The sequence below is a fragment of the Candidatus Igneacidithiobacillus taiwanensis genome (genome assembly GCF_031962545.1).
Classification (GTDB): Bacteria; Pseudomonadota; Gammaproteobacteria; order Acidithiobacillales; family Acidithiobacillaceae; genus Igneacidithiobacillus; species Igneacidithiobacillus taiwanensis.
Genome location: NZ_JAVRKK010000003.1, coordinates 1 through 57,671 on the forward strand (window position 1 = coordinate 1; position 57,671 = coordinate 57,671).

At 59.1% G+C, this 57,671-nt stretch carries 49 protein-coding genes, 1 tRNA gene and 1 pseudogene (1 of these 51 running past the window's edge); 30 read left to right on the plus strand and 21 right to left on the minus strand.

Annotated elements, in window-relative coordinates:
* The first annotated feature begins 82 nt into the window (after window positions 1-82).
* From RTI30_RS00875 to RTI30_RS00925, 11 genes are all read left to right on the plus strand, one after another.
* A complete protein-coding gene (locus tag RTI30_RS00875) occupies window positions 83-670 on the plus strand; it encodes a sigma-70 family RNA polymerase sigma factor (protein WP_312260793.1) in 588 nt (195 codons plus the stop codon).
* A 122-nt stretch (window positions 671-792) separates the two neighbouring features.
* Window positions 793-1,761: a hypothetical protein gene (locus RTI30_RS00880; protein WP_312260792.1), complete on the plus strand. Its 969-nt coding sequence runs from the start codon at window positions 793-795 to the stop codon at window positions 1,759-1,761.
* A 27-nt stretch (window positions 1,762-1,788) separates the two neighbouring features.
* Window positions 1,789-2,163 (plus strand): carboxymuconolactone decarboxylase family protein, encoded by a 375-nt coding sequence (locus tag RTI30_RS00885; RefSeq protein WP_312260791.1) that lies wholly within the window; start codon window positions 1,789-1,791, stop codon window positions 2,161-2,163.
* Between the two features lie 87 nt (window positions 2,164-2,250).
* Window positions 2,251-2,850, plus strand: coding sequence for a hypothetical protein (locus tag RTI30_RS00890; protein WP_312260790.1), 600 nt, complete (start codon window positions 2,251-2,253; stop codon window positions 2,848-2,850).
* Window positions 2,851-2,953: 103 nt separating this feature from the next.
* Entirely contained in the window at window positions 2,954-4,270 is a 1,317-nt protein-coding gene (locus RTI30_RS00895) for a TolC family outer membrane protein (RefSeq protein ID WP_312260789.1), read from the plus strand.
* A gap of 26 nt (window positions 4,271-4,296) precedes the next feature.
* Complete coding sequence (locus RTI30_RS00900; protein ID WP_312260788.1) at window positions 4,297-5,331, plus strand: efflux RND transporter periplasmic adaptor subunit; 1,035 nt, start codon at window positions 4,297-4,299, stop codon at window positions 5,329-5,331.
* Window positions 5,321-7,063 (plus strand): ATP-binding cassette domain-containing protein, encoded by a 1,743-nt coding sequence (locus RTI30_RS00905; protein ID WP_312260787.1) that lies wholly within the window; start codon window positions 5,321-5,323, stop codon window positions 7,061-7,063. The genes RTI30_RS00900 and RTI30_RS00905 overlap by 11 nt, the downstream gene beginning before the upstream one ends.
* Window positions 7,060-8,175: an ABC transporter permease gene (locus RTI30_RS00910; RefSeq protein ID WP_312260786.1), complete on the plus strand. Its 1,116-nt coding sequence runs from the start codon at window positions 7,060-7,062 to the stop codon at window positions 8,173-8,175. The genes RTI30_RS00905 and RTI30_RS00910 overlap by 4 nt, the downstream gene beginning before the upstream one ends.
* Window positions 8,175-9,284, plus strand: a complete 1,110-nt coding sequence (locus tag RTI30_RS00915) for an ABC transporter permease (protein ID WP_312260785.1) — start codon at window positions 8,175-8,177, stop codon at window positions 9,282-9,284. Before RTI30_RS00910 ends, RTI30_RS00915 begins: the two co-directional genes overlap by 1 nt.
* A gap of 9 nt (window positions 9,285-9,293) precedes the next feature.
* Entirely contained in the window at window positions 9,294-9,617 is a 324-nt protein-coding gene (locus RTI30_RS00920) for a hypothetical protein (RefSeq protein WP_312260784.1), read from the plus strand.
* Window positions 9,618-9,660: 43 nt separating this feature from the next.
* Window positions 9,661-10,452: an ABC transporter substrate-binding protein gene (locus RTI30_RS00925; RefSeq protein ID WP_312260783.1), complete on the plus strand. Its 792-nt coding sequence runs from the start codon at window positions 9,661-9,663 to the stop codon at window positions 10,450-10,452.
* A 304-nt stretch (window positions 10,453-10,756) separates the two neighbouring features.
* Here RTI30_RS00925 and RTI30_RS00930 read toward each other — a convergent pair whose 3' ends face one another.
* The 4 genes and pseudogenes from RTI30_RS00930 to ppsA form a co-directional block, all read right to left on the minus strand.
* Window positions 10,757-11,155, minus strand: a complete 399-nt coding sequence (locus RTI30_RS00930; RefSeq protein WP_312260782.1) for an acyloxyacyl hydrolase — start codon at window positions 11,153-11,155, stop codon at window positions 10,757-10,759.
* Window positions 11,156-11,582: 427 nt separating this feature from the next.
* The gene (locus RTI30_RS00935) at window positions 11,583-12,329 is read right to left on the minus strand and encodes a 2OG-Fe(II) oxygenase (RefSeq protein ID WP_312260781.1); all 747 of its coding nucleotides are present in this window, start codon (window positions 12,327-12,329) and stop codon (window positions 11,583-11,585) included.
* Window positions 12,330-12,561: 232 nt separating this feature from the next.
* Window positions 12,562-13,254 (minus strand): annotated as a pseudogene (locus RTI30_RS00940) (IS5 family transposase); the annotation flags it as partial.
* A 434-nt stretch (window positions 13,255-13,688) separates the two neighbouring features.
* The gene (gene ppsA / locus RTI30_RS00945; protein WP_312260780.1) at window positions 13,689-16,103 is read right to left on the minus strand and encodes a phosphoenolpyruvate synthase; all 2,415 of its coding nucleotides are present in this window, start codon (window positions 16,101-16,103) and stop codon (window positions 13,689-13,691) included.
* 151 nt (window positions 16,104-16,254) lie between these two features.
* Here ppsA and RTI30_RS00950 point away from each other — a divergent pair, with 151 nt between their 5' ends.
* The 6 genes from RTI30_RS00950 to hybE all read left to right on the plus strand — a co-directional run bounded on the left by RTI30_RS00950 (window position 16,255) and on the right by hybE (window position 22,663).
* Complete coding sequence (locus RTI30_RS00950; RefSeq protein ID WP_312260778.1) at window positions 16,255-16,683, plus strand: universal stress protein; 429 nt, start codon at window positions 16,255-16,257, stop codon at window positions 16,681-16,683.
* A 499-nt stretch (window positions 16,684-17,182) separates the two neighbouring features.
* Window positions 17,183-19,933: a molybdopterin-dependent oxidoreductase gene (locus RTI30_RS00955; protein ID WP_312260776.1), complete on the plus strand. Its 2,751-nt coding sequence runs from the start codon at window positions 17,183-17,185 to the stop codon at window positions 19,931-19,933.
* Window positions 19,934-19,943: 10 nt separating this feature from the next.
* The gene (locus tag RTI30_RS00960) at window positions 19,944-20,567 is read left to right on the plus strand and encodes a 4Fe-4S dicluster domain-containing protein (protein ID WP_312260774.1); all 624 of its coding nucleotides are present in this window, start codon (window positions 19,944-19,946) and stop codon (window positions 20,565-20,567) included.
* Window positions 20,564-21,598: an NrfD/PsrC family molybdoenzyme membrane anchor subunit gene (gene nrfD, locus RTI30_RS00965; RefSeq protein ID WP_312260773.1), complete on the plus strand. Its 1,035-nt coding sequence runs from the start codon at window positions 20,564-20,566 to the stop codon at window positions 21,596-21,598. Before RTI30_RS00960 ends, nrfD begins: the two co-directional genes overlap by 4 nt.
* 7 nt (window positions 21,599-21,605) lie before the next feature.
* Window positions 21,606-22,127, plus strand: a complete 522-nt coding sequence (locus RTI30_RS00970) for a molecular chaperone TorD family protein (RefSeq protein ID WP_312260772.1) — start codon at window positions 21,606-21,608, stop codon at window positions 22,125-22,127.
* Window positions 22,124-22,663 carry a [NiFe]-hydrogenase assembly chaperone HybE gene (hybE, locus tag RTI30_RS00975; protein WP_312260771.1) on the plus strand — a complete coding sequence of 180 codons (540 nt, stop codon included), beginning with the start codon at window positions 22,124-22,126 and terminating at the stop codon, window positions 22,661-22,663. Before RTI30_RS00970 ends, hybE begins: the two co-directional genes overlap by 4 nt.
* A gap of 451 nt (window positions 22,664-23,114) precedes the next feature.
* On the opposite strand, the gene RTI30_RS00980 is transcribed toward hybE, so the two are convergent.
* The 5 genes from RTI30_RS00980 to RTI30_RS01000 form a co-directional block, all read right to left on the minus strand.
* Window positions 23,115-26,147, minus strand: a complete 3,033-nt coding sequence (locus RTI30_RS00980; protein WP_312283312.1) for a site-specific integrase — start codon at window positions 26,145-26,147, stop codon at window positions 23,115-23,117.
* Between the two features lie 242 nt (window positions 26,148-26,389).
* Window positions 26,390-29,098 (minus strand): hypothetical protein, encoded by a 2,709-nt coding sequence (locus RTI30_RS00985; protein WP_312274558.1) that lies wholly within the window; start codon window positions 29,096-29,098, stop codon window positions 26,390-26,392.
* A 61-nt stretch (window positions 29,099-29,159) separates the two neighbouring features.
* Complete coding sequence (locus RTI30_RS00990) at window positions 29,160-29,906, minus strand: TraI domain-containing protein (RefSeq protein WP_312283313.1); 747 nt, start codon at window positions 29,904-29,906, stop codon at window positions 29,160-29,162.
* Window positions 29,907-30,079: 173 nt separating this feature from the next.
* Window positions 30,080-30,382 carry a hypothetical protein gene (locus tag RTI30_RS00995; RefSeq protein WP_312260768.1) on the minus strand — a complete coding sequence of 101 codons (303 nt, stop codon included), beginning with the start codon at window positions 30,380-30,382 and terminating at the stop codon, window positions 30,080-30,082.
* On the minus strand, window positions 30,375-31,589 hold the full coding sequence (locus RTI30_RS01000) for an Arm DNA-binding domain-containing protein (protein WP_312260766.1): 1,215 nt from the start codon (window positions 31,587-31,589) through the stop codon (window positions 30,375-30,377). Before RTI30_RS01000 ends, RTI30_RS00995 begins: the two co-directional genes overlap by 8 nt.
* Before the next feature lie 395 nt (window positions 31,590-31,984).
* Between RTI30_RS01000 and RTI30_RS14255 the strand changes: the two genes are divergently transcribed.
* Window positions 31,985-32,221 (plus strand): helix-turn-helix domain-containing protein, encoded by a 237-nt coding sequence (locus RTI30_RS14255; RefSeq protein WP_409449669.1) that lies wholly within the window; start codon window positions 31,985-31,987, stop codon window positions 32,219-32,221.
* Window positions 32,222-32,367: 146 nt separating this feature from the next.
* Here the strand turns inward: RTI30_RS14255 and RTI30_RS01005 are convergent.
* Window positions 32,368-32,444 (minus strand) — tRNA-Arg (locus RTI30_RS01005).
* Window positions 32,445-32,457: 13 nt separating this feature from the next.
* Entirely contained in the window at window positions 32,458-33,084 is a 627-nt protein-coding gene (locus RTI30_RS01010) for an RlmE family RNA methyltransferase (RefSeq protein WP_312260764.1), read from the minus strand.
* A 73-nt stretch (window positions 33,085-33,157) separates the two neighbouring features.
* Here RTI30_RS01010 and yhbY point away from each other — a divergent pair, with 73 nt between their 5' ends.
* The 8 genes from yhbY to RTI30_RS01050 all read left to right on the plus strand — a co-directional run bounded on the left by yhbY (window position 33,158) and on the right by RTI30_RS01050 (window position 41,103).
* Window positions 33,158-33,460 carry a ribosome assembly RNA-binding protein YhbY gene (gene yhbY / locus RTI30_RS01015; protein WP_312260762.1) on the plus strand — a complete coding sequence of 101 codons (303 nt, stop codon included), beginning with the start codon at window positions 33,158-33,160 and terminating at the stop codon, window positions 33,458-33,460.
* Window positions 33,457-35,922: a leucine--tRNA ligase gene (gene leuS / locus RTI30_RS01020; protein WP_312260760.1), complete on the plus strand. Its 2,466-nt coding sequence runs from the start codon at window positions 33,457-33,459 to the stop codon at window positions 35,920-35,922. Before yhbY ends, leuS begins: the two co-directional genes overlap by 4 nt.
* Window positions 35,922-36,413 carry an LPS assembly lipoprotein LptE gene (gene lptE / locus RTI30_RS01025; protein WP_312260758.1) on the plus strand — a complete coding sequence of 164 codons (492 nt, stop codon included), beginning with the start codon at window positions 35,922-35,924 and terminating at the stop codon, window positions 36,411-36,413. The genes leuS and lptE overlap by 1 nt, the downstream gene beginning before the upstream one ends.
* Window positions 36,413-37,420, plus strand: a complete 1,008-nt coding sequence (gene holA, locus RTI30_RS01030) for a DNA polymerase III subunit delta (RefSeq protein ID WP_312260756.1) — start codon at window positions 36,413-36,415, stop codon at window positions 37,418-37,420. The genes lptE and holA overlap by 1 nt, the downstream gene beginning before the upstream one ends.
* A gap of 71 nt (window positions 37,421-37,491) precedes the next feature.
* The gene (locus RTI30_RS01035) at window positions 37,492-38,754 is read left to right on the plus strand and encodes a glutamate-5-semialdehyde dehydrogenase (protein WP_312260754.1); all 1,263 of its coding nucleotides are present in this window, start codon (window positions 37,492-37,494) and stop codon (window positions 38,752-38,754) included.
* A gap of 19 nt (window positions 38,755-38,773) precedes the next feature.
* Entirely contained in the window at window positions 38,774-39,649 is an 876-nt protein-coding gene (locus tag RTI30_RS01040; RefSeq protein WP_312260753.1) for a biotin--[acetyl-CoA-carboxylase] ligase, read from the plus strand.
* Window positions 39,646-40,392, plus strand: coding sequence for a type III pantothenate kinase (locus RTI30_RS01045; protein WP_312260751.1), 747 nt, complete (start codon window positions 39,646-39,648; stop codon window positions 40,390-40,392). The genes RTI30_RS01040 and RTI30_RS01045 overlap by 4 nt, the downstream gene beginning before the upstream one ends.
* Before the next feature lie 153 nt (window positions 40,393-40,545).
* Window positions 40,546-41,103 (plus strand): hypothetical protein, encoded by a 558-nt coding sequence (locus tag RTI30_RS01050; protein WP_312260750.1) that lies wholly within the window; start codon window positions 40,546-40,548, stop codon window positions 41,101-41,103.
* An 18-nt stretch (window positions 41,104-41,121) separates the two neighbouring features.
* Here the strand turns inward: RTI30_RS01050 and RTI30_RS01055 are convergent, their stop codons facing one another.
* Window positions 41,122-42,456 (minus strand): aminopeptidase P N-terminal domain-containing protein, encoded by a 1,335-nt coding sequence (locus tag RTI30_RS01055; RefSeq protein ID WP_312260748.1) that lies wholly within the window; start codon window positions 42,454-42,456, stop codon window positions 41,122-41,124.
* 104 nt (window positions 42,457-42,560) lie between these two features.
* Here RTI30_RS01055 and RTI30_RS01060 point away from each other — a divergent pair, with 104 nt between their 5' ends.
* The 3 genes from RTI30_RS01060 to metG are packed head-to-tail and all read left to right on the plus strand — an operon-like array spanning window position 42,561 to window position 46,391.
* Window positions 42,561-43,553: an aminoglycoside phosphotransferase family protein gene (locus RTI30_RS01060; protein WP_312260746.1), complete on the plus strand. Its 993-nt coding sequence runs from the start codon at window positions 42,561-42,563 to the stop codon at window positions 43,551-43,553.
* Between the two features lie 2 nt (window positions 43,554-43,555).
* Entirely contained in the window at window positions 43,556-44,335 is a 780-nt protein-coding gene (locus RTI30_RS01065; protein WP_312260744.1) for an HAD family hydrolase, read from the plus strand.
* A gap of 46 nt (window positions 44,336-44,381) precedes the next feature.
* On the plus strand, window positions 44,382-46,391 hold the full coding sequence (gene metG, locus RTI30_RS01070) for a methionine--tRNA ligase (protein WP_312260743.1): 2,010 nt from the start codon (window positions 44,382-44,384) through the stop codon (window positions 46,389-46,391).
* A gap of 20 nt (window positions 46,392-46,411) precedes the next feature.
* Here metG and RTI30_RS01075 read toward each other — a convergent pair whose 3' ends face one another.
* The 4 genes from RTI30_RS01075 to RTI30_RS01090 are packed head-to-tail and all read right to left on the minus strand — an operon-like array spanning window position 46,412 to window position 51,190.
* Window positions 46,412-47,536, minus strand: a complete 1,125-nt coding sequence (locus RTI30_RS01075) for a 3-deoxy-7-phosphoheptulonate synthase (RefSeq protein WP_312260742.1) — start codon at window positions 47,534-47,536, stop codon at window positions 46,412-46,414.
* A complete protein-coding gene (gene fumC / locus RTI30_RS01080; RefSeq protein ID WP_312260740.1) occupies window positions 47,533-48,948 on the minus strand; it encodes a class II fumarate hydratase in 1,416 nt (471 codons plus the stop codon). Before fumC ends, RTI30_RS01075 begins: the two co-directional genes overlap by 4 nt.
* Window positions 48,948-50,732 carry a M3 family oligoendopeptidase gene (locus RTI30_RS01085; protein WP_312260739.1) on the minus strand — a complete coding sequence of 595 codons (1,785 nt, stop codon included), beginning with the start codon at window positions 50,730-50,732 and terminating at the stop codon, window positions 48,948-48,950. Before RTI30_RS01085 ends, fumC begins: the two co-directional genes overlap by 1 nt.
* Window positions 50,733-50,743: 11 nt before the next feature.
* Window positions 50,744-51,190: a DUF1841 family protein gene (locus RTI30_RS01090; protein ID WP_312260737.1), complete on the minus strand. Its 447-nt coding sequence runs from the start codon at window positions 51,188-51,190 to the stop codon at window positions 50,744-50,746.
* Window positions 51,191-51,367: 177 nt separating this feature from the next.
* Between RTI30_RS01090 and RTI30_RS01095 the strand changes: the two genes are divergently transcribed.
* Window positions 51,368-53,065 carry a hypothetical protein gene (locus RTI30_RS01095; RefSeq protein WP_312260736.1) on the plus strand — a complete coding sequence of 566 codons (1,698 nt, stop codon included), beginning with the start codon at window positions 51,368-51,370 and terminating at the stop codon, window positions 53,063-53,065.
* Window positions 53,066-53,169: 104 nt separating this feature from the next.
* On the opposite strand, the gene RTI30_RS01100 is transcribed toward RTI30_RS01095, so the two are convergent.
* The 5 genes from RTI30_RS01100 to ptsP all read right to left on the minus strand — a co-directional run.
* The gene (locus RTI30_RS01100; protein WP_312260734.1) at window positions 53,170-53,418 is read right to left on the minus strand and encodes a hypothetical protein; all 249 of its coding nucleotides are present in this window, start codon (window positions 53,416-53,418) and stop codon (window positions 53,170-53,172) included.
* A 333-nt stretch (window positions 53,419-53,751) separates the two neighbouring features.
* On the minus strand, window positions 53,752-54,021 hold the full coding sequence (locus tag RTI30_RS01105; protein WP_312260732.1) for an oxidative damage protection protein: 270 nt from the start codon (window positions 54,019-54,021) through the stop codon (window positions 53,752-53,754).
* A gap of 248 nt (window positions 54,022-54,269) precedes the next feature.
* Window positions 54,270-55,313: an A/G-specific adenine glycosylase gene (gene mutY / locus RTI30_RS01110; protein ID WP_312260731.1), complete on the minus strand. Its 1,044-nt coding sequence runs from the start codon at window positions 55,311-55,313 to the stop codon at window positions 54,270-54,272.
* Window positions 55,310-56,581, minus strand: coding sequence for a hypothetical protein (locus tag RTI30_RS01115; protein WP_312260730.1), 1,272 nt, complete (start codon window positions 56,579-56,581; stop codon window positions 55,310-55,312). Before RTI30_RS01115 ends, mutY begins: the two co-directional genes overlap by 4 nt.
* On the minus strand, window positions 56,541-57,671 hold the 3' portion of the coding sequence (gene ptsP, locus RTI30_RS01120; protein ID WP_312260728.1) for a phosphoenolpyruvate--protein phosphotransferase. The gene runs 588 nt beyond the window's last position; the window shows 1,131 of its 1,719 coding nt (coding positions 589-1,719); its start codon lies beyond the right edge, outside the window; it ends in the stop codon at window positions 56,541-56,543. Before ptsP ends, RTI30_RS01115 begins: the two co-directional genes overlap by 41 nt.

Here is a 57,671-nt window from a genome sequence, read left to right on the forward strand (position 1 = left end):
GGTTAGAACTTTTCGGGACGCGGTTGGCGGTATACTCTGCGGACTAGCTAGCAAGCTCATCGAACGGTGAGGAGGTACGCACGTGCTCGAGGAATCGGTAATAGCGGAAGACGGCGCTGCGCCCCACCTTATTCCTTGCGCTCTGCGCGCCTGGGAAGCGGCCGAAGCGGAGCTTCGGCGTTTCCTGCGCCGGCAATTGCAGGGCATGGCCGATCCCGGAGACTGCGACGATCTGCTCCACGATCTGTTCCTCCGTTTGCTCCGTCAGGGCGGGGCCTTCTGCCAGGTGGACAATGCCCGCGCCTGGCTCTTTCGGGTGGCGCGCAACCTCGCCATCGATTACCAGCGACGCTTGCGACCGTACAACGAGCTCTCCGAGGAAGTGCCGGATGATTCGATAGAAGCCGCCCCTATGGAAGAACTCGCGCGCTGCCTGCCCACGGCTCTCGCCCAGTTGTCGGAGAAGGACCGCAACATCCTGCTGCGTTGCGATCTGGAAGGCATTCCCCAAGCCGAATTCGCGACGCAGGAGGGCTTGACCCTGCCCGCTGTCAAATCCCGAATCCAACGCGCTCGCCAACGCCTACGGGAAGCCTTGCTAAGGCATTGCGGAGTGCGTTTTGATCCCAATACCGGCCAGGTTTGTTGCCGCGTTCCCCCAGTTCCCTGACTGGCCCAGACAGGGTTAGGCCCGCCCCCTCCGAAAATCTCAGCAGAGCCACCCTCGTTGTATGCATCTTTTGTACGCCTCATACGTCTTAGACTTAGCAACAGAATTGGGAGGAGTAGACGATGAATAGAAGAGGCTTTTTGTTGACGAGTGCCAGCGTCGGAGCTGTCGCCTTGCTATCTCCGATGTTGGGCCACGGCACCACGGCGGAAGCCGTGGATACGGGTTACGCCGCCTTTCCCCAGAGCTATGTGGTGGAGTTTCGCGTAACACCGCCGCAACAGCAGGCTGTACTACAAGCCGTAACCGTACTGAGCAAAGAGTTGCAAGGACGGACAGGCTTTCTGGGTGCTACCCTCAAGCAGATGCAGGGAGAGTCCACCATGGTCAAGAACTACCCGCCAGTCTTTAAGGGCATCTTGGCCGAGGCCAGCGCCAAATCGGCAGCGGAAGGGCGTTTACCCTATGCCAATGTGTTACTCCTGCGCTTTGCCAATGCCGCCGCAATGCCCCGTGCCGACCTGGATGCTTGGGTGCAAAATCGTCTCGCCCCGCATGTCCAATTCACGCCTCCCGGCGCGTCAGAGTCTCTGGAATTCACGCCGCTGACGGGGGTCTATGCAACGCTCATCGCTGGTGATCGTCATGCGATTTACGATGCGCCAACCTCGATTACCCAGTTCCTTACGCAGCAGGACGATACGCCACAGCAGAAACTCGTCACCGTCATCAATCACGTGATAGTTCCCGACACACTGCATACCGAGCTGGAGGCTAAGGTCGGACCGCTCCTGAAAGTAGCCCAAAACACCTTTGAGCCCAAGGATGATCCTAATGGCGCGGGCCAAGCTGGTAGCCGCGACAATCGCGATTATCGCAAGGCGGTGAGCACCGAGATTCTGGTCAATACTGAGCCCTATGGGTCGTTGCGCAACTACCTGATGCACGGGGTATGGGAATCAGTTTGGGATCATGAAAATTCCCATCTCGACCCACGCTTCCAACACGCCTTTATGGCAGTGGCACCCTACGTGGTTTCGGGTCCGGTGGAGCCCTTCTACCACACCCTGTTTTTGGAAAATCGCACGTAAGCAGTCTATCTGAAGGAGAATACCCATATGTCCGATACCTCCCGTCCCAGCCCCGAGCAGATCCTTGCCGGTATGCGACAAGCCATGGGCCGTGCGCCCAGTGCCATCGAAAAGTCGGTGGCGGCCGATGCCGATCTGATTCACGAACACATGCGTTCTCGCGCCTTCGCCATGCCCGCTGAGGGAGCGCTGGACGATGAAACGCGCACGCTGATTTACCTCGCGGCGGCCTTGGCTGGGTCAAGTCATGCCTGCATCCAGGCCATGGCCGACAAAGTTGCGCAGCAGAGAATACCGGCTGCCAAGGTGGTGGAAACCGTGCGCATTGCGCGCTATGCCATGGCCACCAAAGTCATTGGCGATGCCGAGCCGGTCTTCGCCGTGTTGGGAGCTAGCGACTGAGGGCCTTCCAGAAAGTGCGGGCGTTTTCCGCCGCTCTCGACGCCGCGTGAACTGAGGCATAGTGTACAGAGTAAGGGGTGAGAACTGGTGAGCCGTTTGGGACCTTTGGGAGAAAAAGCCCGGCTAGCGGCCGCGGCACGCATGCGACTCATCCCCATATTGCCCTTTGCCATTCCTCTGGTACTGCTCCCCCTCCTGCCGCTTGCCTTGTGGAAGGCAGATGACCCCCAAGGTTTTTTGGCACGACGTGAGGATCTGCTGTTTGGACTCTTGATCTTCATTGTGGCGGTGCGCTTCTTGCTGCTGGACCTCATGTTGTTCTACGTCTCGCGGGCGCGCCGCTCCCTACATCTGGATCTATTGCAGATCGTTTTCTTATATCTCGAAGTCACGGTGGTAACGCTACTGTACTTTGCGCTGCTCTATGACCTGTATGGGGTCTTTCATCTGTTTCAGTACAGTGGGCCAAATGCCGCGCAACAGGCCCTGCACCTGAACGGTCACGACCTGCTGCTCTCGTTGTACATATCAACTGAATTTTTTACCACCTTGGGCAACGGTGACTGGATACCGCGCACCCTCAATGCCATGTTGTCGGCGGGGATCGAGGCCCTACTGGGCTTTGTGCAGGGAGGGGTGTTTTTTGCCGTCTTGATTTACGCCCACCAGGATCGAACGGGAAAGTGAGATGACTACACTTCGTGCCGCACACGCCCAATCTGCTGCTATACTTCGGACGTTTACATCCAATGTGACGAACAAAAAGAGCCTTATGCCACTGGGGACCACCATGCATATACGACCGCGCGCCGTATTCCTTGCCGCGTTTCTTGTCTTCAGCGCCAGTGCCGCACAGGCCGACGACCTGCTTTCGGCCTATGAGCAGGCCTACCGCAGCGACCCGGCCCTGGCCGAAGCACGGGCGCAGCTTCAGGCAACTTTCCAGGACCGGCCCGCAGCAAGGGCGGCGTTTCTGCCGCATTTGGGCGTCGGGGCCAGCGTAGGTTTCAACACCGGACACTTTTCCGGTTTTGCCGGGCTCAATTTGAACAAAGCGTATTACTCGGACAGTTACAGTGTCACCCTGACCCAGTCCGTCTTCAACGGGCAGAGCTACGTCGCCCTGCGTGAGGCCGGCAGTCGCATTCAGGCGCAAACGGCGGCGCTGCTGTACAGCGAGCAGCAACTGGCTCTGCGGGTAGCCACGGCGTACTTCCAGGTGCTCGAGGCCCAGGCCCAGGAGCGGGTAGCCGAGAAGCAGCGGCAGTTGCTGGAGAGCATCTACCAACAAACCGAAGCCACTCTCAAGGTCGGCACCGGCGACATCATTGCCGTGCGCGAAGCCCAAGCCCGTCTGGATGCGGCCCAGTCCGACCTGATCCGCGCCCAGAATACAGTGGCAGTGGCCCAGCGCGGTCTGGAGCGCCTTACCCACGCTCCCGTGGGGCAACTGGCGGACCTGCGCAGTTTTACCCCGGAAGGCCCCCATCCAGACAACATGGGAGCATGGGTACAAGCGGCCCTGCAGGACCAACCCCTCATCCATGAAGCCCAAGCGCAACTGCGCACCGCTCAGGAGGAGGTCCAGTACCAGAGGCGAGCGCGCTGGCCCAAACTGGACCTGCAGGGCGTTGCCCAGCATATCCACGGCACTCCCTTTCCGGGTTTCAACGAGAACCAGGCCGGGGTGAGCCTGAACCTCTCCATGCCCTTGTACGAGGGAGGGAGCATTTCCAGCGGCGTCCAAAAGGCCCAGGCCCTGAGCGTGGCGCAAGTGGACCACCTGGGCAGCGTTCGCGACCAGGTGCGGCTCGACACCCAGACCGCCTTTCTGAACCTGCAAGACAGCGTGTCCCAGCTCCAGGCGGCAAAGGCGACCGTAGAGTCGGCTAAAGTCTCCCTGACCGGTACGCGCAAGGGCTATGAGGTGGGTACCCGTTCCATCATCGATCTCTTGCAGACGGCCACGGACTACATCCGCGCCGAGCAAGACTACAATGTCGCCCTCTATCATCAGGTCTTGGCCCGAGTCCAGCTCAAGGCGGCTGCCGGGCAGCTGGATCTGCAGGACCTCCAGGCCGTGAACGGTCTGCTGCAAACGCATTGAAGACACCACCAGAAAGGAAGCTTGTCATGGCCAGCAAAAAGAAACGCCTCCTCCTGCTGCTTCTGCTCTTGATCATTGGCGCCGGTGTGGCCTACTGGTTGACCCACCGTCCGGTCACCAATCCCCATACCTTGACCATCTATGGCAATATCGATATCCGCCAGGTGCAAGCGGCTTTCAACGATAACGGGCGCGTGCAGAAACTGCTGGTGCAAGAGGGTGACCACATCAAGCAGGGACAGTTGCTGGCGGAGTTGGATCCGACGCGCTTTCAGGATGCCGTCGATCGAGACCAAGCGACGGTAGCGGCCCAGGAGCAGGTTGTGGCACGCCTCTTGGCGGGCTCTCGACCGGAAGAAATCGCTGCCGCCCGGGCCCAGGTGGCGGCCGCCCAAGCCACACTGCAGAATGCCGAGATTACCTGGCAACGGCAAAAAACCCTGGCCGCCAAACAGTACGTTCCCAAGCAGAGCGCCGACAATGCCGCTGCCGCCCTGAAGACGGCGCGCGCCGATCTCGACCATAGCCAACAGGCCCTTATTCTCGCCATCAAAGGGCCGCGTAAGGAAGACATTGCCGCCGCCCGCGCGCAGTTACAGGCCGATCGCGCCGCCCTGGCCCTAGCCAAGCGGGAGTTACAGGACACCAAGCTCTACGCGCCGGAAGATGGCGTAGTCCAGGACCGCATTGTTGAGCCCGGCGATATGGTTTCGCCAGCCACCCCGGCCTTTACCCTGGCCCTCGACAATCCGGTCTGGGTGCGCGCCTATCTGCCGGAGACGGCCTTGGGCAAGGTGCGGCTCGGCATGCGCGCGCAGATCGAGAGCGACTCCTTTCCCGGTAAACAGTTTGCGGGATGGGTGGGCTTCATCTCGCCAACCGCGGAGTTTACCCCGAAGACCGTGCAGACCACGGATCTGCGCACGGAGCTCGTCTACCGAGTGCGGGTCTATGCCTGCAATCCGCAACATGCGTTGCGCCTGGGTATGCCGGTAACGGTGCAGATCCCCCTGCAGAACAACCAACCCCAGGCCCTCGCCGAGCACCCCTGTGGCCACTGAGACGCCCACTACCAGCCCCCTGCGCTTTGCGGGGGTGTGCAAGCGCTTCCAGCGCGGTAAGGATGCGGTCCTTGCCCTCGATGGCCTGGACCTGGAACTCGCTTCCGGGCAGGTGACGGGTCTGCTGGGACCAGACGGGGCCGGCAAGACCACCCTCATCCGCCTCGCTGCGGGCCTCCTGCGCCCCAGCGAAGGCAAGGTATTCCTCTTCGGCCAGGAGCTCAGCACCGGCACGACGGACCTGCAGGAGAAGATCGGGTATATGCCCCAGCGCTTCGGCCTCTATGAAGACCTCACGGTGCAGGAGAATCTCGATCTCTACAGCGACTTGCAGGGGCTTGCGCCGGAGCAGGCACGCAGCCGCCAAGAGGAGCTCCTGAAACTCACTGCCCTGGGGCCCTTTGGCAAGCGTCGCGCCGGAGCCCTCTCTGGCGGCATGAAACAGAAGCTGGGCTTGGCCTGCGCTTTGCTGCGTGCACCTCAGCTCTTGCTTCTCGACGAGCCCACTGTGGGGGTGGATCCCATCGCCCGCCGCGAGCTCTGGGAGATCGTCCAAGGCCTGCGCGATACCGGAACGACGGTTTTGATGAGCACCGCGTATTTTGATGAGGCGGAGCGTTGCAATGCCATTGTCCTGCTCCACGAGGGCAAGTTGCTCCAGCAGGGGAACCCGCAGAGCTTCACCGATCCTCTGCGCGGGCGTTGCTTTTTGGTTCGCCACCCCGAAATGCGGCGCCGCGCCCTGCGTGAGTCGCTTCAAGGGCGCCCGGGGCTGCGGGATGCGCGGATCGTTGCCGACGGCATCCGCGTGCTTACCGGTCCGGAGCCGGTGACACCTGCCGCCGACGAGCAGTGGGAGCCCGTATCACCAGCCTTTGAGGACGCCTTTGTAGAACTCTTGGGCTCGGGAACAACGGCGACGGTCAACACGGCTCCGGCAACTACGACCATCACCGATGGTAAGGCTGCTGAGGCAGTGGTGGAAGTGGAAGGCTTACGCAAGTTCTTTGGGCACTTTGAAGCGGTCAAAAGCAGCACTTTTAGGGTGCGCCGTGGTGAAATCTTTGGTCTTTTGGGGGCCAACGGCGCCGGCAAAACCACCACCTTTCGCATGCTCTGCGGTCTGTTGCCACCCTCTGCCGGTACCCTACGCGTGGCCGGAGTCGACATGCGCCGGGCGAGCAGCGCTGCTCGCGCCCGTATCGGTTATGTGGCGCAAAAATTCGCCCTCTATGGCAACCTCAGCGTCGACCAGAATCTCCATTTTTTCGCTGCCGCCTATGGCCTGCGCGGCAAACAACGGGGCACGGCCCTCGCCCATGCCCGCGAGGAGTTTCAGCTTGCCCCCTACGGCGCCGTCAATGCCGACGACCTGCCCCTCGGCATCAAACAGCGCCTGGCCCTGGCCTGCGCCCTCCTCCACGAGCCACCCATCCTGTTTTTGGACGAGCCCACCTCGGGGGTAGACCCCTTGGCGCGCCGGGAGTTCTGGCAACGCATCAATGCGCTGGCGGCACAGGGAGTGACGGTGCTGATCACCACGCACTTCATGGACGAGGCGGAATACTGCGATCGACTGGTCCTGATGTCCTTGGGGGAAATCCTCGCGCAGGGCAGCCCCGCCGAGCTACGGGCGCAGGCCAAGAGCGCGGAGCGTCCCGATCCGAGCATGGAAGATGCCTTCATCCAGCTCATTGAAGCCCATGAGAGCCAGATTCGGAGAGCCTCGTGAACTCCCGGCGCCTGCGCGGACTCATCCGCAAAGAGTTCCTGCAGATCCTGCGCGATCCCTCGGCCATCGCCATCGCCTTTTTTCTACCGGTGTTCCTGCTCTTTCTCTTCGGTTATGGGGTGTCCCTCGATGCCCGCCACATTCCCCTGGCGGTGGTGGTGGACCAGCCAACGGCAGAAACCAGCGCCTTTGTTGGCGGCCTGCAGCAGTCCTTCTATTTTGCGCCGAAACTGTTCCCCAGCATGCAACAGGCGCAGGCCGCCCTCATGGAACGACGGGTGGATGGTATCGTCTGGCTGCGTTCCAATTTCAGCCGCCAAATTCTGCAGGGGAATACCGCCTCCATCGGGGTCTTTGTCAACGGCGTGGATGCCAACAATGCCCGTATCGCTGAAGGCTACCTGCAAGGGTCCTGGCAGAATTGGTTACAACAACGCGCGCTGGCGGCTGGCCAGCCCTTGATCATCCCGGTGGACGGCAAGGATCGGATCTGGTTCAACCCCGCCCTGCGCAGTCGAGACTATCTCGTGCCGGGACTGATTGCGGTCATCATGACTCTGATTGGCGCCCTCCTCACCGCCTTGGTGGTGGCCCGGGAGTGGGAACGGGGGACCATGGAGGCACTCATGGCAACCCCGGCACAAATGGCCGAGATTCTGCTCGGCAAGCTGGTTCCTTACTACGCTATGGGTATGGGCGGTATGCTGCTATCGGTGGGTTTGGCGGTTTGGCTCTTTGCCGTGCCCCTGCGCGGCAGTTTTGCCATCCTGCTGCTCGCCTCGACCCTCTTCTTGCTGGTCGCCTTGGGCATGGGGCTACTCATCTCCAGCGTGGCGCGCAATCAGTTCGTGGCTGGGCAGATTGCCATCATCGTTACCTTCCTGCCGGCCTTCATTCTTTCGGGCTTCATCTTCTACATCCCGTCCATGCCCGCGGCGATCCAGGTGATTACCCACATCGTCGCTGCCCGCTATTTCGTGAGCATTCTTCAGACCCTTTTCCTCGCCGGTGATGTCTGGCCCATCATCCTCTGGAATAGCGTCGCCCTGTTGCTGATGGCCATCTTTTTTCTGGGCGTGACCCTGCGCCGCTCGCACAAGAGGCTGGACTGATGCTGGCGCGCATCTGGGCCTTGGTGATCAAGGAATTTCTCGCCATTTTGCGGGACAAGAAAAGTCGGTTTGTTCTCATTGGGCCGCCCATCATTCAGCTCTTGGTCTTTGGCTACGCCGCCACCTTCGATCTCGATCACATTCCCTACGCCGTTTATAACCAGGACAGCGGCTTTGCCTCTCGCGAACTACTTGGCTATTTTCAGGGTTCGCGCGCCTTTCAGCAGGTAGCGACCATCACCCGCGACGGGCAGATCGCTCCCCTCATCGATCGCGAAAAGGCCCTGCTCGTGCTGCAGATCGGCCCCGATTTCACCGAGGATCTGTTGCAACATCGGCCGGCGCCGGTACAGGTGATCATCGACGGCCGCAATTCCAACACGGCCACCATCGCCCTCAATTATGTCAACAGCATCCTCCTCTCTTTTGACGAGCGCTGGGCACGGGATCACCACTGGGGCAGTCCGCCGGCACAGTTGGTCACCCGCGCCTGGTTCAACCCCAATCTACTGTCGCGCTGGTTTATCGTCCCCGGTATCGTCGCCCTGCTTACCTTGGTGGTGACCCTGCTGGTGACGGGGCTCTCGGTAGCCCGGGAACGGGAGCAAGGGACCTTCGATCAGCTACTCGTTACTCCCATGACGCCCCTGGAGATCTTGGCGGGCAAGGCACTGCCGGGCATTCTCGTGGGCGCCGTGGAGGGCACCTTCATTTCTTTGGTGGCGGTGTTCTGGTTTGGCGTGCCCTTCATCGGGAGCGTCTTTGCCCTTGCCCTGGGGATGCTGCTCTTTCTCTTTGCCGCCGTCGGCATCGGCTTGATGATCTCGTCCTTGTCCATGACTCAGCAGCAGGGCCTGCTCGGCGCTTTTCTCTTTTTGGTGCCAGCCATCATTCTCTCTGGCTTTGCCACCCCCATTGCCAACATGCCGGAACTGGTCCAGGACCTCACTTATGCCAATCCCATGCGCTACTTTTTGGTGATCGTACGCGGGGTTTTCCTGGACGGAGACGGGCTACGGGATCTGTGGAGCCAGTATTGGCCCTTGGCCAGCATCGCGGTCCTGAGCATGAGCGCCGCTGCCTGGCTCTTCCGTCATCGCATGCAATAGGGGGCACGTGTGTTGCGGATTTGGATCATCGAGACCGTTATCAGTTTGCTCCTGGGTGCCGTTGTCTATCGCCTGAGTTATAGCGTCCTACGCAACTATTGCGGTGCCTGGGTAGTGGTCCTGCTAACAGCCATCCTACTCGGGGCAGGCATCTCCGGCGCCCTTGATCCAGCCCTATTGCACGATCTGCGCGCCAACGAAGCCCCGCCGCCCACCTGGTTTCTACCCCTCACCCGCGCCTTGGCCTATCTCTTGGGCGGCTGGATCGTCGAACGTATCCTGCGCAAACGCGAGCGTCTGGGCTTCGGGCCAAACGCCAAGGGCGAAAATTGATTCCCACAAAGATAGCTTTTTTGCGACCGGAGAGAGACACCGCATGAAAACAAAACACTCTGCAATCTGGTTGTTTTTATTGCCATCACAAAAGAAGTATCAGAAAATTTATCTGCCAGCACGCAATGTTGGCAGAAACGCCATCATATTCCCATCATTCCCGTGCCAGGAGGCAAATACGATGACCAGAATCAGCATTTCATTGCTACGCAAAACAAGAAAGGCCATGGCTATCATTAGCGCTCTTTTTCTGTTAGCGTCGGCCATGGTCGCTTTCGCCGATGAATCAACAACTCCGCAAGTCATTATGCAAAACATCACCAACCAGGTCATGCACATCTTGCAAGCAAACCAGGGGCGTCAACTATCCATTTCTGAGCAAGAAAATATAGAAAAGATAATAGTTCCATATGTTGATTTTACGCTCATGTCAAGAATGGTTATGGCGCAGTACTGGGCACAAATGACGCCAGCTCAGCAGGACGATTTTATTAATCTGTACCGCAGACAGTTAATTCAAGTTTACATGACAGCGTTTAGCAAATATTCTGGGCAATCCGTACAAATTTTGGGCAGCACTGAAGTTTCTCATAATCCACCCATTGCAGAGGTCGAAACCAAAATACTACAGACCGATGGGCGCGCAAACATTCCCGTCAGTTATGGCTTCATAAAAGAAGGCCAGGACTGGAAAATTTATGATATCTTCATCGACGGTATATGCATGAACCTGACTTATCGCGACTCCTACGGAAAAATCATTGCGCAAGAAGGGATATCCCGTTTTCTGGAATTATTACGAAAAAAAGAGGATTCCTGGACACTCTCGAAATGATTTAAACCAAAGGAGAATCGGCGTGCTTAGGTACTTTTTTGCGCGTTCATGCGCGATAGGTCTTGCGCTGGAGATTAGATTGGTGCATCGAATAACCTCATATTTCTACAGGGATAACAGCGCAGCTCATTGATAAAAAAGTATCAGAATTTTGGCGAAACGGGCCCCGGATGAATGGGCCCAGGACATCCTGATCACCGGCGTACCATCCCGCCCTCACTGGGGCGCTGCTGCATACATAGACTGTCTCCCACTGACTCGACGGCTACTATGCGGCACTGCACGCGCCTACACTTTCAGCTTTTTACCGCAACGGCAAAGAATAAGTGACCAGAATCTCATTTTCGCCAGGATTACGGGAGTAGAGATCGCCGTTGGACAAATGCGCGATCTTCAGCCCGAGGCGCTGACCGCCGGCCACTTGGTAGGCCATGCCTAATTCTAATCGGAAGAGAAAGATGCTTCCCATATTCTTGCTTTGCCCCCGGCGGTAGCCACTGACCCCGGCTTCTGGGGTGAGTATCCACTGCGGTGAAAGCATGATATTGATGTAGAGCCCTCCGTAACCATCCACGCCGCCGTCGGCATTCGCCAACAATCCCAGCATATAGCCAGTACCGTAGAGGCGTGTTCCCGACTGGTACTCGAAATTTAGCTCCGCTGGGGTGTGATTGTAACCGTCGTCATTGACAGCACCGACCATGTTGAATATGCCAACTCCAGTGCTAAAGTAAGACGAACCACTGGGCATAAAAGACAGCGCCTTCGCGACAGGACTGAACGTCCCAATAGAGATGAAAATTATTAATACCAAATAGAAGGAGAAACGAATGAACCTTAGCATCATTGAAAACTCAGCACTATCTTCATAGTGCTCAGTATACTCACTTCATTACGCGATATCTATCGATGCTATGCTACGCATCACCAACATATATCTTTGCGCCAGCTCCTGCGGATTGGTGCCCTTCGGCTGATCCTCGAAGTAAAGCAAGTCAGACTGTCTCCACGCTTAACGGACGGAGTTATTGATAGGCAATTATCGGTATCGACCCTTCTCAACATTCCTTTGCGCAGTAAACGTGTCAGGCGAAATTCATGCTGCGCTTGTGGGGGTCGTTCTTATCGATTTATCCGACCAGCCGATAGCCGTCGGCGTCTTTACCCCGAATGCGCCGCCAGATCACTTGGGGAGTGAGACGATTGGCGACCACGATGAACACTTTACGTAAATGGCCCGGTGGGCACTGAACGGCCTTGACGGCATGCCAGGAGTGATCTGTCTGAGCGAAAAGAAAGCTTCGATTACCCAGTACCTGCGAGGCGCCCGCCTCGCGCAGGTCTGCATAGTCCGGAGCCGAGTGACGTGGCCATTTTCCGCCATCGTCTAGTACCAGGGTCTGCCCACCCCAAGACTCATCCCAGTCCTCCGGAGTATTGAAATAGAAGATATGAGAACCGATTTTGCGTCGGGCGTCGGTATGCGGCGAAACGGAAGCGCCAGGCGGGGCGTAATGCCAGTGCATGGTGAGAATGACGGGCGTCCTGGAGCTCAAGCCCAGCATATCCCGCCAAAAGGATTTATAGGCCTCGCTCTGCAATTCATGGATAAACTTTTTCCAGCTAGCTGCCAACATCTTTTCCAGTGCCGGACGATACTGTAGCGCGAGGCGATCATGACTTTTTTGTCCGTGCGCCCTTTTATAGCCTACCTGGGACTCGAAAAACGCGGGGCCGGGGAGATCCTTGCAGAGTTGATCGAACTTCTCCCGATCAAGAAAATCCGTGATGCAGATCCATGGATAAGGCTGGGTGTGCTGAAATTTTTGGGCTTGGGTGCGCAGTCCGTTCATTACCGATGTGTCTATAATTTCCATCAAAGGCTCTCCAGGAGGATTTTTTACGGCGAAGTCGAGTCAGCCATTGTGTTTGGCTATTTTAGTTCAATCCGCTGCCACCTGCACGCTATCCCCTCTTGCTTTGCCACCGCGATCTGCTCCGAAGACAAACCCGCTTGCAGCGCATGCAGTTCCGCCAGATTGATCCGCCGCTGAGCATGGTGGCTGGGCTCCATCATGAGACAGACGGCCGCATCCACCAGCTCCAGCGCTTCCTTTCCGCCGTACCGTCGGCGGTGGTGACCTGTTCTCCGACAATGAGTCCGTGGCGATTGTCCATGAGCACATGCCCAAGATAGGCCAAACGAGAAGCTTCGCCGGGCGCCTTTTTGTAGAGCCGGGCATCGGGATCAGTTATGGAGGCGTGGGTTTCATTACTGCGGGTCTGGCCACGGAAATCGGAACCATCGCCCTCTCGGTCCTCAGGATCTTTCGGCTGGAAGGACTTCTGCGAAGCCCAAGCTTCCAGCAGGGTACCATCGACAGAGAAATGCTCTTCGGAAAGCAATTCCTGACTATGGGCCTGTTCCAGCACGGAGCGGAAGAATTCCTGCACTGTCCCGTGATCCAGCAGCCGATCCCGATTCTTGGTGAAGACCGTTGGCACCCAGACCCCTTCATCCATGCCGAGCCCAACGAACCAACGGAACAGCAGGTTGTAATGGAGCTGCTCGATCAACTGCCGCTCCGATCGGATGCTGTAAAACACCTGCAGCAGTAGGGCACGCAGCAAAAATTCCGGCGGAATCGAAGGTCGACCGAAGGTGGAGTACATCGTGCTGAAGTGGCTGTCCATCTCTGCCAGGGAACGATCCACAATCGCTCGTATCGCGCGCAGCGGATGGTCTTGCGGCACCCGTTGTTCCCGGGAAACGTAGCTGAATAACCCTTGGGTCTCTACCAGGGCTTACGCATGAAAACTCCCGGTGAGTACTTGTTCCATGCAAAGGTCATCCCGGGCGGCCATTTTGCGGCGTCCTTTGATGCTGGCCATGGATGTTTTGTCACGCTGCACCAGATCGCAGGCGATCTTGCGCGCAAGAATCGTAGATCCCGGCAGACTCCTTCAAATTTTGCAACGATAGGGGACCGATCCCCGGGCTACAGGGCTCCCAGAAACCATAGCAGAAACGCCTTTCACCACCACCGGGTTTTCATGCGTAAGCCCTGGGGTCTCTACCTTGGCTCCACGCATCTTTACAACCTCCGCTGCACCGGTTTGCCCATTATACCACCGACTTTTTCAGCAGCTTCTTAATCATTCCTTCAGCCTGTCCAAACCAAGAGAACCACCTCACGTCCTAGACAAAAACTTGTGGTAAGTCGTGCTACGAGCTATCAGTCATGCACTTTTACTCCCTTTTTCCGCCCCAAATGCGCCTCGACCGCGAGGACGTGCTGGGTCGTGGCGATGACCGTGTCCGGGTTGAGGCTCATGGTGTCGATGCCGATCTCAACCAGGAATTCGGCCATTTCCGGATAGTCCGACGGCGCCTGACCGCAGAGCCCCGAGTGGATGCCATTGCGCCGGCAGCCCTCGACCGCCAGACGGATCATCTCCTTGACGCCGTCGTCGCGCTCGTCGTAGTCGAAGGCGACGATTTCGCTGTCGCGGTCCACGCCCAAGGTGAGCTGGGTGAGGTCGTTGGAGCCGATGGAAAAGCCGTCGAAGCGCTTGGCGAACTGGTCGATGAGGATGACGTTGTTCGGAATTTCGCACATGGCGTAGACCTGCAGCCCGTTTTCACCGCGCTTGAGGCCGAATTCGGCCATCTTGGCCAGCACCGCATCGGCCTCCTGTACCCGGCGCACGAAGGGCAACATGAGAACCACATTGCTGAGCCCCATGTCCTCGCGTACCCGCTTCATCGCCAGGCACTCCAGTCGAAAACCCTCGGCATACGCTGGGTGGGCATAGCGCGAGGCGCCGCGAAAGCCGATCATGGGATTGGATTCGTCCGGCTCGAAGTCGGCGCCGCCGATCAAGCTGGCGTATTCATTGGACTTGAAATCGGACATTCGCACGACCACCGGCTTGGGCCAGAACGCCGCGGCGATCGTGCCGATGCCCTCGGCGAGCCGCTGCACGAAAAATCTCGCCCCGTCCGTGTAGCTGCGCAGCAGGCGGTCGATTGCTGCGCGTGCGGCGGGGTCCTTGACCTTTTCCGGGTGCAACAGGGCCAGCGGGTGTGCCTTGATGGTTTCGTTGATGACGAACTCCATCCGCGCCAGTCCCACGCCGTCGTTGGGCAGGAACGAGGTCTTGAAGGCGATTTCGGGATTGCCGATGTTGATCATGATGCCGGTGGCTGGCCGCGCAATGTCGCCAACCTCGATCTTGTCGACGTGAAACGGCACCGCGCCGCGATAGGCCTTTCCCGCATCGCCTTCGGCGCAGGAGATGGTGACCGTCTCGCCGCTGGGCACAGAGCTGGTTGCGTTGCCCGCGCCGACGACTGCCGGAATGCCCAGCTCGCGGGCGATGATGGCCGCGTGGCAGGTGCGCCCGCCACGATTGGTGACAATGGCCGCCGCGGTTTTCATCACCGGTTCCCAGTCGGGTGTGGTGGTGTCGGCAACGAGCACTTCACCCGGCTTGAAGTCGCGCAGATGGGCAACGTCGGCAATCACCCGTGCCTGGCCGCTGGCGATTTTTTCGCCCACTGAGCGGCCCTTGGTGAGCAGTTCGCCCTGGCCATCGAGGACGTAGCTTTCGATCACACTGGCGCGGCGCTGCGAGGCCACAGTCTCCGGCCGCGCCTGCACGATATAGATTTTGCCGTCGATGCCGTCCTTGGCCCATTCCATGTCCATCGGATGGCCGTAGTGCTGCTCGATCTTGATCGCTGCGTCGGCCAGTTCCAGCACATCGGTGTCACTGAGGCAGAAACGTTCGCGGTCGGCCTTGGGCGTGGGGATGTTGCGTGTGGTCTGCCGTGTCTCGCCTTCGACAAAGATCATTTTGACCGCCTTGTCGCCCAAGCTGCGGCGCAGCACGGCACGGTGCCCCGCGTTGAAAGTCGGCTTGTGCACATAAAACTCGTCGGGATCGACCGCACCCTGCACGACGTTTTCGCCCAGCCCATACGCGCCGGTGATGAATACCACGTCGCGAAAGCCCGATTCGGTATCGAGAGAAAACATCACCCCAGAGGCGGCAAGATCGGAGCGCACCATCTTCATCACCCCGATCGAAAGCGCCACCTTGAAGTGGTCGAAACCTTGATCGACGCGGTAGTGAATGGCGCGGTCGGTGAACAGGCTGGCAAAGTCGCGGCGGCAGGCGTCGAGCAGGCTTTCGTCGCCGCGAATGTTCAGATACGTGTCCTGTTGGCCGGCAAAGCTCGCTGTCGGCAGGTCTTCCGCAGTGGCCGAGCTGCGCACCGCCAGGCTCACGTCTTCGCCGTATTGTTCCTGCAGCTTGCGGTAGGCGGCAATGATCTCGGCGGCCAGGTCTTTTGGCAGACCGGCGCCGTACACGATTTCGCGTGCGCGCTTACCGCGGTGGGCCAGGTCTTGCATGTCGTTGGGGTTAAGCCCGTCGAGTGCTTCGTGCAGCGCGTCCCAGGCTCCGGCGGTGTCGAGCATGGTGCGATATGCATCGGCGGTGATGGCAAAACCGTTGGGCACGCGCACCCCCTGTGCCGAGAGTTTGCGGAACATCTCGCCCAGCGAGGCATTTTTGCCACCGACCAGCGGAACGTCCTGGATACCAAGTTGATCGAAAAATCGGATGTAGCGATTCGTGTCCATCGTCTTCCCTCAAGTCTGCGTGTTCCTGCCAATGCAATGACCCTCATTGCCCATCTTCATATGGGAAACTATTTTTAGTGTAGGCACTACCTTCACCGAAGGCAAAGAAATACTATCCTGTATAGGCTGAATACAGGCCCTGGGAGAAAGAATGTTGCAGAAGATCATGTTGGCGGCAGATGGAAGCGATGCCTCCGAACCTGCGGTGCAGCAGGCTTTTGAGTTGGCGCAGGCTGGTAGATCCCCTCTAAAGATTGTGACAGTTGTGGATATTTTCGGCGCATATTACGCCACCCCCGAATCTATCAAATTCCTGCAGGAAGAAGGGCATAAGCTGCTGGTTAAACTACAAGACCAGGGAGCAGGCCTCGGCGTGCCGGTGGAAACCCACTTGCTGGAAACGGATGTGGGCGGTAAGCGGATCGGTGAACTGATTGTTGCAGAGGCCGAGCGCCTTCGCGCGGATCTGATCGTCCTCGGTAGTCATGGTTGGCGCGGCGTGCGCCAGTGGGTTATGGGAAGCGTGGCTTCGGAAGTCTGTCAGTCGGCCCACTGTTCGGTGCTCATCGCTCGCGGTTAATCAGCGTCGGGGTAAAACAGTTCTCATCTTGATGCGCAGGTAACTCTCCATCGTACTTTTCCCCAGTGTTGTGGTTTCCTAAATACTCGACGCCAGCCATGCCTTGGCTTTCACCTCGTTGCCGCATACCTTCGTTGCTGGCTGTATGCAATGCGATTAGGTAGGTCAATTATTGCCTTGAAAGGAATCTAGGTTTTGTCGCAAGTTGCACAAGGAGAGAGTGCGTTCGTGGGAGTATCCTTTCCTGTTGCCGATCGCAATATCGCTTCCTTCCGCAGTATTTAATTCTACATTACGAAATCGCAATGGGCCGTCCCTACACGCAGACCCACGAACGCGTGCCTCAGGTCACGAGGGCTGTCAGGTCACAAGGGCTGTTGCAAAGAAAGATATTAGTAGTACTATATCCTAATATTCTAAAACCATGACGGTTCCGGTTTGCTTTCGGCAATTGGGCGCATGGGCGATAGGCAATGGTACACCGAAGAAGGAGTGACCAATGAGCTGGCAGTTTCCCAAAATGACCCGCCGCAGCTTCCTGAAGACCACCGGGTTAAGCGCTGTCGGCGCCACCTTGTACCGACCCAATTGGATCAAGCTGGCCGGCCCGGCCCACCAGGATCCTCAAGATCACTTCACGCATTCCATTTGCAATTATTGCTCATCGTTTTGTTCGTTGCGGGTAACCGTGGGGCAGCGCAAGGGACAAGAACGTATCATGAAGCTTGGCGGCAATCCCAATTCAACGCTGAATGGCGACAAGATCTGTGCACGAGGCCAGTCCGGACTGCGTCAGGTCTATAGCGCCAATCGCATCAAAACCCCGCTGATTCGGGCGGCCGGAAGCAAACGCGGGGAAATGAAATTTCGCGCTGCGACATGGGAGGAAGCCTGGGCCTATATTGCCCAAAAAAGCAAGGGTATACGGCCCTGGGAATGGACGATTTACGGCGGCTGGAGTACTTGCTCGTTCTATATTCCCAACACCTTTTGCTTTACTGCTGCCAATCAGATTCCCAATCTCATCACCTCACCCACCCAAAACTGTGTATTCAACGGGCATTTTGGCACCAATTCCATGACCGGGAATTATGTTGTTCATGGCGAAAATATCGAAGACTATGAAAATAGCGATTACATTCTTTCGATAATCGGCAATGCCAGCATCGGCGGCATCTCTACCTGTCGAGCGGTACGCTTTGCTGCCGGCATCGAAAAAGGAGCAAAGGTCGTCGTACTTGATCCGCGCGCCTCGGAAACAGCAGCCAAAGCGGACGAGTGGTATGCCATAAAACCTGGCACCGATCTCGATTTTTGCCTTGCCATGCTGCGCGAGATGATGCACAACGGTTGGTACGATGAGGATTTTCTTATTAGCCACAGCAACTTGCCATTTTTGGTTCGAAAAAACGCTCACAATGCCTGGGAGCTCTATCTCTCGGCGCAAAAAGAACCTGCGGTCATCGACGCCGATAGCGGCCAGGTCGTCTTCCTTCCGGCATTCAGCAACCAAAACCGCCAAAGCAGTAGCGGTCGGCCCGTCACTCCGAAACTTCGCACACCTGCTGGCTTCACCTACCTCGGTGAGGCGCTGCAGACGGTCTTTGACGCCCAGATCCACGAATTAGAGCCGTACACTCCTGAGTGGGCCGCGACTAATACCGGCATTCCCGCTGCCGACATCCGTCGCATCGCGCAGGAATTTCATCGTGCAAAATCGCCCATTCTCATTCCGGGTTGGTCGGGAGCACGCTACGGCAACATTCAGATGCTGCGTCGGGTACAAGCCATGATCCAGGGCCTCAAGGGTGGCTTCGACGTCCCTGGCGGCTGGATTTTCGGGGGCGATTATCGAGAGCAAGTGCGCCACATGTGGGAGGTCAAAGGCGATCCCAAAGCGCCGCCCATGGCGAGCCTCGCAGGTATGCCTTTCGTGTATTGGAGTGCCAAGGCGGCCGCAGACCCCAATACCTACTCCCACGGTTACCCAGCCTGGGCGGCGGTACATCGCGATCAAATACCCAAGGATTCACCTGACTGGGCGGCCTTTCCTTTCACCACGGAGGTGGGTCTGGACTCTGCAGTCAAGGGCAAGTTGCGCTGGAAAGATGCGCCCTATCTTTGCAAAGCCATCTTGTTCAACGGCACCAATCCACTGCGCGACGCACCGGAGGGATTTTGGGAGGAGGTGCTAACCCACCCCAACATGGATTTAGTTGTCGTTATGGATGTCATGCCATCGGACACCTTAGCCTATGCCGACGTTGTCCTGCCGGAACTTACCTATCTGGAACGGGATGAACCGGCGATCTACGGCAACGGTGCCAATCCCGACAATATGCTGATTACACGTTATCAGGCGGTCACCCCGCTCTACGATAACGTCATTTTACCTGATGCGCTGTTGAAACTGACTGAGATTATCAGTGGCAGCGAGGAGCCATATTATGAAGCGCTGGAGCGTCTAGCCGGGGTTCCCGCCGCTCGTCTTCGGGCACTAACGGCTGCCAATCGCGCCAAAGGGATCAAAAATCCTTTCAATATGGCCAGTCGCCAGATCGATTTTGAGATGAAGGCCAAATCTCTGGGCGTCACACCGCAACAGCTGGATGCAGTCTTGCGAGAAAAAGGCGTCTACCCCGTCGCCAAGGCAGAGAAACTCATTGCCCAATACGGCATGCCTCGTAAGATGCCACTGCCGACACCCAGTGGGCGTGCTGAGTTTTACAGTAATCTCTACGGACAACTGCGAGATCAGTTTGAGCTCTGGGATAACCCGTATTTTTCGGTGCTGGCGACATATATAGCTTCCGACTGTCGTCCGCAAAATCCAGCCCCTATGGCCGACAACGAGTTTTTCTTTACCTATGGTATGGTACCTACGGTATCCCACTGTTCCCCAAACAATGATTTTCAGCCGCTGGTCGGCATCAATAAATTTCGGGGAGAAATATACACCGGGCTCTGGGTGCATGCCCATCGTGCCGAAAAACTGGGGCTGCGTGAGGGAGATCGGGTGCACGTAACCAATCTACTGACCCAACAAAAAGCCGATGCCGTAGTCCATGTTACGCGACTCATTCGCAGCGATACAGTTTTTCTGTACAGCGGTTTTGGTGACCAGAATCCGGCACTCACCCATGCCGTGGGTATGGGCACAGCACTCAATAAGATCACCCCGGGCTTTATTGAACCGGTGAGCGGTGGTTTTCGTTCGCAGGAGTTTACTGTGCGTCTTGAACGCGCTTGAGGAGTCTTTCATGACTAAATATGCCATGCTCATCAATCTGGATACCTGCGTTGGCTGCAATGCTTGTATGGCTGCCTGTGCCATGGAAAATCAGACCCCGGTTTGGAATCCGGATAAATTCCGCACTTATGTATATGACGAAGAAATCGAGATCGGTGATCGAGTTTTACGTCAGTTCTTTCCTAAACTTTGCAACCATTGCGATAATCCCCCTTGTGTTAGCGTTTGTCCGACGGGGGCGACCTTCAAAATGGCCAACGGCATCGTTCGTGTGAATCCCGATATTTGTATGGGCTGCCAAGCTTGCGCCATGGCCTGTCCTTACGATGCGCGTTACGGCGCCGATAGCGACGATATCAGAAAAGGCAAGGCCTATTACGGCGATGGTTTTTTGAAAAGAAGCGTGCCCAGTATCGATAAATGCGATTTTTGCTATGGCCGTTTGGAACAAGGGCTTGAACCCGCCTGTGTAGAAACCTGTGTTGCCCATTCACGTATATTTGGCGATTTGGACAATCCCAACGATCTAATTAGCAAGGTCGTGGCTAGCGGTACCGCCCAGGGCTTGTTGACCGAATTGGGCACCGGACCCAACGTGTATTACGTCCACAAGCTTCCGGAGGGCTTGGTATGAATTCTCTACACTTTGCGACAACCCTGATTACTCAGGATCGCTGGGCCACCCTCGTGGCCGCCTACCTATTTCTTGGTGGTATGGGGGCCGCCCTTATTGCTCTGGGTGTCATCAGTCATCTGCATTTTCGCGCCGACCGCGCAGCGACGCTCTGGGCAATATTGTCCGGCGAGGCTTTTCTCGGTGTGGGATCGGGCCTACTGCTCATCGATCTCCTACACCCTATCAATGTTTGGCGCATCCTCCTGCCTTGGAACCCGCTCTTCCTCCCCTGGTCCTGGATTGCTTGGGGAACCCAGTTCATCGTCTGGGCAATGATCTTCGGGCTTCTCTATGCCTGGCCACTGCTGCTGGAGGAAGCGTGGTTTCGTCGACTTCCCATTGTTGGTCTGTGGTTGTCCGCCTGGTTCGATCTGCCAATCATTCGTTGGGTGGGTCGTTGGGCTCAGAGACTGCGTTTCCCCATCGCTTGGCTGACTGCCCTTTGCGGTTTAGGGACGGCCGTCTATACCGGCCTGCTCCTACGCTCCTTCCCGGCTGCCGCGCTCTGGTCCAACGATCTGGTTCCACCGCTCTTTACCGTATCTGCTTTTTCTACGGCTTTGGCCTTTCAACTGCTCGTGTTCAACGCCGTGCTCCACCAACACGATATCCTCGCGCGTGCTTACGAGCGCCTCGATCTCGCGTTGATTGGCGTGGAGATTCTGCTCGTTGGGCTGATCATGGTCGTGATCCTACCTCAATCCCTCAGTGGACAAGGTTCCTTGCATATTCTCTTGCATAGTTGGGGTTGGTTGGGCGGTTTCCTGCTTCTAGGCCTGCTACTGCCGTTCCTCCTTGAGTCTCGTGGGGTACTCAAGGCCTGGCAAAGTCCCGCGCCCGTCCTGCTGAGTGCAGTCTTGGTGCTCTTGGGAGGATTCCTCTTGCGCCACTATTTCTTGGCCAGCGGCGTTTATGTCTTCCCCTGGGGCAATGCCGGCCATGATGGCTTATTAGGGGCGGGAATCCAGCATGTTCTCGCCCATCGCTGAGCCGCGTGTGACTACACGGACCTGGCGTTTGGTCGCCTTGGTCCTGGCCGAACCAACGGAGGAGTCGCTGGTCGTTTTGCGAGAGCTGAGCGAAAACCATCCCACGCTCCAGCCCGCCTTGGCAGAATTAGAGGCACTACCCTTGGAGGTTTGGCAGGTTGAGCATACACGACTCTTCAGCTTTCCGGCGCTTTGCCCACCTTTTGCCTCTGCCTATCTCGAGGATGGCATCCTCAATGGCCACCGTGCGGTCGACCTCGAACAGTTCTACCAGGAGTATGGGCTGGAGGCAGTCGGACTCCCCGCCGATTATCTGGGTACGATCTGCGAGTGTGCGGCGTATCTGGAAGAGGAGAATCCAGAGATGGCCCGGTTTTTTAGTCACGATGCCTTGGGTGACTGGCTGCCAGACTTCAGTCGACATCTGGGGCAGCTGAGCGAATTGTTGCTCTATCGGGAGCTGGCACGAATCCTGGACACGGCGGTTTTGCCTGTGCTCAGAACCGAGTCCTGGTGTACAAAACCATGAGTTGGGAGTGCCGATCCTTTGCGGATCTCGACGACTTCCACCAGGCCATTACCGCGATTTTTTCCCAATGGCAGCAGGACTGTTTCCTGGATAGCCCTGCGGCCCATCCGTCCATTTCCGTCTGCTCTCGGGGGGCAAGGCACTTGGGAGATTGGTGGACGGCTCAGGTGCTGACACCCCTGGCGCTATCGCAAATCTTCATTCCCATCACACCCCCAGACATTCCATTGCCCGAGGAGTGGTCTGCCCCACCGCAGATCGCTCATCCCTGCCTTCCCTACGGTCCCGTGCTTCCGCTACGGGTACCAAGTCTAGTGGGGCAGGCCCATGTGGCTTATCGGCAGGGCCTTGGGCATTTTCTCATCCAGCCGCAAGTGCAGGGTTTGCGACGCTACCCGGATGCGGAGGCAGTGTTCGCCGCCTGGGACCAAGTCATCGCATTTCGACGACGTACCCGCGAGCAGCTGGAAAAAGGGCAGCAGGAAGATCGTCGGGCCTTTCTTCGCAGGCTAATACTGGCTCCAGAGAAAAGATGATATTTACCTAAAAAGTAAATAATTATCTATTTCATATTTACCATCAAAGATGTTTTGCTGTTTTTTTAATGGAAATTATCCATAAACTGGATGTAACTCACCTGAATCCGTGAGTTCTCTCTGATGGTCCAGGAGATCATCACCCTCGCGGCCCGGATCAAGCGTCATGCGCGGCAATGGATCCTCGCTTTCCCGGCAGACACACCGTGGCATTTGCAGCCTTCACCCGCCTCCACACGGCTTGGTCCACGCCCTAAAGCCCTCCTGAGTATCAATCCCACTGAGCATGCCGCTGATCGGCAGAGCCAACTGCGCCATCGCGTCGAAAACCCCCGTTTCCTGCGGCAAAAACCACAATCGCCCGTCGACTTGCACAAATGGAGGCATCCATGTAAGCCATTTTTACCATGAACAAAAGTCGGAGCAAAAAGTGGGCCGTTGAGAGCGTGTATCATGAAGAACGTAAGCCTTGCGCAACCGCCCGCAGCACGATGGCCCCCATGATCAAAAGATAACTGAAACCTGGCGATGCTGAGAGTTCTCCACTCCTTCTGCGATCAAAACCGGGGTAAACATGAAGCCACGCTGCCATCAAGCCCGGATCTGGAGAATGACGGGTCATTATGGAAATTTTCTTGTGCAGACCCAAAGCCTCGCGCCAACGCTGCCGCCATACCGACCGTTCCGCTGGATCATAATTGACATACCGGATTTGCCCAGGGCGAATGCCCCAATCAAACAGCAGGCTGCGGAATGCCAGGATTTCCTCTGGTGATTCCGCCGACTTCCCCAAAAAATAGCCTGGATGCATTCGCCACGCCTGTCGCAAATAGCTGTTCAACACTCGGTCCAGTGCACCTCTATCCTTTTGTAGGCTCCGCCAGAAACCTGGCAACAGTTCCCGATAAATCTGCTGATCCTCCAGCCGATGGATTTTTGGTGGCAAATCTAACTTCAGCCTTCCTCCAGCTGCTGGAATTTGATAAGCGCTGTGCCGCAATCCCCCATGCCCACGCAACGTAAATATTTCTGTTGCCTTGGCCGCCATCGCACGCAGATGGGCACTGGAGAACTGACTTTCTTCCGCCAAACGGTCCCAAGGATCTTCCTTCTCGGCAGTCTCTTTTTGCAGCACCATTCCCTGCAACAAGATTTGCCAGGCATTCTCCATATACGCCTCCAGTTCAGCGACTTCATTTGTTCTATCTGACCTACAAGAGGTTTTGCTATTATCGATCTCTCGGGAAACGCGAACCTTTTCCCTATGCTGCCTACGCATGAGCTCTAACAACCCCTCGGTCCCGGCCTTTGCCCAAGCCCGATAAATAGTCGCTTGATGGATTTGATGGAAAAACCCTTGCCAATCTCGACCAATCCCCCTGGGAATCTGCCCCCGCAAATAAAGGGCAAGCAGCAAGTCCAGATTATGCACATAGTGGTTGAGCGTGATATCCGGCGTAGAGTGTCCCAGTAGGCTTGTCAGGGCGTACAGATGTTTTCGGGTCGGGCCAGCACTGCCCAGGAGCTGGGAGACAAATTTTTCAGCCGCCTCTCTCTCGTCGCGTAGGTACTTAGGCACCGCATCCGCAGGGATCTGCGGTAGGGAGAGCCGCCAGAGAAGATGATTTGCAAAGCTGTGCCGCAGGTGGTGGAAGTGAATTCCCCTGTCGCCAGTCACTTGGCGCATGACATCGTGAACACGAGACATGGCCATTTCCTGAGAAATAGGGTCATGCCCGATTTCCACCAGGGCAAACAGATACCCCTCCCCGCCTCCGCTGCTCTTTTCTCGGGAATGTACCCATTCGCGGAGCAATTGCAACTCACCCAGCTTCAACAGCGCATGAAGAGGGATCGCCCGCGTCGCATTGCGACTTTTGAGAGATCGCTCCGCGAAAGGCCGAATGAGCAAAATGGCCTTACCAAACAGATGGCAATCCATCAAGCGCAGTCGCAGTACCTCCATTCGACGCAGACCGCAACGATAGCCCAGGATCGCAATCAGGGTAAGCACCGTCGGAAGCTGCGCGTGATAGGATCTATGCTGGCCTTGCACAATCGCCTGCTTGATTTGCTCAAATTCTTGTTCACTGACGATGCGCGCATCGGGTACCACATCCATTGTCAGCCCCCCCAGCTCTTGATCGGAAATCGGGCTTGCTAGGTGTCTCTCTACGAGGTATTGGTGCCACTCTCGGATGGCTCGTACCAAAAACGCTCGCTGGTGCTCCGTTTCCACCAAGTCCAAGAGATCTTCATACAGCTGCCGCCAAGACGGATCTCCAAAGTTATCCACATCTGCTGGATTTTCGAGAAGCTGCGCCATCAGTGCCGCAAGACGACTAACGTATCGGCGAATGGTACGCATCGCTAATCGGTGTCGATACGCCGAACCGTTCTTCAAGAGATGCTCTGCCCAGCCATAAAATAATCGGCCCAATCTATCTGCGCCGACATTTGCTGATGTTTTCGCCAATTCCTGTAACGCTGCCATTCGGTTCTGGTTGCTCAGGATCTTTCGCAGAGACTGCAGCCACGCTACGGATTGAATCGCCTCCTGTACCTCGACACCTGCCCCTGTTGACACATCTTGGGCATCAGGAGCAGACAGAGCCTCCTGCTCCTCCCTCGTTTCATGCGAGCCCTCCCCTCCGTCCTGGGCATCCCACTGGTAACCGTGCATACGCCACCAGCGTTCCGACCGGACCGCATGCGCCGCTAGGGTACCTGCTGCGTAGGCTGCCAAATACTGCGGAAGGCCGACCAACAACGATTGCGGTATCGCTGCAACCAATTTACGCGCTCGAAGATATTTGCCATGCCTCTTCGGAAGGGTGTGAAGATAGGCGTCAATCGCGCGCATCACCTCAGTCCTGGAACTTTCTGGTGCCAAAGGTGAGTTGCCGATATGATTCAAAAAGAAGATCTCTGACATGGGGTCAAGAAACCAGCGGCGCAATCGTGTTCCGCCACGCCCCATCGGAATTTCTAGATCCAGAAAACTCCAGCCGAGTTGCGGAAAATGTTCCAACGCAACTCCACCACGTAGACTTTTTTGCAGCTCACGTAGTGCAGCCACCTCGCCCAAACCGCCGTAAAGCGCAGCACTCAGCAAAATGCGACCTTCCGAAGCAAATGCGTCTGGTCTTATTCCTTTCCGGAAATCTTCCCAAACCAAGGCTCTAGCGGCCTGCACATAGCGGTAGCCCTCCAACCCCTCCGGTGTAAACGGAGTCGACTCCCGCTCCAACAATCTGGGTACGGAGGGAGGGCACCATTTCCAGATTTTCTGGATGTTACCCAGACGAATCAATAAGTTGAGAAATTGAAGGAATTTCGCCTGACTACGCAGGCGCGATTTGAGTACTTTTTCTTGGCGATTCTTTACGGCCGCCGCCGTAGAGCTCTCCGCATCCGGCGCGTACCACTGCATCACCCGATCGTGAAGGCGCTGTGTCAGCAGCTCACGACTGTTTTCATCCAAGGACTCTGGTAACGCATCCCCCAGAAGACAGCGCAAAAAAGCGTGGTATGGCAGCTTTTTCCCCGCACGACGCTCAGATTCTGGGAGGGAAATTTCGCGGCCGAGCCAAACTCGATAGCCCAAGATTTCAGCGTCGTGGAATAACCGGCTCTCCCGTTTCGCCCCTGGGCTTGCCCCCACTGCCCTCCAAAGCTCCTGTATTTTCTCTCGATAAGATGTGGCGGCCTCCAATGCCATCTTGCTTAGCGCTCATTACGCAAAACTGCCGGCGTCGGCGGAGCCACGAAAACCAACCCAAGTTCCGCCAACATCTGCGTCAAATACGGCCGGAGTTGTTGAACGTACGCTTTGGCGGACTGACTGGAAAAACGACTCCAGGGTGATTCCCCGGTAAACCAGTGACCCATGAAAGCGTCGATCACCTCGATCGGGCAGCCCAGCTCCAAAAGATACGAACGGCAAAACCGTCGATGGCTATTCACGGGCAATGCATGTCCAAACCACTCTTTCAGGTACGGCAGTAGCACCTTGGGGCACAGAGGCTGCGCTGCCTTTCCCATGAGCAGGAAACTGCTCCCCCCTTGATCGAGGACTTCCGCCGTAGCACGAGATTCGCTGACGCTCCAGGCAAATGCCTTTTGCCCTCGTAGTTGGCTCAAGAGCTCCTCGGGAAGCCACAGAAGGCGAACATGAGACCGATCTCTCGTGGTCTTGTCCGAATACACAACAAACCCCTCTTGCAGATCCTCCACCCCCTCCTGCGGAAAGGGTCTGCAACTTGCCCGGGCAGCAGTGGCGTAGCTGAAAAAGACCCACGAATAGAGCGTATAGGCATTATAGTGCTTGCGCCAAAGACGAGTGCTGTCCGAACCCCGGTCTCCAGCCGCTATGCTCCGCCAATGGTCTTGACAGCTGTGCAATTCTTCTTGCAGGCGCGCCACGACATCTCTTACCGCAGCAAGCTGTGGACGGTACACTGCGCCAATATAACCCCGAGAAGGCAAAGCAGGTGCGTTGTTCGGCGGCTCGCGCTCAAGCTCTAGCAAAATTTGCAAGACAACCGTCCGATATCGTTGCGCTAACCTTGAAATTTCCAGGGTGGTATAGAAACGTCGCACTTGGCTCAAGCGATGCCGCTTGCCGACGATCATGTCGGCCTCCGCCAAGTCGCCGCTGCTAGCCAATCTCCTCCAAAGATAGTCCTCTATTTTCGTCAGGCTCAAGTAACCACTCGGATCCACTTTGCGCAGGTATCCCTGCAACACCTTCTGGTAACGACTAACCGACCGCGAAAACCAGGATTCCTTACTAACCGCCGGATAGTGCTGGTGTAGTTGCCTCCAATATGCGCTAGCCCCAGCGACATCCGGCAACATCAAAATCTGCTCACCAACATCAGCACAGCCAGAGATACGATGCCGCGCTGCGCTCTCGTGACTGGGTACAGGAATCCGTAACAGCCACGTTGCGCCCCCTGTCTCTTCCCGCAAACTCAGCACGCGCAAATCTATTTGTTCTGCAGATGTTACCATGCGAGCCTTTCGAGCTACCTTGAGTCCGCAACCTGTCCAGAGAAGAATGCTCAGCAAAGCAATACACTCTGCCAAGATCGACGGATTTTCCTCCGACTTTTCGAGTTCCTCCAGAAAGTCGCCATCCATACGAAGGAGCAACGAGTGCAAAGCGCTGTCCGTCAGTAAATCGTATTCCCAAGGAAAAATCTGGTTCTGCAACGCCTCTGCGTGCATTTTCCCCCGCAATGCCAAAGATAGCAGAGAGGGAACTCCTTGCGATTGCAAAGAACAATCGGTATCAGCTTCAACAAATTCCTCTCCAATATTCTCTTCACTATCGATATCAAATTCTTCCTCGATACGGCGCGCATGCGCATTGCCTCGCCCCAACGCGTGGGCGACTTCTCCACCTCGTTGCCAGCGAATGGATCGCTTCGCAGGATCATCATCCGCCTTTACGATTTCGTCAGCCTGCAAAATGATGAGTGGGAGGTAACCGTGCACAGTATGGCGCTCTCGCGACCTCCCTGGACCTCGAAGCCGGAACCCGCGTTTTCGAAGATCATAGGCTTCTGCGACGTCGTAACAAAATGCTCGCAAATGGTTGTGGATTTTGGAGGAATCCAATCGGCGAAGAAGGGTAAACAAATCATGATCCCTTTCCGAAACGTGATCGCTTACTGCCTCGTCACCCGCACTCTGCTCTGAACCAGGTGGGCTGTTCTTTTCAATCTTTCGATAATTTTGCAGGGCCTCCCAGATTGCGTACATCTGCTCTGCGAACACGGCAGGAGGACGCTCTGGGCGCAATACATCCGGCGCTATCGCCGACTCCGGCAGGGATATTTCTCGTAGCGCCAAGCCACAACGGTATGTCCCTTCCAGTACTTTGTCATACGGTGCTTTTTCCCTATCTCGATAGTTGTAGGCGTAGTCCGGATGATTTCGAATCTTGGCCAGATGAGAAAGCACAATATGGCCTTGGAGCAGGCGAAAATCTAATAATTGTTCTGGTATCGTACTCGTCCAGAGCAGGGTGTAGAGGGGATGGCTAGTAGTGCACCGGTGTACCAGCGGATTTCGGAGAGCCGTGCTGGGCCGAAACGAGGATTGCTGCAAAAGATCTCCGCGAGATAGCACCCAATCCAGTAGCCTTGGCCACTTTTTTACTGGCTCCAAATAGGGTTGCCACGCAGGAAGTCTCTGTACCTGCTCAAGAATATCGCGCAGATTTGAAAAAACTGTAAAGATTTCCGTAAGATGTCCGTATACCCCCAGATCGCGGAACAGTTCCAGCATATCTTCCGTGGATATTGAATTGTCTGCTTCCAGTGCTCGGTAGAATTCCTGAAACTCTGCACAAGCAGACGGAACCGCTCGGCGCTGATGGCTACTGCCTGTTTCCAGGGCACTGGAGTCTGCCATGTATTCGGACACCCCCGCGAAAGAGACTCCTTCATTGTTGGGCAGCCATCCGTCTCTGTAAATCCTCCCTCGATCAGGGGCCTCCAGGAAGACGCCAGAAACGGGAAACCGGCCCCGCGCCCTCCAAACGGCTAAACTGGCGCCACGCTGGCTGTTGTTCAAAAGCGTGCTCTCGGTTATCCAAAGCGGCACTCATCCGATCACAGGCCTCGACGAGCAGTTGCCCTGGCATAAGTGGGCGTCCATGCCGAGGACGGTACCAATGCAATTTCAGGGCAGTGACCAAATCTGGCGATCGCTGGCGCAGCCACGCTAAATGAGGGGCAAGCACCTCTGTAGTAGCCGTCTCATGCGGAACCAGAGTTCCCTCTGTCCCCTTACGCTCTCGCGCCGAGCAACAAAGTATTTTTCCTACGTCATGCCAAAGCAGGGCTGTGCGAGCAATATCCCATTCCAAATGCGTCATGCGAGGACTCTTGCCCAGTAACCGTAGCGCCTCAAGGCTGTGTCGCAACAATCCAGCAGGTTCGGCATGATGATGCTCACGACTTGCCGGAATCGAAACCCAGCGAAGGCTGATATCTGGGTCGTGCAAAATCCGCTGACTGAAAAGACGTAACCAGGGATTTTCCACCAACCCAATCTGCGCCCACAGCTCGCGCAACAAGATCGGGGCTGGGGTGTTGAGCAGAAGCCACTGCGGAAGGGCGAGCGAGGGTTGCGACCCACTTGGCATCGAATTAGCGAGTGCGGCCAGATCCAACGTGAGAATGTCTAGTACCCGACGGTCGCGAAAAAGCCGCTCCCGTACGGTGGCCACGACTTCGACTCCATCTGGCCACGGTACTGGGTGAGGGAACCGTTGCCACCAATAAGCAGCGCAAATTTCCCCCGTAGCATCCTGTAGCGCGCAGACAGTATATGGCTGGCCGAAGCGGCTAGTTGTCTGTCGAAGCGTTTGCAAGACGAACTGTTCTCGCCGAAGTGCTTCGCTCATTTTCCGCTCCTGCTCGCCAGAATTTCGTCAAGCCGAGCCACCAGTCGTGGTAATAATAGCGCCGCCTGTGCCTCATCAATTTCCAGGAGACAGCGAAAGATCCACTGCTGCAGGACGATATCCACGTCCTGTCCGACCGGCACCTGCAGCATCGTCGCCAAGCTTTGGGCATCAGGCAAAGTAAATGCCGAGGAAAGCGCGGCAGCCAAGCGCTCGACTACGGGATTCATCGGGATTGGTCGCCCGCGGTAGGTGGCCATGGGACGGCCATCAGAGACCGACTGCGAGGTTTTAATCATGTTCGTGCCCCTCCCTCGTGGAGACGTGGGCAAGACGAGAGAGAAGAAGTCGTTCCATAGCCGATCCGTCCTGCCGAGTCAGATTCGGGACATAGCGCGAATAGATGCGAAACAACATCTCCGTCGTGCTGTGCCCCATTTGCCGGGCAATCCACTCCGGACTTTCTCCTGCTGCCAGCCATAGGGTGGCCGCAGTATGCCGGGTCTGGTAGGGGCGTCGGCGTTTTAGGCCAAGAAAACGCAGGAGCGGATACCAAACCCGCTTGGTGACGTTACCATGCTGCAGCGGTGTTCCGTCTCGGGTACAGAACACGTAATTCCCCTGCCCTGTCGCCAAGTGCTGCTCTTGGAACGCCTGATAGACCGGCAGAGACATTTCCACCGCTCGAAAAGACCCGTCGTTTTTGGTGGGCACCACTTCTCCATCGACCAAGGCCTCGTGCACCAGGATCTGTCGTCGCTGCAGATCGACTTTTTCCCAACGCAGACCATCAATTTCACTGGTCCGCAGCCCGGTAAAAAACCGAATCAAGTAGTAGTTACGAAAGTCAGCGCGCACAGTCCGCAGGATGGCCTCCACCTCCTCTAGCGAAAACGGCTGGACGTCGGTACGGGGAACCTTGAGACTTTTGATCCCATGGTAGGGTGAGGTAAACTCGTACCGGTTGGCCGCTTCATTGAGAATCATCCGCAAGGGTGTGAGGATATGGTTGATACGGGATGCAGAAAGCGCTTTTCCATTTCGGCCGGGGACTTTGGCGAGGTCCGACCGAAACGCCATAACATCTCTCTTGGTGATGAGGCCAACTCTCTTTTTCCCAAACGTTGGAATCAGATGCTTGCTCAGCGTGTTGGATACGGTCTTGATCTGCGTGTTACGCCACTGAACCCGCATTTCATCGACCCACTGCAGGGCAAACTCTTCGAAGGTTGGTGTGTCCTCGCTTTCCTCAGAGGCAATCTTGGCTGATCGCGATTGCACACGCGAAACTTCAAGTTTTTCCAGCATCTTGCTACTTGGGAAGTAGCGAGCGTAGTCAAAGGTTCCCAAGGAGATCTCCTCTTCAATGCGATCGAGAACCCTTTGCATTTTCTTGCGATTGCTTGGATTATCATCCAGCGTGGTCTGTTCACGGCACCTGATCCCGGCATATTGGAAATCAAAGAAAAGTTTCCCTGTATCAACACGATGACGAATGCTACCCATTGCAGATACCTCCGTTTGCCATGGGAATCGATACTCGTTCCGATCTGCTGAAATTTGCCATATCTCGCTCGATCATTTCCCAAATGTAGAGGATTTTTCTTCCTCCAAAGGGACGGATGTAGTGTATGCCTTCTATCAAAATCGAGTCTTTGAGGCGGTTCCGAATAGTTCTCTCGTCGTACTTTATCCTCGCCGAGAGCTCACTGGTCGTCATGTATGTCACATTTTCTTGCATCTCAGTTTCCTCTATAGTCTTGGCTATGCAGTCAGAACATCATCCAATAGGCTTTTCTGACGTTCTGAATGTAATAATATCATTCTGGAAGACTTCACGCAAGTGTTTGTCTTTGCCTAGATGAACGTCCTACCAAGTTGATTCTCTGGGAGGTGCAGGCTTGATCAAATGCCATTTATCGAAACTGATGGGGGAGAGGAAACTTCGAATCGCCGATGTGGCCGAAAAGACTGGGCTCCACCGCAACACCGTCGCGCTACTCTACAAGGAGACTGCAGCACGGGTGGAGCTGGAGACATTAAATCAGCTATGCAAGCTGTTTCGATGCGGGGTTGGCGAGATCCTCGAGTACCTTGAGGATAATCCAAAGCAAGACGCCGATAGTAACGGCGGATAAATCTTGGCACGGAAGCTTAGGATCAGGCGCGACGTTGACTTGCCTCGGTCGCCTAGGCGCAAGGCACAGTATGGCTCACCAAAGGCACAGACAGGGCACACCGAAGTAGATATCGCGAGAAAAAACATATAACTATTTGATTTTATTGGTGCGCGGTAGAGGATTCGAACCTCTGGCCTTTGGCTTCGGAGGCCAACGCTCTATCCAGCTGAGCTAACCGCGCGTAACACCGGATTCTATTTGCCCTGGGGCTGGAAGTCTAGGGCCAGCCAGTATTGCTCTGCCGAACGGGCGCGGGAGGCATCGGGTTTACGCACCACGACCTTGGCAAAGCTTGCCCGCAGTTCCCGGCGTAGGTCGTCCGCGCCCGCCCCCATGAAGACCTTCATGAGCAAACTGCCGCCAGGCACCAGCCATTCGCGAGCGAGGTCGAGGGCCAATTCGCATAGGCCGATGGCGCGCGCCTGGTCGCTCGCGGCAATGCCCGACATATTGGGCGCCATGTCGCTCATCAAGAGGTCGATACCCGCGGGAAAGGCCTCCCGGCATTGGGCAATGACTGCTTCGTCGTAGATGTCGCCCTGGATGATGAGGGCATCGGCCACCGGGTCCATGGCGAGGCGATCCACCGCCACCAGGCGCCCCTGTGGGCCGATGAGGGGGGCGGCCACCTGCGTCCAGCCGCCGGGTGCCGCGCCCAGGTCGAGCACCCGCATGCCGCGCCGGAGGATGTGGTCTTTTTCCTGAATCTCCAGCAATTTGTAGCTGGCCCGGGAGCGATAGCCTTCCTTTGCCGCCCGCTGCACGTAAGGGTCCTGAAAATGTTCCTTGAGCCAGCGCCCACTCGATTTACTGCGCGCCAATACCTTCTCCTTTTGACCCCATCTGCGGCGATCCGTACACTTCCGATCTTTAGACCAGACCCCAGAGCATACCATGCTGGACAGCAAAGCCCGACAAGACCTGCGCGCCCGCGCCCACCACCTTAAGCCGGTGATTACCGTGGGCGCCCAGGGGGTAACGACGCCGCTGCTGGCGGAGTTGGATCGCGCCCTCTTCGACCATGAGCTGCTCAAGGTGCGCCTACCGGCTCTCGACAAGGAGGAGCGCGACAGCTGTGTGCAGGCACTGGCCCAGGGCTGCGCAGCGGAGGTTGTGGGCCGGGTTGGGCGCATCCTCATGCTCTACCGGCAGCGGCCGAGCAACGCCATTTTCGTTCCGATGATCAGCAAGCCATGACCTACACTCCCTATCATCCGCAAAGTCTGGAACCGGCCCTGCAGCAGCGCTGGGAAGCAGAAGGCCGTTTTCGTGCCCCGGCCTATCCCGACGGCGAGAAGTTCTATGCCCTGGCCATGTTCCCCTACCCTTCCGGGCAGCTGCACATGGGCCACGTGCGCAATTACAGCATTGTCGATGCCATTGCCCGCTACCAGCGCATGCACGGCAAGACGGTGCTGCATCCCATGGGCTGGGATGCCTTTGGCCTGCCGGCGGAAAATGCCGCCCTCAAAAATGGCAGCGCGCCGGCGGCGTGGACCTTTTCCAACATCGAGCACATGCGCGGGCAGCTGCGACGCCTGGGGCTCTCCTACGATTGGTCGCGGGAAATCGCCACCTGTACCCCAGACTATTACCGCTGGGAACAGTGGCTGTTCCTAAAGCTCTACGAGCGCGGGCTGGTCTACCAAAAACTGAGCGCCGTGAATTGGGATCCGGTAGACCAAACCGTACTCGCCAACGAACAGGTGGTGGACGGCCGCGGCTGGCGCTCCGGTGCCCTGGTCGAGCGGCGCGAAATTCGGCAGTGGTTTTTGCGCATCAGTGCCTATGCCGACGAGCTATTGGCCGGGCTCGACTCCCTGCAAGGGCAGTGGCCGGAGCAGGTCTTGGCCATGCAGCGCAACTGGATCGGCCGCTCGGAAGGGGCGGAAATTCACTTTCCCCTGGCCGACGGCAGCGGGGTGATCAAGGTCTTCAGCACCCGCCCCGATACCCTTTTCGGTGCAACCTACCTGGCGGTGGCGCCGGAGCATCCGCTGGCGGAGCAAGCCGCTGCTGCCAATGCCCAAATAGCTGCCTTTCTCGCCCGCTGCAAGCAGGGCGCGGTATCCGAAGCCAGCCTGGAAACCCAAGAGAAGGAGGGCGTGTACCTGGGTATCGAGGTGCGCCATCCCCTCACCGGTGCCTTGCTACCGGTGTGGGCGGCAAATTTCGTGCTCATGGGCTACGGCGAGGGGGCGGTGATGAGCGTTCCCGCCCACGATCAGCGCGACTTTGAGTTTGCCCGCAAATACGGCCTGCCGCTACGAGTGGTCATCCGCGTTGATGATGCCGACCCCGGGGCCGACGAGTTGCAGGCGGCCATTACGGCGCCCGGCACTCTCATCCATTCTGCCGACTTTGATGGCCTGCCCAGTGCCGTCGCCAAGGTCGCCATAACCGAGGCCCTGGCCGCCAAGGGCTTGGGGCAGAAGACCATCAATTATCGGCTGCGCGATTGGGGTATTTCGCGGCAGCGGTACTGGGGCACGCCAATCCCGATGATCCATTGCCCCCATTGCGGGGTGGTGCCGGTGCCCGAGGCGGAGCTTCCCGTCGTCCTCCCTACCCACTACCAACTCCACGACCCGCGCTCGCCCCTGCGCGACGATCCCACTTTCCTCGAGGTCGCCTGCCCCAAGTGCGGGGCCGCCGCCCAGCGCGAAACCGATACCATGGATACCTTTGTGGAGAGTTCCTGGTATTACGCCCGCTTTGCCTGCCCCGATGCCGAGCAGATGCTCGACCAACGCGCTGCCGCTTGGTTGCCCGTAGATCAGTACGTGGGCGGGGTGGAACATGCCGTGCTGCATCTACTCTATGCCCGCTTTTTCAACCGGCTGCTGCGCGACGTGGGGCTACTACCCAAAGATGGCGCCCACGACGAGCCCTTCCGCCGCCTGCTCACCCAAGGCATGGTGCTAAAAGACGGCAGCAAGATGAGCAAATCCAAGGGCAATACCGTCGACCCGCAAGCCATCCTCGATCGCTACGGGGCCGATACGGCACGCCTTTTCATCCTCTTTGCTGCCCCGCCGGAGCAGTCCTTGGAGTGGTCGGATCAGGCCGTGGAGGGCGCCCATCGCTTTTTGCAGCGGATATGGCGAATGGTGCAGGAGTATTCCCTGCCCCTTACCCCCCTCCCCGTGCGCCTCGGCCCCGCCGCCCGCGAGCTGCGCCGAGCCGTGCACCAGTGCATCGAGCGGGTGAGCAGCAATATGGCGGAACGGCAGCATTTCAACGTTGCCATTGCCGCCTGCATGGAGCTCAGCAACCAGCTGGGGCGGGTGGAAGCCGCCCCCGGCGAGGATCTGCATGCGGTGCTGGGCGAGGGCTTGCAGGCCTTGCTCCTGCTCTTGAGCCCCTTCGCGCCGCACCTGACTGAGGCATTATGGGAGCGTATTGGCGATGGCCAAGCCCTGTTCACCCACCCCTGGCCCGAGGTCGATGCCGAGGCCCTACGCAGCGATACCGTAAGTCTGGTCATTCAGGTCAATGGCAAACTGCGGGAGCGCCTGGATTTTTCTGCCACCAGTAGCCCAGCGGAGCTGGAGCAGGCGGTGCTCACCCACCCCGACATGGCCCGCCACCTGAGCGGCAAGGAAGTCCGCAAGGTGATCGTGGTGCCCGGCCGTCTCATCAATATCGTGGTGGCCTGATGCAGCGCCGGCGCTTTCTGCTCCTTGCCGGCAGCCTAGCTCTGCTCGGCGGCTGCGGTTTTCATCTGCCCACGGGCAGCACCATTCCCCCGCGTTTGCAGGGGCTGCGCGTGGTCGCCAGCGGTCCTGCCGGCGGCGCCCTTGCCCAGGCGGTGGAGCGCGCCCTGGAGCGGGATGGCAATGTCGCCCGCCCCGATGGGCCGGTGCTCTATCTCGACAATGTCTACATCAGCCAGCGGGCGGTGAGCATCAGCCCCAGTAGCGGCGTTGCCCTGGAGTTTCTCAATACCCTCCATGGCAGCGTGCGCGTGGCGCAAGAGCAAAAGACCTTGCTCCCCGCCGAGCCTTTGCTAGTGGAGCAGAGCTTTACCTACAACAGCGGCAACCCCTTGGCCACCACGGCGCAGCAGAACGAAAGCCAGCGCCAGCTCCTCGACGAGGCGGCACGCCGGGTGCTTGCCCGCGTCCTCCTCGCCCCCGCTCTGCGCTGATGCGCGTCAAGGCACGCGACTGGCCCAACGAACTCTCGCGCGGCAAGGCCCTGGTCTGCGCCCTTTTTTCCGACGCCCCCTTGCTCCTCGAAGAGGCGGCAGCGCAAATCCAGGAGCGCTGGCGCGGCGAGGGCTTTGTCCGCTTGCAGCGGCTACCGCAAGAAGATCCCTGGAAGACCCTGCGCGAGGAGCGCGACGCCCGCGATCTCTTTGCCGAGGAGCGGATTCTGCTGCTGCGGCTCCCGGACCTGCGCCTTGGCAAGGAGGCAGCAGCGGCCCTGGAGCGCTGGCTCGCCCAGCCTCCATCCGATGCCCGCCTCCTCCTCCTCGGCCCGCGTCCCGACAGCAATGCCCAAAAACTCAAGTGGTTTCAGATCCTCGATCGCGCGCCAACGGTGGCCTGCGTGCTCTTTTACCCGCCGGAGCTGGGCGACTGGCCGCGCTGGGTGGCGCAGCGGCTGCGCCAGGCCAAGGTACGGGCGGAGGCAGACGCCATCGCCCTCCTTGCCGAACGCAGTCTCGGTAATCTCAGCGCTGCCGACCAGGCCATCCGCCGCTGGGCGGAGCTCTACCCCGGGCGGGAGCTGCGCGCCGAAGACCTCCCGGACTTACTCGGCGATAGCAGCCAGTTTTCCATTTTCGACCTCAGCGATACCGCCTTGCAGGGAGAGGCGGCGGCCACCCTGCGCAGCCTCGAACGCTTACGCAGTGCCGAGGCAGAACCGGTGCTCATCCTCTGGGCCCTGCACCGGGAGCTGCGCCTGCTGCTGCAACTGCAAGACGGCAATGCCCAGGAAATCCTGCGCCGGGAGCGCCTCTTTCCGCCGCGCAGCGACCGCCTGCTTGCCGCCGCCCGACGATTGCCGCGCCCACGCCTACTGCAGGCCCTCGGGCTATGTCAGGAGATCGACGCCCGCATCAAGGGGCAAGACCCGCGCCCCCTCTGGCCAGCCTTGGCCGACCTCGCCCTCGTTTTTTGCCAGAGCGCCAAAGTCCCGGCACAATAAGGGCTTACCCAAGCGAAAGCATCGCGGCGCCCATACCGTGGGCAGCGCCATGCCCTTGCCCAGGAGCGATAATGTCTAGCGAACTCGAAGACTTGATGCAGGATACCGGCAAGCGCGCCCGCCAAGCCCAGCGCCGCGCCTTGGGCCTCGAAGCCGGCCGCAAGAATGAGGCTCTGCAGCACATGGCCGCCTTTCTGCGCCGCGACGCCGACGACCTGCAGCGCGCCAACCGCAAAGATCTGCGCAACGCCGAACAGGCCGGGCGCGACGATGCCTTCATCGACCGCCTGCGCCTCGACGAGGGGCGTATCGAGGCCATGGCCCGCGGCTTGGAAGAAATTGCTGCCCTCCCCGATCCGGTTGGCGAGATCACCGATCTGCAAACCCGCCCCAGCGGCATCCAGGTGGGTCGTATGCGCATGCCCTTGGGGGTCATCGCCATGATCTACGAGTCGCGGCCAAATGTGACCGCCGATGCCGCAGGTCTCTGCGTCAAATCCGGCAATGCCGTCATCCTCCGCGGCGGCTCCGAGTCCTTGCACAGCAACCTCGCCATTGCCGAGCGCCTGCGTGCCGCCCTCGGCAAGGCCGGCCTGCCCCTCGACTTGGTGCAGTATGTGCAAACCGCCGAGCGCGAGGCGGTGGGCGCCCTCATCCGCCTCGATACCTATGTCGATGTCGTCATTCCCCGCGGCGGTAAGGGGCTCCTCGCCCGCATTCGCGACGAGGCCACGGTGCCGGTCATCATGCACCTCGACGGCAACTGCCATGTCTATGTCGACCGCGATGCCGACGCACAAAAAGCCTTGCAGATTGTCGTCAACGCCAAAACCCAGCGCCTCGGCACCTGCAATACCGCCGAGAGCCTGCTCCTGCATCGCGAGCGGGTAGACGACCTCCTCCTGCCCCTGGCTCAGGCGCTGCAGGAAAAAGGCGTAGAGATCCGCGCCTGTCCCGAGGCCCTGGCGCACATTCCCGGCGCCGTAGCGGCGAGCGAAGAGGACTATGCCACCGAGTATCTGGCAGCAATCATTTCCCTCAAGATCGTCGACGATCTCGATGCCGCCATTGCCCATATCAATCGCTACGGCTCGCAGCATACCGACAGCATCGTCACCGAAAATTACAGCAGTGCCCGGCGCTTTTTGCGCGAAGTCGATTCCAGCTCGGTGATGGTCAATGCCTCTACCCGCTTTGCCGACGGCTTCGAATATGGTCTGGGGGCGGAAATCGGTATTTCCACCAATCGCTTGCATGTGCGCGGTCCGGTGGGCCTCGAGGGACTGACTCTGCAGAAGTGGATCGTGCTGGGAGACGGCCATATCCGCCGTTGAGGCACCAACGGCGGCATTTTTGGCACGCCTGGAGGACTGCTACCGCGGGCATGGCTTGACCAGCGCCGAAGCAGAGGGCTGGGCCGCCGAGTTTGCCCGTTGGGGTGTACCCCTACGGGCGCAAGCCGCGGGCTGGCACCTCGATCTTCCCGAACCCCCTTGGGCGGCCGACCAGTTGGCCGCAGCTTTGGGCCTCGCTGAGGACGAAATCGGCATCTGGCCCCTGTGCGACTCCAGCAACACCCGCCTGCTCGCGGCGCTGCAACTGCGCCTGGGCCTTGCCGAGGCACAATGGGCGGGGCACGGGCAGCGCGGGCGGCACTGGCACTCCCCCTTTGGCAAACATCTCTATTGCAGCCTGGCGGTGGAGATTTCACCAAGTCGCGCCGGCCTCTTGCCCTTGGTCGCCGGGCTTGGGGTCTACCAAGTCCTGCAAGCCCAGATTCCCGAACTCTGGTTGAAGTGGCCCAACGACCTCTGGGTCGGGCAACGCAAACTGGCCGGATTGCTCGTCGAGGGGCGCCATGGCCCTGCTGGTCAGCGCTGGGTGCTGGGTCTCGGCATCAATCTGCATGCCGATCCTGCCTTGCCCGCAAGCGCCATCAGCCTGGCGGAGCTTGGCATCGCGTTGCCGCGACAGGCGCTGCTGCTTGCCATCCTACGGCAGTGGCAGGCGGACTTCCCCCTCCTCGAGGAGGCTGGTTTGGCCGCCTTTGATGACCGATGGCAGGCAGCCAATCGTCTGCACGGACGATGGGTGGAAGTGGAGGAAGACGGCTGCCGCTCCGCCTGGCAGGTCGTCGCCCTCGAAGAAAATGGCGCCCTGCGCGTTGGCAACGGCCGCCAACAGCTTACCCTCGATGCCGGTAGCGTCCGCCTGCGGCCACGGCCATGATCCTCATCAGCGTCGGTAACACCCACACCCTCTTCGCCCATACCCGCGACGGCATCAATTTCTGCACCGCGCGCCTTTCCACGGCCCTGGCGCCGGCAGCACTGCGCCAAACCTTGGGCGAGCCCTGGACTCGTTGGTGGCAGCAAGAAGAGATCTATGTCGCTGGTGTCGTACCGGCAGCGGTCCGCGCCTGGCAAGAGGAACTACGCGACTGCCGCCTGCCCGACTGGGACCCGGAGTATTTTCATCTTCTCCTGCCCAATACCTATACCCCCCCGCAGTCCCTCGGCTTCGACCGCCGCTGTTGCCTCTTGGGTGCCTGGCAAGAGGTGGGTAGCGGCGCGGCCTTGGTCATCGATGCAGGTACGGCCATCACCGTCGACACCCTGGCGGCCGGGCATTTTTGCGGTGGCTGGATTTTGCCTGGCCTGCAGAGCCAGCTCGATTGCCTGCACCGGCAGACGGCCCAGTTACCGCGGCTCCTTCCCGCCACCGACATCCCCCGCCTTGGCACCGATACCGCGGGCTGCATGCAAGCGGGAATCTGGCATGGGGTGGTAGCCACCCTGCGGGCGGCCATCGACAATTTTCGGGCGGAACACCCCCATGGCGCGGTCATGTTGACCGGTGGCGATGCCCAGCGCCTGCATCCGCAGCTGCCCACCAGTCGGCAGGATCCTCTCCTCCTCCTGCGCGGTTTTGCCTTCCTCGTGCAAAAGAGTGTAAATACATCAAAAACATAGAATAACTTATTGTTTTTGTTGTTATTTTATAACACGTTGATTTCCATTCATAATTTTGCGATAGTCTCCGTCCCAAAAACGGATATCTTGGGAGAAGGTGCCCGGAGGCACCCCAGCCACGCAGAAGGCCCCACGGTAATAGGAGAAGGTTGTTTGCTGGAAAAAATCGGTTTGGGCGTGTCTATCGCTCTTTTGGCAGGTATTCTGCCCAACGCGGTATCGATGTCGCAGCCAGGATTGCCTGTTGGGCTTCTCCATCAGGCCATGCAACAGCAGAGCACCGAGCTTGCGGCGGCGCAAAAGCAACTGCAAGCGCAGAACACTCCCCAGCTTGCTGTCAATGGCACCCTCATGCTAGGGCACCGCTTGATCTATTTGCACCGCGTCTCGGCTTACAACGCCGTGGCCTGGCAAACGAGCAGCAACCCCAGCATGTCGGCTTGCGGGCCAACCCGGCCCAATCAAATTGCCCTATCGCAAGATCTCTTCTTTCGCCCCAATGGCGGCAACCGCTGTGGCGAGAAGGTCGACATCCTCCTCAGTTCCGGGCAGGTAGTGCAGGGCGTGGTTTGGGATACCATGAACCCGCGCTACAAGATGTCTGCCGACATCCTCATGAGCACGGTGCAGCAAGCAGTAGACTTTGGCGTGCAGCGCGCTGAGCTACGCTTCCTGCCGCGCACTGGAGCACCGAAGGTCGTCGACTCGTAAGGGCGAGAGCGGCTGCCTTCACAGCCCTCCGGCCATCAGATCTTCGATTTCCTCGATCTCCTTGGGCACACCGGCGGAGAGGATCTCCGCCCCTTGCTCGCTAAGCAGGAGATCGTCTTCGATGCGAATGCCAATACCCTGATACGCGGCAGGCACGCCCTCGAGCCCCGGCGCAAAGTACAAGCCCGGCTCCACCGTTAGCGCCATACCGGCCGCCAAGGGGCGCCAGCTCTGCTCGCTGCCCTGACGATAGGCACCCACGTCGTGTACGTCCATCCCGAGCCAGTGGCCCGTGCGGTGCATGTAGAAGGGGCGGTAGAGCTGCTTTTCGAGAATTTCCTCCCGCCCTTGGCGAAGAATACCCAAATCGCGCAGGCCATCCACCAAAACCGCCACCGCCGCATCGTGGTAATCGCTCACCGGTCGCCCTACCTGCACCGCCGCAATCGCCGCCTTCTGACTCGCCAACACCAGGGCGTAGATGTCTCGCTGCGGCCCGGAAAAACGACCATTCACCGGCCAGGTGCGGGTGATGTCGCCAGCGTAGCCGCCTATTTCCGCGCCGGCATCGACCAGGACCAGATCGCCGTCGCGCAGCTCATCGCGATTTTCTACGTAATGGAGGATGCAGCCGTTGGCCCCACCGCCCACGATGCTGGAATACGCAAGGCGTGCCGCCCCTTGGCGCTGAAAGACATATTCGATCTCGGCCTGGAGCTGATATTCCCACATCCCCGGGCGGGTCTGGCGCATGCCATGACGATGCCCGGCCGCACTCACCCCCGCCGCAGCGCGCATCAGATCGGCCTCCACGGCATCCTTGTGCAGCCGCATCTCCTGCAAAAAGTGCCCGGAATCGACCAGCTCCATAGGATAGCCGATGCCTTGGCGGCTGCGGCTGCGCGCCTGGTTGCGCCAAGTCTGCACACGGGCATCGAAACTCGCATCCACCCCCATGGGGTAGAGGAGGACGGAGCGATTTTCGAGCAATTTGGGCAACAACTCGTCGACCTTGTCGATGGAATAGCACTGATCGACCTGGCAGAGCTCGCGAGCACCTTCAATGCCGGCCCGCCGCCCGTCCCAGGTTTCTCGCTCGGGATCACGAGGGCGGCAAAAGAGGATCTGCTCGCCTTCCCCATGCCCCGGCGCCAGCACCAAGAGGGCCTCGGGCTCGGCAAAGGCGGTCAGGTAGAAAAAGTCGGAGTCGGGTCGAAAGGGGTAGGCTACATCGCGGTTACGGATCTGTTCCCGCGCCGTCGGCAGCACCAGGATGCCCCCCTGCCCTATCTGCGCCAGCAAACGGCGGCGTCGGGCCAGGGTATCCGGGCGCGGTAGAGAGAGATCGGACATGCTTTTCTGCCTGTTTCTCGGAAAGTCTTTACTATAGCACAGCAGGCCGCGCCAGGCTCCTTGTGCTAAGCTCAAGGCTCAGGCAAGGCAGCGAGGATGGGCGAGTGCAATATCTAGGACACCTGCAGCGCTCCGATCCCCTTTACGACTATCTGTACCAGCAAATCTTTATGGCGCGATTGGGCATCACTCCCAGCAAGGGTTTTCGCGTCTTTGCCCTGGCCGGCTCCAATGCCGTCTATCTCTATGAGGATCGTCGCCATGGTCGGCGCGTGCTCGGCAAGTTTTTTGATCGCCATTCCGAAGCCGACAATGCCGCTGCTGCCTTGCACGAATTTCAGGTACTTTCCCTCCTCCACGGTAACGGCCTTGGGCAGGGACAACATCGGGTGGTGCAGCCCCTCGGCGTGAATCCCGACTTTGCCGACGTGCTCTTCGAATGCTTTGTGCTGGGGGAGCCGCTGCATCGCATCTGGGCGCGCTGCCAACCGGGTACCGCCGACCAAGACATGTACCATAGTCTCTCGGATCTCGCCTATTTTCTTGCCCGCTTGCACAATCACAACGTGCGCGGCGATCCGGCGCAGGTGAGTGCGGTGTTTCCCTACTTCGACAAGATCGTTGCTCGCCTTTGGCGGCGCGGGCGGGCCCGGCAAGGCGACATCGACCAACTCTATGCCTGGCGTGGCCATTGGGATGCCGACCCGGCCATGCATGCCGACCATTGCGTGCGCCTGCATGGCGACGCCACCCCCGCCAACTTTCTGGTGAGCGGCCATCATCAACTCACCGCCATCGATTTTGAGCGCTCTCACTTTGGCGACCGCGCCTACGACCTCGGTATGCTGGCCGGGGAGCTACAGCACTGGGCCCTGCATCGTTTTGGCCGCTGGGAAATGGCAGAGCCCTATATCGGTCACTTTTTGTGGGAGTACTGTCGGCATTTTCCCGACCAGCCGGCGGCCTTTCGCGCCATCACCCATCGCCTGCCCTTCTACATGGCCCTCACCCTGCTGCGCATCGCCCGCAACAGCTACCTGGGGGACCACTATGCCCGCGGTCTGGTGCACCGCGCCCTCGCCTGCCTACGGAGGTAACCATGAGCATCCGCGCCGTTCTTTTTGACCTGTATGGCACCCTGATCCACATCGAGACCGACGAATCCCAGGGCGAGATCTATTGGGCCTTGTCGCGATATCTGAGCTACCACCGCATCCACATCGGCGCCGACGCCCTGCGCGAGCGGTACTTCGATCTTGCCAAGCAGCAAAAGAAACACTCGCCCGAAACCTATCCGGAAATGGATGCCCGCGGGGTATGGCGGGAAATCTTGCGCAGCGGCGCCAAGCATTTTCGCCCGGAGGCCGTTGCCAGCGAGGGTGAGGAACGCATGCACGCGGTAGAAAAACGCCGCGAGCGTTTGGCCAAGGAACTGGTGCGCCTGCACCGTGCTCTGTCGCGGCGGATGATCGAGCGCTACCCCGGTGCCAAGGAACTGCTGCAAAGCATTAGCGGCGAGTTCCAGCTGGCCATCGTCTCCGACGCCCAGCGCGACTTTGCCAAGCCGGAAATGCGCATGACCAAGATCCGCAAGTACTTTGCCGTCAAAACCATTTCCAGCGACTACGGTTACCGCAAACCCGACCCGCGCCTCTTCACCCAAACCTGCGCGCAGCTCGGGGTGCAGCCACAAGAGAGCATCTATGTGGGCAACGACATGTACCGCGATGTATACGGCGCCCAGCAGGCGGGCCTCAAGACCATCCTCGTGTGGAGCGATCAGGGGCGCAAAGACTACCGCGACCAGCGCGCCGACTATGACGCCCGCGACCTCTACCAAGCCCTGGAGGGTATCCGCTTTCTTGCTGAGCGCTGCTAGAGGCGGCCATTGCCCATTGACGGAAAGGCGGGTAAGTTAGCCTTCCATGAAACGTCAGATCCTCGTCACCAGCGCCCTCCCCTATGCCAACGGTCCTTTGCACCTCGGGCACATGGTGGAGTACACCCAAACCGACATCTGGGCCCGCTATCAGCGCCTGCGCGGCCACGAATGCCGCTATTTTTGCGCCGACGACGCCCACGGCACCCCCATCATGCTGCGCGCCCAGGCCGAAGGGATCAGCCCGGAGGAATTGATTAGCCGCATGCACGACGAGCATCTGCGCGATTTTACCGATTTCGGCATTGCCTTCGATCTCTACCACAGCACCCACTCGCCGGAAAACTTTGCCATTTCCCAAGAGCTTTACCGTGCTCTGCGTGCCGCCGAGCACATTAGCGTGCGCGAAATCGAACAGGCCTACGACCCGGTGGCGGAGATGTTTCTGCCCGACCGCTTCATTCGCGGTACCTGCCCGCGCTGCAAGGCGCCGGACCAGTACGGCGACAACTGCGAGGTTTGCGGCGCCACCTACAGCCCCACGGATCTTCTCGAGCCGCGCTCGGCCGTCTCCGGGGCCACACCGGTACGCCGCAACTCCGAGCACTACTTTTTTCAGCTTGGGGATTTTGCCGAATTCCTGCAGACCTGGATCCATAGCGGCACCCTGCAGGAGGAAATGGCCAACAAGCTCGACGAGTGGTTCCGCATTGGCCTGAGCGACTGGGACATCAGCCGCGACGCGCCCTACTTTGGCATTCCCATTCCCGACGCCCCGGGCAAGTTCTTTTACGTCTGGCTCGATGCCCTACCCGGCTACATGGCCGCCACCCGGCACTGGTGCCAGCAGCATGGGCGGGATTTTGCCGAATTCTGGGGTGCCGCGGCCAAGACGGAGCTCTATCACTTCATCGGCAAAGACATCATCTATTTTCATGCCCTCTTTTGGCCTGCCATGCTCCAAGGCTCCGGCCACAGGCTGCCCACCGGCGTTTTTGCCCACGGGCACCTTACCGTCAACGGCGCCAAGATGAGCAAATCCCGGGGCACCTCCATTACCGTGCGGCAGTATCTCGATCGCCTCGACCCGGAATTCTTGCGCTACTACTTTGCCTGCAAGCTGAACAGCCATGTCGAAGATCTCGACCTCAATCTCGAGGACTTCGTCCTCAAGGGCAACGGCGACTTGGTGGGCAAGGTAGTCAACCTGGCGGCGCGGGCTTCGGGTTTCATCGAAAAGCATTTTGCCGGCCGTCTCGCCGCGAGCCTGGGAGAAGATCAGGAATTTTACACGCAGCTCTGCAGCAAGCAGGAAGAAATTGCCGCCAGCTACGAGGCCCGGGAGTATGCCCGTGCCATGCGCGAGATCCTCGCCTTGGCCGACCAACTCAATGCCTACGTCGATCGCCATGCCCCCTGGCTCTTGGCCAAGGATCCGCAAGAGCGCGAGCACCTACACCGGGTCTGCACCCTGGTCCTCAATGGCTTTCGGCTGCTGATCACCCTACTGAGCCCGGTGCTGCCGCGCCTGAGCCAGCGCGCCTGCGATTTTCTGCGTAGTGAACTCGCCTGGGATGCCGTTGCCCACCCCCTCCTCGGCCACGAAATCGCTCCCTATACCCATCTGTTGCAACGTATGGACAAAACCCAAGTGGACGCCCTCATCCAAGCCCCCAGCGAAGCCGTAGCCGCGACTTCGGTTACGCAACCCGCTGTGGAACAAGCCAGCCACATCGGCATCGATGATTTTACCAAGGTCGAGCTGCGGATTGCCCGCATCGTCGCTGCCGAGGCGGTGGAGGGGGCCGACAAGCTCCTGCACCTCACCCTCGACATTGGCGAGGACAAAACCCGTTCGGTCTTTGCCGGCATCAAGAGTGCCTACGCGCCGGAATCCTTGGTGGGACGACTCACGGTCATGGTCGCCAATCTCGCCCCACGCAAGATGCGCTTTGGCCTTTCGGAGGGCATGGTCCTCGCCGCCAGCGGTCCCGAGGGCGGCCCCTTTCTGCTATCGCCCGATAGCGGCGCCGCCCCCGGCATGCGCGTCAAGTAAACGCGCCGGCGGCAAGGGGCTCAGGCGCTGCCCTCGTGCTGTGCCCCCGCCAGCAAACGACGTTCCTCGTAGGTTTCCCGAGCCAAGCGCACATCCTCCAAAAACCAAGGCAATTCGCGCAGGAGCAGCGCTTGCGGGCCATCGACCAAAGCGGTGGCGGGATCGGGATGGAAGTCCACCAAGACCATATTGGCCCCAGCAATCACCCCTTGGGCAGTCACCTGAAAAATCTCCGGAATGCCATCCGGCCCGCTATCGCGGCTGCCCACGGAGTGGGAAGGATCGATACAAACCGGCATACGCGTCAGTCGTTTGACCACCGGCACCTGGGCAAAATCGACAAAGTTACGATGCGGATCGCCCAAATTGGTCTTCATGCCACGCAGGCCAAAGACGACATGGCTATTGCCCTCCGAAGCGAGATATTCGGCGGCATTCAGCGACTCTTCGAGGGTGATGCCAAAACCGCGCTTGAGCAGCACCGGAAATTCCTGCTGGCGCCCCACCGCCTTGAGCAGCTCAAAATTCTGGGTGTTGCGCGTGCCGATCTGCAGCATCACCCCGGTAGGGTTACCGGTTGCCGCCAGCGCCTCGTGGATTTCTTCCATGTGCTGCTCGTGGAGGATCTCCATGGCAATCACCTTGATGCCGTATTTGCCGGCCAACTCAAAGACATAGGGCAAGCAGGCCTTACCATGCCCCTGAAAGGCATAGGGGCTGGTGCGCGGTTTGTAGGCGCCCATACGCGTGCACACCTGTCCGTTTTCTTGCAGGGCGCGCATCATTTGCTCGACATGCTCGCGGGTGTCGACGGCGCAGAGGCCGGCGAACACGTGCAGGGTGTCTTGGCTGAATTCGACGCCGTTGTACACAAAACCACTCGCCCGCGCGTCATTCTGGTGACGCCCAAGCACGCGATACTCCCGCGACACGCGGATCGCCCGCGCCACCCCCGGCAAAGACTCCATTTGCTCCAGGCTCAAGGCCTTGGTATTGCCGATGAGATAGATCTCGCGCAATACCTGCTCCGCCCCCTGTACCCGATGCACCCGGTATTCGATATTGGCCAAGCCATCGAGATAGCGCAGCAGGGCCTGATACTCCGGCGCACCCTCCTGCAAGTCTGCATCCAAAATCAAGATCATGGTTTTTTCCTTTCCTCGCCACGCGTAATCGGTTCCGGCGCCAGCATCCGCTCCGGTCGGAGAATTTCGTCGAGCTCTGCCGCGGTTATGCCACCACTCGCCAGGGCCGCCTCGCGCAGGGTACTGCCCTCGCGATGTGCCCGCTGGGCAATGGCTGCGGCCTGCTCATAGCCCAATCGCGGCACCAGGGCGGTCACCAGCATCAAGGAGCTCTCCAGGTGCCGGCGCAGCTCTTTTGGCCGTGCCTGCAAGTCGCGCACGCAGTGCTCGCCGAAGGAGTCCATGGCATCGGCGAGCAAGCGGATGCTTTGCAGCACATTGTAGCCTATGACGGGTTTATAGACGTTCAGTTCAAAGTTCCCCTGGGAGGCGGCAAAGGCCACTGCCGCATCGTTACCAAAAACCTGGGCGCAGACCATGCTCAAGGCTTCGGCCTGGGTGGGGTTGACCTTGCCTGGCATGATCGAGGAGCCGGGCTCGTTTTCCGGCAGGCTGAGCTCGCCCAGACCCGCCCGCGGCCCCGAACCCATCCAGCGGATGTCGTTGCCAATCTTAAGTAACGACATGGCCAGACTTCGCAGCTGTCCGCTCAACTGGCAGAGGGCCTCCTGCCCGGCTAGGGCAGCAAAGAGATTTTCGGCGGGGTGCAGCGGCAGCCCCACCCAGTCCTGTAGCAAGGCACAGACCCGGGTGGCAAATTCGGGATGGGTATTGAGCCCGGTACCCACCGCCGTGCCCCCGAGGGCCAGGGCGTAGAGCCCCGGCAGGGTGGCGCGGATGCCCGCTTCGCCCTGGCGCAATTGGTCCACATAGCCAGAGAATTCCTGCCCCAAACGCAGGGGCACGGCGTCCATCAAATGCGTGCGCCCAATCTTGAGGACATCGGCAAAGTCTTCACTGCGCCGCTGCAACAAGTCTCGCAGTCGCGCCAAGGCCGGCAACACCTGCTGCTGCAGGGCCAGAGCCACACTCAGATGCAGGGCGCTGGGGAAAACATCGTTGGAAGATTGCCCCAGGTTGACATGGTCGTTGGGGTGTATTGGCGATTTGCTACCCCGCGCTTGGCCCAGGCCCTCGTTGGCAAGGTTGGCGATGACCTCGTTGACGTTCATGTTGCTTTGGGTGCCGCTGCCGGTCTGCCAAACCCGCAGGGGAAACTGCTCGTCGTACTCCCCGCGCGCCACCGCCAAGGCGGCGTCGGCAATGGCTGCTCCCAGCTCCGGCGCTAGCAATCCCAGGGCAACATTACTGCGCGCTGCCGCCGCCTTGATCTGTGCCAGCGCATGGATGATGGCCAGCGGCATACGCTCTTCACCAATGGCAAAAAATTGCAAAGAGCGCTGGGTCTGCGCTCCCCACAATGCAGTGTCTTCGACCCCGACACTACCGAGGCTATCCCGCTCCAGCCGCATTACTGCACCCCGGCCAGGCGTTCGGCCTCGGCCACCATGCCCTCGAGATAGTCGAGGGCACTGTCCCAAATGCGCGGGTCATCGAGGCGCACACCGGCAGCCGCCACCACCTCCACCGGCGCGCGGCTGCCGCCCAGGCGCAGCATTTCCGTGTACCCCGGCACAAAAGCGCTGCCCAACTCCCGGTAGCGCTGGATGAGTGCCAGGGTCAGCAATTCGCCAAAGGCATAGGCGTATACGTACCCCGGCGAGCCGATGAAGTGCGGTATATAGCTCCACCACCAGCGATAGCCGGGGCTGAACTCCACACTACCTGCAAACTGCTCTTCCTGGGTCTGCAGCCAGAATTCCGCCAGCCGCTCCTTGCTGAGCTCCCCCTCGCTACGCCGCGCCGCGTGCATCTTCGCCTCGAAGCGGTGCATGGCGGTCTGCCGGAAGACCGTCGCAAAGGTATCTTCGATCTTGCCGCAGAGCAGGGCTAAGCGCTTATCCGGCCGGCTTTCGCCGCGCATGAGCCGCTCAAAGGTCAGCATCTCACTGAACACCGAGGCGGTCTCGGCGGTGGTCAGGGGGGTATCGGCATTGAGAAAGCCCTGCTCCCGCGCCAAATATTGGTGAATGCCGTGGCCGAGTTCATGGGCAACGGTCATCACGTCGCGCACCGTGCCGGTGTAGTTGACCATCAAATAGGGATGCACATCGGGAGTGACCGGATGCGCAAAGGCGCCGCCCCGCTTGCCCGGCGCCAACGCGGCATCGATCCAGCCCTCGCTAAAGAAACGCTCGCCAATGGCGGCCAACTCCGGCGAGAAATCCGTAAAGGCACCCAGAACGATTTCTCGACACTCCTCCCAGGAGTAGCTGCGCGAGCTGCCGGGCAAGGGGGCGTAGCGGTCGTAGTCGCGCAGAGGGCTGATACCGAGAAGCTTGGCCTTGAGTCGGTAATAGCGCCCAACCAGAGAGTAGCGAGCCACCACGGCCTGCTCCAGGGCCTCGACCATGGCATCGTCGATTTCATTGGCGAGATTACGCTCCGCCAACCAATGCGGGTAGCGACGCAGGCGGTCGTCCAGGGCCTTGTCGGCAAGGACGGCATTGAAGCAAAACGTGAGGGTGTGTAGGCGTCCCTCGAGCCCGCGGCTCAGGGCCTCGGCAGCGTCGTGACGTAAGTCGCGGTCGGAATGCGAGAGCTTACTGAGCACCTCTTGCTCGCTGATCTCCTTGCCGCGCAGGGAAAAACGCATCTCGGTAAGGGTCTCGTCGAAGAGTCGCTCCCACAGTCCGCGGCCGGTGACGTTCTTCTCGGCGAGAATCTGCTCTTCCGACTCATTGCGAAGATGTGCGGCGTAGCGACGCCATTGGCGCAACAGATGCTCCCAAGTGCTGAGTTCCGGGCTTTGCAGCAACGCCTCGGCGCGCTCTGCGGGCAGGGCATTCCAGGCGATGTCAAAAAAAATCAGCTGATTGCCAATCTGGGTGGCCCGCTCCTGATACTGCTGTAGGGCGGCGCCGTAGAGGGGGTCGTCGGCATGAGTGACGTAAGCCAAATAGCGGTACGCCCCAACCCGTGCCAAACGGGCGCGCAGGGCCTCGAGTTCGGCCATGGCCTGCGCCAATTCGGCCGCGGAAAGATCGGCAAAGCGCGGCCGGTAGCGTTCGGCAAAAGCGGCAGCCGCTGCTGCCGCCCATTCCATGTCTGCCGCCAAGCGCGCATCTTCCTGCCCAGCGTAGAGGTCCTCCAGCCGCCAATGTACCGCCTCTGCTCCCGTCTTGGCTTCCGCCATTCCCGTTCTCCTTACGATTTTTTCCGGCCCGAGGCGCCGCGCAAACAGGGCAGCAAAGCCCCGAGGTCAGGGTCGCGACCGTCGCGCTGCGCCTGCCAGATCAACTCTCCCAAACAATCCACCACCAGATGCTCGGCCGCATCACGACCGTGCCGAGCGCAGAGCTTGGCAAACTCCTGCACAATACCCGGCGGCTGTTCGCTCGCCAAGAGCTCGAGGAGGGCGATGTGCAAGGAGAGATGGGCAAACGGATTGCTCATACCCAACTCTGGCGGATAGTCGGCGGCCAAGGCCAAGTCACGATCCGCCAGGAGAGCGTGATATTCGGGATGCCGCTGGAGCACCGAGACGATCCGCTCACCCATGGCGTCGAGGGGCTGCCCGGCGCGAAACCGTGCCCAGGTATCGACAAATACCTGACGATAGGTTTCTCTCCTGCTTCCATAAAGCATATTCATTACCCATTCACGGCAGATTCTTTCATCATACGTCCCCGTAAAACTGGGGCAAGACGCACGCAAGCTTCCATGCAGCAGGATTGCGCGGCTGGAAAATAGCACTTTCTTGTGTTAAATAAGCGTGGCTCGACCCAATTAGGCGCATATCAGCATCATTCAGCGGGAGATGAATACGTCATGGCCAACGGAAACGCAGCAGCGGAAGCAGTAGTCGCCCTTACCCCCCAGCAGTGGGCAGGGCTCGGCAAAGTGGGGGACGCCGCCGTCCAGCTCCAAAACCTCTTGCAGATGTTCCGCGATGTTCTCAACGAACTTCCCAATGCCATCGACACCGACAAGCTCCTTGCCAAGTACCAGCCACAACTCGACGCCCTGCGGGAGACTGTCGAGTCGCTCCAAGGGATGCTCACCGTCGAGGGCGGTACCGAACGCCTCAAGCAGCTCTTTAGTGAAATCAAAGATGCCCAGCTCGACAAGACCATCGGCGAGCTCCTCACCATTCTCAACAACCTGCAAAAATCCGGATTCTTCAGCTCTCTCGCGACCCTGAGCGGGGAGTTGAAGTGCCCCCTCATCGGCGACAGCCCCGAGGACATGGTCAACAAACTGCGTAGCGCTGCCCAAAACGTCCAATATTACTGGGTCAGCGCCAAACAGGGCGTGCAGGTCATCAGCGACATGGCGGGCGAGCTGGACCTTCCTGATCGGCTCGACGAGCTGCAGGAAATGGCCGACCAGTGGTTGCAACTGGCCAAGCGCGCGCAAAAGTTGCTCCAGGGCGATGCCCCCAGCCTGCAGGCGCGGCTCTCGGGGCTCCTCGACATGGCGGAGATCCTTGGCGGCCAGATGAGTGTGGCCCTCGGTACCCTCAAGGATACAGCCCCAGAACTGCTCAACAGCGCTGACCTGAGTGGCACCATCGGTACCGTTGGCGTAGCCGGCAAGCGCTGGCTGCACGTAGCCATGCGGGTCAAGAAGCTGGCCGCTGGCGAAAATGGCGACATCGTCAGCCGCGTCGAGGGCCTGCTCGATCAGGTCGAGAAGGTAGCAGGCTATGCCAGTAATGCCGGATTCTACTTGCAGGCCGGCAAGGACGGCCTAGCAGCGGTGCAGGGCATCATCACCGAACTCGATCTGCCGGAAAAACTCGACGCCCTCGCCGAAGAAGCAGAAAAGTGGGGCAAAATTGCTCAACGCGCCAAGCGCATTGCCCTCGGCGACGCCAAGGCTGGCGACATGGCCGATCAAATCAACGGTCTCCTCGACCATGCCGAAACCATTGCCGAGACTATGCGCAACTTGGCTTGCAACCTCGAGCGGCAAGGCATACATCTCGGCGATATCCTCTCCCCCCGCGGCGATCTGAGCATTGCCGTGTGTACGGCAACGGATTTCCTGGGCGAGATGTGGCGCGATGGGACCATCAAGGCGATTGGCGCCAACATCAGTCAGGGCGCCCTGGCGTGGATGGAGATTGCGCAGCTGGGTACCGCCATGCTCAAGGGGGACGCGCCCAACCTCACCACGCGTGTCAAAGGGCTCGTCAAGGACCTACACGAAGCCAACCTAATGGCCATGCTGCCAGAAGCCCTTGCCTTGGTCGGCAAGCTGCAGAAGGCTGGTCTGCTGCACAAGGTCAATCTGGTTTTCGACAAAGTCCTGCCCCTCATTCCTTCGGATGCCGTCTTTGCCGGTGGCGTCGACAAGGCCGTCAAGGCCCTAGCGCAGACCCAGGTCGAGATGAAAGACGAGGCCAACAAAGGCGGTGGCATCTTTGGCCTGATCAAGATCTTCTTTGCCAAAGACACCCAGTTCGTATTGAAGTTTGCCGTTCGCTTCGCCAGCATCTTCCTGAAGGCCTGGAAGCAGGCCTAAGCGGATCTAAGCGGATCAGCTGCTGCACCCTGCTGGGTTCGGCAGCACCCAACAGAAAAGGGCCGGGAACTCACGTTCCCGGCCCTTAAGCTTAGCTCGCTGGATTACTCGGCAGCGGCAGGAGCCTCGGCCGCAGGCGCTTCCGCCTTCTTGGGCTCGGCCTTCTTCACCACATGATGCTTCTTGCTGTGATGATGATAGTGCTTGGTGTGGTGCTCAGCCTTCTCCATCGGCGCCTTTTCGGCAACAGCCGGCTTCTCGGCGGCGGCAGCGGCAGGGGCCTCTTCAGCAGCGAAACTGGCGCTGGCGGTCAGGAAAGACAGGGCAGCCGTGAGAGCAACAATCTTCTTCATAAACACTCCTTCCAAAAGTTGAGATCCGCTTACGCGGGCTGATACAAAGTCAGCACCTTCTGGAAAGCAGTTTTTGTGCCAAATAATTTATATTAATTAAAACAAATAGTTATGAAATTTTTCGCGCAACAGGAAAGCCCGGACTGTCGGGCGAAAGCGAATGCGATGGACACTACAATCCATCGCCGCCAGCCCCAAAACGGTAAACCATCCCCAGAGCCTTTACCCTGCCAAGGAAAAGGCCTAAAGCATCAAGCGACTAGGCTCTCAGCCCAAATACCGTGGCAGGCCCGATACCAAGAGTAGCACCGTCGCCAAAGAGCGACAGAGCTATCAGGGCTGCGGAACGTAGCCTTCGGGAGTCTCGGCGCCACCACCAAAGAAGAAGGCTTCCATCTGTTTTTCTAGAAAGGAACGCGACTTGGGATCGATGGGCGAGAGTCGGTACTCGTTGATCAGCATCGTCTGGTGTTTGAGCCAATCCTGCCAAGCCTCCTTGGAGACTTCTTGGTAAATGCGCGCCCCCAAGGGACCCGGATAGGGGGGACGATCCAATCCTTCCGCTTCCTTGCCCAATTTGACGCAGTGCACCATTCTCGTCACGTCGCAGCCTCCCAGTAATACCAGATCCGCAGCGACCACCGCTGCAGCAATGCCTGTGGAGGGTAGCGACAGGCTCGGAGGATGTCCAGAACCATGGCAAACCGGTGCGAGCTACGGTATCGCTAGCTCAGCATCGCGAATCGATGCCGCCCCGCTCATGGCAATGCCCTGCCCTCGCCTTTGCCCGACGCGGTGGTAGAAGCGCTGGGGCGATCGCTAATCCCTTTTCTGGGAGTGATGGACGCTGATCAGTGCCCCAGCAGCAAGCGGCGGAGAGGGCTGGGCAGAGCCAGGGTGGCGAGCTGATCGGTGGAGAATAGCGAGGTTTTGCTACGGGTTTCAGCGATGCCAAAGGCCTGCAGGCGGGCCTCGATGACCCGATAGTCGAGCTGAAAATGCGTAAAGACATGCTGCCGCCAGGGTTGCGCAGCAGCGATTTCGAGATGGACGGCATACTCTCCCTCGGCCCATTGCTGCAGCGCGGTAAAATCCTCGGCGGCAGGATCAGCGGGGACAAACCAGGGCAAGGCCCAGAGGCCGCCCCAGATGCCGCGCTGCGGCCGCTGCTCGAGGAGAACGCGGTCATCGTCGCTGCGCGCAAACAAAAACCAAGCCGGGCGCCGCGGCTTGACGGGAGGAGACGCGACAGCAGGTGCAGTCTCCGGCCCGGCGCAGGGCCCTTGCAATGGGCAGTTTGCACAACGAGGACGGCGGGAAAGGCAGAACAAGGCCCCCAGATCCTGGATTGCCTGATTATAATCATGAGCTTGCGCGGGGGTTTCCTGCTCCGCAAGCTGCCAGAGCCGGCGCTCGTTGGCCGCATCTCGCGGCGCGCCGCGCAGCCCATGGTAGCGAAACAGCACCCGCCGGGCATTGGCATCGAGGATGGCCTGACGCTGCCCGTAGGCGCTGGCGAGCACCGCAGCGGCGGTACTACGCCCCACCCCAGGCAAGGTCATTGCCGCCTCCAGGGCATGGGGAAATTCACCACCAAAGACCTGCACCACCCTTTGCGCCGCGGCATGGGCATTGCGGGCGCGGGCATAGTAGCCGAGGCCGCTCCACAGGGCCAAAACCGTATCGAGATCGCCCGCAGCCAGACTCTGCCAAGTGGGAAAGCGGGCAAGAAACCGCTGGTAGTAGGGTTGTACCGTCTCTACCCGGGTCTGCTGCAGCATGATCTCGGCAAGGTACAGGCGATAGGTGTCGCGATTCTGCCGCCAAGGCAAATGATGCCGTCCCGCCTCGGCATACCAAGGTAGCAGCAACTCGGCCAAGGGCGGGCGCTTCATGACTGCGCCTGCTGCAAGGCAATGCGCACTTGTTTGGCCTGCCACTTACCCCAAGAAAGCACCCCGATCTCGAGGCTGCCGCGCAAGGGCGGCCATTGCGCGGGAAGGCTTGGCAGGGCAAAGGGCTTGGGGCGGCGGGAAGGGCTGGACGATAACCAAGGATCAAGCCGCAGCCTCGGGATCGTTGCCGACACTTCCCAAGGGGCAGTGGGTGTCGGCCGCTCGAGCCGTGCCAGAAAGTGGGTTGTGCCAAGTATTCCCTGCAGCTTATCGATGCTGATGGCAGCATTGCCGGTCCAGCGCAACTCTCCCTGCACGGCCGCCGGTTCCAGAGCCGCCCGTTGTTGCGCCGACAAGGACTGAACACCCGCTAGAGCTAGCCAGGCCGGCAGATTCTCGCTCGTCAGCTGCCACCTGGCTTGTAGACGCAAAGGTTTGTGCCAGTGCAGTGTAAAACTGCCCTCCCCTTGCAACTGCGGCTGCGCCCGCAGCTGCCAGTGCTGTATCTGCAGGGTCTCCCGCCCGGGAACGTAGCGCAGCCCCTGCCATTGCCAGGTGCCTGTGTACCCTCCCCAACGCAGGTCTAGCTTGCCCTGCTGGCTGCGTATGGCGGCGCCCGTGGTTTGCAGCTGCGCCGCCATCTGCAGAGCTTCCTTGGCGCCCACGGCATGTACACGTAGCACGCCCGCCTTGCCTCCCATTGGCATCTGGTAGAGACCATGGAGCCGAAGGCTTTGGCTGCCATAGCGCAGTTGGCCATCGACGCTCCCCCCCTGCTTGGCTTGGTAGCGCAGCTGCAAGTCGCGCAACTGCAGTTCTTTGCCACCGACAGGCCAGGTGACTTCGCCATTGTGGATATCGATACGCGCCGGAAGGGTGGGCGATCCCCCAGAAGAGCCGCCGCGACGGGGCCAAGGGCCGCGCAAGCGTGGCGCATCAAGACGCAATTGCAGATCGTACCAGCGCCCTCGGCGGATTGCTCGCCACGACCAGAAAGCCTGCAGACGTTGCACTTGCAGCAGTTGTTTGCCGACCCGCAGCCCCGGTAACTCCAGCGTCAAACCGGAAGCATCGGTAGTCACGAGCGGGTTTTGGGCGAGGGCGACCGGCTCTTGCAGGGCGTTGCTGAGTACCTGCGCCAAAAGATATCGCGGTACACCAACCACGACGCCCACATACGTCGCCAAGACCAGGACAAAAAAGGCGAGTCCTAGCCAGGCAAAGCGCTCAGTGCGCGCCATCATCCGCTGGCGAGGCGATGGCCGCATCTCCGGTCAGGGCAGCCAGAGCCAGAACCTTGGCTTCCTCCAAATCGCAGTGACGAATGGCCGCCTTCACCTCGGGAATGGCACCCGGATACATGCTGAACTGGCGCAGACCAAGACCCAGCAGAAGCGGGGTCCACTGCGGATTGGCGGCCATTTCGCCACACATGGCAACGGGGATGCCCGCCGCCGCACCAGCAGCAATGGTATGTTGGATCATCGACAACACCCCTACATGTAGGGGATCGAACAGGCCGTTGACGTCGTCATCGCCGCGATCCACCGCCAGGGCGTATTGGGTGAGATCGTTGGTGCCGATAGAGAAAAAATCCGAGACTTCGGCAAAACAATGCGCTGCCATGGCAACGGCAGGGATCTCTACCATGATGCCGATGGGCAAGTGCTCGGCCACCGCGTGCCCCTCGGCACGCAACTCGCGCTGCAGTTGCCCCACCAGCTGGCGCACCTGCTGCACCTCGTGGATGGTGCTGACCATGGGCAGCATCAGTCGTAAGGGCGCCAGGGCCGAGGCACGAAGGATGGCGCGCAAGTGGCGACGAAACCAGTCGGGGCGCCGCAAACATAGACGCAAACCGCGCAGTCCCAGGGCCGGATTGAGGCCCTGGGCATGGATTTGCAGATCGCTATCGGCAAGCAGCTTATCGGCTCCGACATCGACGGAACGAATGGTGATCTCGGTGCCCGGCAGTTCTCGCAACACGCGGGCAAAGGCCTGGTATTGCTCTTCTTCGCTGGGACTGTCGGCGCGATTCATGAAGAGAAACTCGCTGCGGAAGAGGCCGATGCCTTCGGCATTGCTGCGCTTTACGCCCTCCACATCCTCGGGCAATTCGATGTTGGCAAAGAGGCGAATGGCCGTGCCATCGAGGGTAATCGCCGGCAGGTCTCGCTCCTCTTCGAGCAGACGTCGTCGGCGTTGTCGCCGTTCCTGGATTTCGCGGTAGTCGGCCAGCAACTCCGGACTCGGGTTGACGAGCACCGTGCCATTCTCGCCGTCCACCACCAATTGATCGCCACTGCGCAGCAAGCGGGTTGCCTGGTGGGTGCCAACCACCGCCGGCAGGCCGAGGCT

Bases quoted from the DNA above. Each gene is read 5' to 3' on its own strand.
- RTI30_RS00880 (WP_312260792.1), top strand. From the start codon at position 793: ATGAATAGAAGAGGCTTTTTGTTGACGAGTGCCAGCGTCGGAGCTGTC.
- RTI30_RS00885 (WP_312260791.1), top strand. From the start codon at position 1,789: ATGTCCGATACCTCCCGTCCCAGCCCCGAGCAGATCCTTGCCGGTATG.
- RTI30_RS00895 (WP_312260789.1), top strand. From the start codon at position 2,954: ATGCATATACGACCGCGCGCCGTATTCCTTGCCGCGTTTCTTGTCTTC.
- RTI30_RS00900 (WP_312260788.1), top strand. From the start codon at position 4,297: ATGGCCAGCAAAAAGAAACGCCTCCTCCTGCTGCTTCTGCTCTTGATC.
- RTI30_RS00915 (WP_312260785.1), top strand. From the start codon at position 8,175: ATGCTGGCGCGCATCTGGGCCTTGGTGATCAAGGAATTTCTCGCCATT.
- RTI30_RS00925 (WP_312260783.1), top strand. From the start codon at position 9,661: ATGAAAACAAAACACTCTGCAATCTGGTTGTTTTTATTGCCATCACAA.
- RTI30_RS00930 (WP_312260782.1), bottom strand. From the start codon at position 11,155: ATGGTCGGTGCTGTCAATGACGACGGTTACAATCACACCCCAGCGGAG.
- RTI30_RS00935 (WP_312260781.1), bottom strand. From the start codon at position 12,329: ATGGAAATTATAGACACATCGGTAATGAACGGACTGCGCACCCAAGCC.
- ppsA (WP_312260780.1), bottom strand. From the start codon at position 16,103: ATGGACACGAATCGCTACATCCGATTTTTCGATCAACTTGGTATCCAG.
- RTI30_RS00950 (WP_312260778.1), top strand. From the start codon at position 16,255: ATGTTGCAGAAGATCATGTTGGCGGCAGATGGAAGCGATGCCTCCGAA.
- RTI30_RS00955 (WP_312260776.1), top strand. From the start codon at position 17,183: ATGAGCTGGCAGTTTCCCAAAATGACCCGCCGCAGCTTCCTGAAGACC.
- RTI30_RS00960 (WP_312260774.1), top strand. From the start codon at position 19,944: ATGACTAAATATGCCATGCTCATCAATCTGGATACCTGCGTTGGCTGC.
- nrfD (WP_312260773.1), top strand. From the start codon at position 20,564: ATGAATTCTCTACACTTTGCGACAACCCTGATTACTCAGGATCGCTGG.
- hybE (WP_312260771.1), top strand. From the start codon at position 22,124: ATGAGTTGGGAGTGCCGATCCTTTGCGGATCTCGACGACTTCCACCAG.
- RTI30_RS00995 (WP_312260768.1), bottom strand. From the start codon at position 30,382: ATGATTAAAACCTCGCAGTCGGTCTCTGATGGCCGTCCCATGGCCACC.
- RTI30_RS01000 (WP_312260766.1), bottom strand. From the start codon at position 31,589: ATGGGTAGCATTCGTCATCGTGTTGATACAGGGAAACTTTTCTTTGAT.
- yhbY (WP_312260762.1), top strand. From the start codon at position 33,158: ATGCTGGACAGCAAAGCCCGACAAGACCTGCGCGCCCGCGCCCACCAC.
- leuS (WP_312260760.1), top strand. From the start codon at position 33,457: ATGACCTACACTCCCTATCATCCGCAAAGTCTGGAACCGGCCCTGCAG.
- lptE (WP_312260758.1), top strand. From the start codon at position 35,922: ATGCAGCGCCGGCGCTTTCTGCTCCTTGCCGGCAGCCTAGCTCTGCTC.
- holA (WP_312260756.1), top strand. From the start codon at position 36,413: ATGCGCGTCAAGGCACGCGACTGGCCCAACGAACTCTCGCGCGGCAAG.
- RTI30_RS01035 (WP_312260754.1), top strand. From the start codon at position 37,492: ATGTCTAGCGAACTCGAAGACTTGATGCAGGATACCGGCAAGCGCGCC.
- RTI30_RS01045 (WP_312260751.1), top strand. From the start codon at position 39,646: ATGATCCTCATCAGCGTCGGTAACACCCACACCCTCTTCGCCCATACC.
- RTI30_RS01055 (WP_312260748.1), bottom strand. From the start codon at position 42,456: ATGTCCGATCTCTCTCTACCGCGCCCGGATACCCTGGCCCGACGCCGC.
- RTI30_RS01065 (WP_312260744.1), top strand. From the start codon at position 43,556: ATGAGCATCCGCGCCGTTCTTTTTGACCTGTATGGCACCCTGATCCAC.
- metG (WP_312260743.1), top strand. From the start codon at position 44,382: ATGAAACGTCAGATCCTCGTCACCAGCGCCCTCCCCTATGCCAACGGT.
- RTI30_RS01075 (WP_312260742.1), bottom strand. From the start codon at position 47,536: ATGATCTTGATTTTGGATGCAGACTTGCAGGAGGGTGCGCCGGAGTAT.
- fumC (WP_312260740.1), bottom strand. From the start codon at position 48,948: ATGCGGCTGGAGCGGGATAGCCTCGGTAGTGTCGGGGTCGAAGACACT.
- RTI30_RS01085 (WP_312260739.1), bottom strand. From the start codon at position 50,732: ATGGCGGAAGCCAAGACGGGAGCAGAGGCGGTACATTGGCGGCTGGAG.
- RTI30_RS01090 (WP_312260737.1), bottom strand. From the start codon at position 51,190: ATGAATATGCTTTATGGAAGCAGGAGAGAAACCTATCGTCAGGTATTT.
- RTI30_RS01095 (WP_312260736.1), top strand. From the start codon at position 51,368: ATGGCCAACGGAAACGCAGCAGCGGAAGCAGTAGTCGCCCTTACCCCC.
- RTI30_RS01100 (WP_312260734.1), bottom strand. From the start codon at position 53,418: ATGAAGAAGATTGTTGCTCTCACGGCTGCCCTGTCTTTCCTGACCGCC.
- mutY (WP_312260731.1), bottom strand. From the start codon at position 55,313: ATGAAGCGCCCGCCCTTGGCCGAGTTGCTGCTACCTTGGTATGCCGAG.
- RTI30_RS01115 (WP_312260730.1), bottom strand. From the start codon at position 56,581: ATGCGGCCATCGCCTCGCCAGCGGATGATGGCGCGCACTGAGCGCTTT.